Annotated in this window: 51 protein-coding genes and 1 other RNA gene (2 of these 52 cut by a window edge); 4 read left to right on the forward strand and 48 right to left on the reverse strand. The window is 43.7% G+C overall.

Translation table 11 applies throughout. The annotated features are described in order from the left end of the window. A protein-coding gene (locus ACWPWY_RS13190) for a hypothetical protein (RefSeq protein WP_454192100.1) crosses the window boundary here: on the forward strand, nucleotides 1–607 show its 3' portion. The gene continues 482 nt to the left of window position 1, outside the view; only the last 607 of its 1,089 coding nucleotides appear in the window; the start codon falls outside the window, past its left edge; its stop codon occupies nucleotides 605–607. Nucleotides 608–634: 27 nt separating this feature from the next. Here the strand turns inward: ACWPWY_RS13190 and ACWPWY_RS13195 are convergent, their stop codons facing one another. The 7 genes from ACWPWY_RS13195 to ACWPWY_RS13225 all read right to left on the reverse strand — a co-directional run bounded on the left by ACWPWY_RS13195 (nucleotide 635) and on the right by ACWPWY_RS13225 (nucleotide 8,702). Beyond that, nucleotides 635–1,903 carry a hypothetical protein gene (locus tag ACWPWY_RS13195; protein WP_454192101.1) on the reverse strand — a complete coding sequence of 423 codons (1,269 nt, stop codon included), beginning with the start codon at nucleotides 1,901–1,903 and terminating at the stop codon, nucleotides 635–637. A gap of 197 nt (nucleotides 1,904–2,100) precedes the next feature. Then, the gene (locus ACWPWY_RS13200) at nucleotides 2,101–3,432 is read right to left on the reverse strand and encodes a PhoH family protein (protein ID WP_191798872.1); all 1,332 of its coding nucleotides are present in this window, start codon (nucleotides 3,430–3,432) and stop codon (nucleotides 2,101–2,103) included. 232 nt (nucleotides 3,433–3,664) lie between these two features. Further along, complete coding sequence (locus tag ACWPWY_RS13205; RefSeq protein ID WP_454192102.1) at nucleotides 3,665–4,729, reverse strand: LCP family protein; 1,065 nt, start codon at nucleotides 4,727–4,729, stop codon at nucleotides 3,665–3,667. A gap of 182 nt (nucleotides 4,730–4,911) precedes the next feature. Then, on the reverse strand, nucleotides 4,912–5,214 hold the full coding sequence (locus ACWPWY_RS13210; RefSeq protein WP_454192103.1) for a YlaH-like family protein: 303 nt from the start codon (nucleotides 5,212–5,214) through the stop codon (nucleotides 4,912–4,914). A gap of 59 nt (nucleotides 5,215–5,273) precedes the next feature. After that, nucleotides 5,274–7,115: a translational GTPase TypA gene (gene typA, locus ACWPWY_RS13215; protein ID WP_454192104.1), complete on the reverse strand. Its 1,842-nt coding sequence runs from the start codon at nucleotides 7,113–7,115 to the stop codon at nucleotides 5,274–5,276. A gap of 149 nt (nucleotides 7,116–7,264) precedes the next feature. Then, nucleotides 7,265–7,762, reverse strand: a complete 498-nt coding sequence (locus tag ACWPWY_RS13220) for a LiaF transmembrane domain-containing protein (RefSeq protein ID WP_454192105.1) — start codon at nucleotides 7,760–7,762, stop codon at nucleotides 7,265–7,267. 280 nt (nucleotides 7,763–8,042) lie between these two features. Next, nucleotides 8,043–8,702 carry a TerC family protein gene (locus ACWPWY_RS13225; protein ID WP_454192106.1) on the reverse strand — a complete coding sequence of 220 codons (660 nt, stop codon included), beginning with the start codon at nucleotides 8,700–8,702 and terminating at the stop codon, nucleotides 8,043–8,045. 133 nt (nucleotides 8,703–8,835) lie between these two features. Here ACWPWY_RS13225 and ACWPWY_RS13230 point away from each other — a divergent pair, with 133 nt between their 5' ends. Then, nucleotides 8,836–9,522: a TerC family protein gene (locus ACWPWY_RS13230; protein WP_454192107.1), complete on the forward strand. Its 687-nt coding sequence runs from the start codon at nucleotides 8,836–8,838 to the stop codon at nucleotides 9,520–9,522. 73 nt (nucleotides 9,523–9,595) lie between these two features. Here the strand turns inward: ACWPWY_RS13230 and thiI are convergent, their stop codons facing one another. From thiI to ACWPWY_RS13260, 6 genes are all read right to left on the reverse strand, one after another. Then, nucleotides 9,596–10,813: a tRNA uracil 4-sulfurtransferase ThiI gene (gene thiI / locus ACWPWY_RS13235; protein WP_454192108.1), complete on the reverse strand. Its 1,218-nt coding sequence runs from the start codon at nucleotides 10,811–10,813 to the stop codon at nucleotides 9,596–9,598. 3 nt (nucleotides 10,814–10,816) lie between these two features. Beyond that, nucleotides 10,817–11,968 carry a cysteine desulfurase family protein gene (locus ACWPWY_RS13240; protein ID WP_454192109.1) on the reverse strand — a complete coding sequence of 384 codons (1,152 nt, stop codon included), beginning with the start codon at nucleotides 11,966–11,968 and terminating at the stop codon, nucleotides 10,817–10,819. Between the two features lie 128 nt (nucleotides 11,969–12,096). After that, nucleotides 12,097–12,798, reverse strand: coding sequence for a lytic transglycosylase domain-containing protein (locus tag ACWPWY_RS13245; protein ID WP_454192110.1), 702 nt, complete (start codon nucleotides 12,796–12,798; stop codon nucleotides 12,097–12,099). Between the two features lie 144 nt (nucleotides 12,799–12,942). After that, nucleotides 12,943–13,338: a hypothetical protein gene (locus ACWPWY_RS13250; RefSeq protein WP_454192111.1), complete on the reverse strand. Its 396-nt coding sequence runs from the start codon at nucleotides 13,336–13,338 to the stop codon at nucleotides 12,943–12,945. Nucleotides 13,339–13,418: 80 nt separating this feature from the next. Beyond that, nucleotides 13,419–13,637 (reverse strand): DUF1540 domain-containing protein, encoded by a 219-nt coding sequence (locus ACWPWY_RS13255; RefSeq protein ID WP_454192112.1) that lies wholly within the window; start codon nucleotides 13,635–13,637, stop codon nucleotides 13,419–13,421. Between the two features lie 131 nt (nucleotides 13,638–13,768). Continuing rightward, the gene (locus ACWPWY_RS13260) at nucleotides 13,769–14,272 is read right to left on the reverse strand and encodes a YpuI family protein (RefSeq protein WP_191798860.1); all 504 of its coding nucleotides are present in this window, start codon (nucleotides 14,270–14,272) and stop codon (nucleotides 13,769–13,771) included. A gap of 248 nt (nucleotides 14,273–14,520) precedes the next feature. Between ACWPWY_RS13260 and ACWPWY_RS13265 the strand changes: the two genes are divergently transcribed. Continuing rightward, nucleotides 14,521–16,404: a S8 family peptidase gene (locus ACWPWY_RS13265; RefSeq protein WP_454192113.1), complete on the forward strand. Its 1,884-nt coding sequence runs from the start codon at nucleotides 14,521–14,523 to the stop codon at nucleotides 16,402–16,404. A 70-nt stretch (nucleotides 16,405–16,474) separates the two neighbouring features. On the opposite strand, the gene ACWPWY_RS13270 is transcribed toward ACWPWY_RS13265, so the two are convergent. The 31 genes from ACWPWY_RS13270 to ACWPWY_RS13420 all read right to left on the reverse strand — a co-directional run bounded on the left by ACWPWY_RS13270 (nucleotide 16,475) and on the right by ACWPWY_RS13420 (nucleotide 53,567). Further along, a complete protein-coding gene (locus ACWPWY_RS13270; protein ID WP_454192114.1) occupies nucleotides 16,475–16,726 on the reverse strand; it encodes a hypothetical protein in 252 nt (83 codons plus the stop codon). Between the two features lie 180 nt (nucleotides 16,727–16,906). Beyond that, an RNA gene (rnpB, locus tag ACWPWY_RS13275) (RNase P RNA component class A) lies at nucleotides 16,907–17,308 on the reverse strand. 70 nt (nucleotides 17,309–17,378) lie between these two features. Next, nucleotides 17,379–18,494 carry a Nif3-like dinuclear metal center hexameric protein gene (locus tag ACWPWY_RS13280; protein WP_454192115.1) on the reverse strand — a complete coding sequence of 372 codons (1,116 nt, stop codon included), beginning with the start codon at nucleotides 18,492–18,494 and terminating at the stop codon, nucleotides 17,379–17,381. Then, the gene (locus ACWPWY_RS13285) at nucleotides 18,470–19,237 is read right to left on the reverse strand and encodes a tRNA (adenine(22)-N(1))-methyltransferase (RefSeq protein WP_454192116.1); all 768 of its coding nucleotides are present in this window, start codon (nucleotides 19,235–19,237) and stop codon (nucleotides 18,470–18,472) included. Before ACWPWY_RS13285 ends, ACWPWY_RS13280 begins: the two co-directional genes overlap by 25 nt. A gap of 213 nt (nucleotides 19,238–19,450) precedes the next feature. Beyond that, nucleotides 19,451–20,581 carry an RNA polymerase sigma factor RpoD gene (gene rpoD / locus ACWPWY_RS13290; RefSeq protein WP_454192117.1) on the reverse strand — a complete coding sequence of 377 codons (1,131 nt, stop codon included), beginning with the start codon at nucleotides 20,579–20,581 and terminating at the stop codon, nucleotides 19,451–19,453. Between the two features lie 45 nt (nucleotides 20,582–20,626). Next, on the reverse strand, nucleotides 20,627–22,447 hold the full coding sequence (gene dnaG, locus ACWPWY_RS13295; protein WP_454192118.1) for a DNA primase: 1,821 nt from the start codon (nucleotides 22,445–22,447) through the stop codon (nucleotides 20,627–20,629). 45 nt (nucleotides 22,448–22,492) lie between these two features. Continuing rightward, nucleotides 22,493–22,948 (reverse strand): YaiI/YqxD family protein, encoded by a 456-nt coding sequence (locus tag ACWPWY_RS13300; protein WP_454192119.1) that lies wholly within the window; start codon nucleotides 22,946–22,948, stop codon nucleotides 22,493–22,495. Between the two features lie 204 nt (nucleotides 22,949–23,152). Then, a complete protein-coding gene (glyS, locus tag ACWPWY_RS13305; RefSeq protein WP_454192120.1) occupies nucleotides 23,153–25,228 on the reverse strand; it encodes a glycine--tRNA ligase subunit beta in 2,076 nt (691 codons plus the stop codon). Then, on the reverse strand, nucleotides 25,221–26,108 hold the full coding sequence (gene glyQ / locus ACWPWY_RS13310) for a glycine--tRNA ligase subunit alpha (RefSeq protein WP_191798852.1): 888 nt from the start codon (nucleotides 26,106–26,108) through the stop codon (nucleotides 25,221–25,223). The genes glyS and glyQ overlap by 8 nt, the downstream gene beginning before the upstream one ends. A 354-nt stretch (nucleotides 26,109–26,462) precedes the next feature. After that, nucleotides 26,463–27,215, reverse strand: coding sequence for a DNA repair protein RecO (recO, locus tag ACWPWY_RS13315; RefSeq protein ID WP_454192121.1), 753 nt, complete (start codon nucleotides 27,213–27,215; stop codon nucleotides 26,463–26,465). Between the two features lie 36 nt (nucleotides 27,216–27,251). Further along, a complete protein-coding gene (locus ACWPWY_RS13320) occupies nucleotides 27,252–27,404 on the reverse strand; it encodes a YqzL family protein (protein ID WP_454192122.1) in 153 nt (50 codons plus the stop codon). Between the two features lie 134 nt (nucleotides 27,405–27,538). Then, nucleotides 27,539–28,441, reverse strand: a complete 903-nt coding sequence (gene era, locus ACWPWY_RS13325; RefSeq protein ID WP_454192123.1) for a GTPase Era — start codon at nucleotides 28,439–28,441, stop codon at nucleotides 27,539–27,541. Between the two features lie 38 nt (nucleotides 28,442–28,479). Beyond that, nucleotides 28,480–28,887, reverse strand: a complete 408-nt coding sequence (locus ACWPWY_RS13330) for a cytidine deaminase (protein ID WP_454192124.1) — start codon at nucleotides 28,885–28,887, stop codon at nucleotides 28,480–28,482. A gap of 37 nt (nucleotides 28,888–28,924) precedes the next feature. Then, on the reverse strand, nucleotides 28,925–29,290 hold the full coding sequence (locus tag ACWPWY_RS13335) for a diacylglycerol kinase family protein (protein ID WP_454192125.1): 366 nt from the start codon (nucleotides 29,288–29,290) through the stop codon (nucleotides 28,925–28,927). Then, nucleotides 29,290–29,784 (reverse strand): rRNA maturation RNase YbeY, encoded by a 495-nt coding sequence (gene ybeY, locus ACWPWY_RS13340; protein ID WP_454192126.1) that lies wholly within the window; start codon nucleotides 29,782–29,784, stop codon nucleotides 29,290–29,292. Before ybeY ends, ACWPWY_RS13335 begins: the two co-directional genes overlap by 1 nt. 82 nt (nucleotides 29,785–29,866) lie before the next feature. Beyond that, a complete protein-coding gene (locus tag ACWPWY_RS13345; RefSeq protein WP_454192127.1) occupies nucleotides 29,867–32,095 on the reverse strand; it encodes an HD family phosphohydrolase in 2,229 nt (742 codons plus the stop codon). A 16-nt stretch (nucleotides 32,096–32,111) separates the two neighbouring features. Next, nucleotides 32,112–33,083 (reverse strand): PhoH family protein, encoded by a 972-nt coding sequence (locus ACWPWY_RS13350; RefSeq protein WP_191798844.1) that lies wholly within the window; start codon nucleotides 33,081–33,083, stop codon nucleotides 32,112–32,114. Between the two features lie 6 nt (nucleotides 33,084–33,089). Beyond that, nucleotides 33,090–34,295, reverse strand: coding sequence for a sporulation protein YqfD (gene yqfD / locus ACWPWY_RS13355; RefSeq protein ID WP_454192128.1), 1,206 nt, complete (start codon nucleotides 34,293–34,295; stop codon nucleotides 33,090–33,092). Beyond that, the gene (yqfC, locus tag ACWPWY_RS13360) at nucleotides 34,292–34,585 is read right to left on the reverse strand and encodes a sporulation protein YqfC (RefSeq protein ID WP_454192129.1); all 294 of its coding nucleotides are present in this window, start codon (nucleotides 34,583–34,585) and stop codon (nucleotides 34,292–34,294) included. The genes yqfD and yqfC overlap by 4 nt, the downstream gene beginning before the upstream one ends. Before the next feature lie 126 nt (nucleotides 34,586–34,711). Continuing rightward, nucleotides 34,712–35,230, reverse strand: a complete 519-nt coding sequence (locus ACWPWY_RS13365; RefSeq protein WP_454192130.1) for a hypothetical protein — start codon at nucleotides 35,228–35,230, stop codon at nucleotides 34,712–34,714. A gap of 13 nt (nucleotides 35,231–35,243) precedes the next feature. Further along, nucleotides 35,244–36,254 (reverse strand): flotillin-like protein FloA, encoded by a 1,011-nt coding sequence (gene floA, locus ACWPWY_RS13370; RefSeq protein ID WP_160034114.1) that lies wholly within the window; start codon nucleotides 36,252–36,254, stop codon nucleotides 35,244–35,246. Nucleotides 36,255–36,316: 62 nt separating this feature from the next. Further along, entirely contained in the window at nucleotides 36,317–37,693 is a 1,377-nt protein-coding gene (locus tag ACWPWY_RS13375) for an NfeD family protein (protein WP_454192131.1), read from the reverse strand. Nucleotides 37,694–37,819: 126 nt separating this feature from the next. Then, nucleotides 37,820–38,263, reverse strand: a complete 444-nt coding sequence (locus ACWPWY_RS13380; RefSeq protein WP_160034110.1) for a GatB/YqeY domain-containing protein — start codon at nucleotides 38,261–38,263, stop codon at nucleotides 37,820–37,822. Nucleotides 38,264–38,278: 15 nt separating this feature from the next. Next, the gene (rpsU, locus tag ACWPWY_RS13385) at nucleotides 38,279–38,452 is read right to left on the reverse strand and encodes a 30S ribosomal protein S21 (protein WP_005547957.1); all 174 of its coding nucleotides are present in this window, start codon (nucleotides 38,450–38,452) and stop codon (nucleotides 38,279–38,281) included. A gap of 145 nt (nucleotides 38,453–38,597) precedes the next feature. Next, complete coding sequence (locus ACWPWY_RS13390; protein WP_454192132.1) at nucleotides 38,598–38,957, reverse strand: histidine triad nucleotide-binding protein; 360 nt, start codon at nucleotides 38,955–38,957, stop codon at nucleotides 38,598–38,600. 135 nt (nucleotides 38,958–39,092) lie between these two features. Next, nucleotides 39,093–39,497: a hypothetical protein gene (locus tag ACWPWY_RS13395; RefSeq protein ID WP_454192133.1), complete on the reverse strand. Its 405-nt coding sequence runs from the start codon at nucleotides 39,495–39,497 to the stop codon at nucleotides 39,093–39,095. Between the two features lie 148 nt (nucleotides 39,498–39,645). Then, nucleotides 39,646–43,077, reverse strand: a complete 3,432-nt coding sequence (locus ACWPWY_RS13400) for an AAA family ATPase (RefSeq protein WP_454192134.1) — start codon at nucleotides 43,075–43,077, stop codon at nucleotides 39,646–39,648. Further along, complete coding sequence (locus tag ACWPWY_RS13405) at nucleotides 43,074–44,258, reverse strand: exonuclease SbcCD subunit D (RefSeq protein ID WP_454192135.1); 1,185 nt, start codon at nucleotides 44,256–44,258, stop codon at nucleotides 43,074–43,076. The genes ACWPWY_RS13400 and ACWPWY_RS13405 overlap by 4 nt, the downstream gene beginning before the upstream one ends. Before the next feature lie 32 nt (nucleotides 44,259–44,290). Beyond that, on the reverse strand, nucleotides 44,291–48,397 hold the full coding sequence (addA, locus tag ACWPWY_RS13410; protein ID WP_454192136.1) for a helicase-exonuclease AddAB subunit AddA: 4,107 nt from the start codon (nucleotides 48,395–48,397) through the stop codon (nucleotides 44,291–44,293). Beyond that, on the reverse strand, nucleotides 48,394–51,906 hold the full coding sequence (gene addB, locus ACWPWY_RS13415) for a helicase-exonuclease AddAB subunit AddB (protein WP_454192137.1): 3,513 nt from the start codon (nucleotides 51,904–51,906) through the stop codon (nucleotides 48,394–48,396). Before addB ends, addA begins: the two co-directional genes overlap by 4 nt. A gap of 296 nt (nucleotides 51,907–52,202) precedes the next feature. Then, nucleotides 52,203–53,567 (reverse strand): class I SAM-dependent rRNA methyltransferase, encoded by a 1,365-nt coding sequence (locus ACWPWY_RS13420; RefSeq protein ID WP_454192138.1) that lies wholly within the window; start codon nucleotides 53,565–53,567, stop codon nucleotides 52,203–52,205. A 127-nt stretch (nucleotides 53,568–53,694) separates the two neighbouring features. Here ACWPWY_RS13420 and ACWPWY_RS13425 point away from each other — a divergent pair, with 127 nt between their 5' ends. Next, the gene (locus tag ACWPWY_RS13425; RefSeq protein ID WP_454192884.1) at nucleotides 53,695–54,660 is read left to right on the forward strand and encodes a Na/Pi cotransporter family protein; all 966 of its coding nucleotides are present in this window, start codon (nucleotides 53,695–53,697) and stop codon (nucleotides 54,658–54,660) included. Between the two features lie 58 nt (nucleotides 54,661–54,718). Here the strand turns inward: ACWPWY_RS13425 and ACWPWY_RS13430 are convergent, their stop codons facing one another. The 4 genes from ACWPWY_RS13430 to ACWPWY_RS13445 all read right to left on the reverse strand — a co-directional run. Then, nucleotides 54,719–55,156, reverse strand: coding sequence for an NUDIX hydrolase (locus ACWPWY_RS13430; RefSeq protein ID WP_454192885.1), 438 nt, complete (start codon nucleotides 55,154–55,156; stop codon nucleotides 54,719–54,721). Nucleotides 55,157–55,248: 92 nt separating this feature from the next. Beyond that, nucleotides 55,249–56,592 carry a tRNA (N(6)-L-threonylcarbamoyladenosine(37)-C(2))-methylthiotransferase MtaB gene (mtaB, locus tag ACWPWY_RS13435; protein WP_454192139.1) on the reverse strand — a complete coding sequence of 448 codons (1,344 nt, stop codon included), beginning with the start codon at nucleotides 56,590–56,592 and terminating at the stop codon, nucleotides 55,249–55,251. A 2-nt stretch (nucleotides 56,593–56,594) separates the two neighbouring features. After that, complete coding sequence (locus tag ACWPWY_RS13440) at nucleotides 56,595–57,365, reverse strand: 16S rRNA (uracil(1498)-N(3))-methyltransferase (protein ID WP_454192140.1); 771 nt, start codon at nucleotides 57,363–57,365, stop codon at nucleotides 56,595–56,597. A gap of 176 nt (nucleotides 57,366–57,541) precedes the next feature. Beyond that, nucleotides 57,542–57,671, reverse strand: partial view of a site-2 protease family protein gene (locus ACWPWY_RS13445; protein ID WP_454192141.1) — the end only. Its footprint extends 548 nt past the window's final position; only the last 130 of its 678 coding nucleotides appear in the window; the start codon falls outside the window, past its right edge; the stop codon is at nucleotides 57,542–57,544.

The following is a 57,671-nucleotide window of genomic DNA, read 5'->3' on the forward strand; positions in this document are numbered from 1 at the left end:
AAAACAAAATCTGATCTATCAAAGAGAACGAGTGATGGCCCTGGAGAAAGAAGTGCAAAAAGGACTCTCCTCAAGTGATCAAAGAGATCTGATGGAGAAGTTGATTGTAGAGCTGACTTCTTATTGGAATAACGTCGGAGTACATGAAGTACATCAATATTTTAATGCACTAGCTGTGGCGATGGAAAATCTCCCCTCCTACGCACAGAAAGAACCAGGTATTCTCTCTATGAATGGCGGCACTTATACGATTTCAATTACCGAAGCACAGTTAAATGATTTTTTAAGATCAGAGAATGAGATTTTTCAAGATTTTTCGTTTGAGTTTAGTGATGATTACATTATTGCATCTGGAAAACGTGACGACCTTGAACTCGCGGTTTACGGTCACTACTCCGTAATTGACGAACCAGAGAACGGCATTCTCTTTCATGTGGATAAGCTCATCTTTAACCAGTTCGAACTCCCTGATACGACACGTACGATGCTTGAGCAAGAATTCGACCTTGGATTTTATCCTCAGAAATTAATGTCCTTCATTAAGGCGACCGGCGTATCAACCAGAGAACAAACACTTGAAGTAACAATGGAACTGTCACTCAATTAGTATCTGACTATTAACCACTCAAAACTTCTATCTTGAATCTGACATTAATCGATTGAGATGTAGTTTGTATTCTTCAAAAGAAAGCTGCCCATGCACAAATTGTTGAATTGTTTTCGCTGCTGCCCAAGACTTTTCAGGATCTGATAATACATGATCTTCATCCTGAAGTAACGATTCGTCCATACTTTCTTCTAAAGCTTGCAGCGGAATCGCATTTGTTATGTCAGACAGATCAGGATCGGCATACAGAGTGGAATATACCGGAAGCTTTCCTGAGAGAGTAAACCAGGTTTTTGCTGACTTTGGCGATGTGAGTTTCGTAAGAAACTCTACTGTTGCTTCTTTTTGCGTTGATTTAGGAGAGAGAATAAAACTACGTCCTTTTACAGCAAGTGACTGAGACTTCACATCATTATTAATGTAGGAAGAAAGTTCTTCTCTATGAACAGGAATGAGTTCTGATAGAGTAATGATTCCTGCTTGAAAGTCCGCTCTAACGGATGAGAGATTGTACCGCTCTGTTTTTATATAAGAGAACAGAGTTTGTATAGCTCGAATCTTCTGTATCCGATCCTCTTCTTGTCCTTCATTTAACCGAAACACGTGTGAGACTTCTGAATAAACTCCCAGGAAGGTAAGCCAAGAAGCATAGGCCATGGGATCTTCCCCATTGAAATAAAAAGGCTTATTCAGCCTTTCTCCCCACTCCGTAAGACGAGATATCCACTCATCCCGTGTGCTAGTCGATTGCAGCGGCTCCTTACTTGTTTCTTCGTTCCGATACTCGGTATACACATAGGGATCTATATCCATAGGAATAGACCACAGGTATCCATTCCACTCTCCTGCTCGAAGTACAGAATCAAAAGAATCACCAGCAGCTATATTTCCATCCCCGCCCGTCATCGGACGAGCATATCCTTTTTTGGCGTACCATTTTATATACCGATTATCAATAAGTAAAGTATCTGGGCTTTCCCCCATTATGAACGTTTCCTTAAACGTGGAATAAAAATCAGCCAATTCTATATTTGTGATATTAATTTCCATGTCTATCTCTTTAGCTATATTCATAGCAAACCTCTGAAAAATTTTGTATTCTTCCTCTTCCATCGATACCAGAACAGATAGAGGTTTATTTTTATGCGTAGTCTCCGGAGCAGGAACCGAGAATATGTCTGTCACATCGTCTCTCTCTTCTTTTTTTTGATCTTGGACGAGATCTAGACTCGGTGAAAGTATAGTTAGCGACAATAACAATACAACAAACAGAATCCAATGATTTCTCCGTTTCAAGGCTCTTGCTCCTCCCGCATAACTAAAGCTTCCATTTACCAACTATTGTAACAAATTGGTAGGCCTGTTGTCCTACTTCCTTTATATTTTTGTTCTTTTCCCTTGTTTTTTCGTACAAAAAGAACCGGTTCTTATGCCGGTTCTCCGTTTTTGAAATCATAGGTCCTTTTCCCGGGAAATAAATGGACCTTATTCTCCTATAATAAATCAGCTGCTAACTGCGCAAGCTTGGATCGTTCTCCTTTTTCAAGCATGATATGTCCGCTAATCCCTTCCTGACGGAAACGTTCCACAATATAAGTGAGCCCATTACTTGATGAGTCCAGATAAGGATGGTCGATCTGTTCCGGATCTCCCATGAGAATAATCTTACTCCCCTCTCCTACTCGTGAAACAATGGTTTTCACTTCATGTCTGGACAAATTCTGAGCTTCATCGATAATAATAAATTGCCCTGGTATCGACCTTCCTCGAATATAAGTTAAGGCCTCTACTTGAATACTGCCAAGCCCCATCAAAATTTTATCAATATCGCCTGATTTTTTCGTATCAAATAAAAATTCAAGATTATCATAGATAGGCTGCATCCAAGGACGAAGCTTCTCATCCTTCTCTCCGGGTAGATAACCTATATCTTTTCCCATGGGTACGACCGGTCTTGCAATTAGCAGTTTTTTATATTTATGATCATCTTCAACTCTAAGCAGTCCTGCTGCTAAAGCGAGCAATGTTTTTCCTGTTCCAGCCTTTCCTGTAATAGTAACAAGCGGGATCTCATCATTTAATAAAAGTTCGAGAGCCATCCGTTGTTGTGCATTTCTCGCTACGATTCCCCATACGGGATCATTACTTAAATACAGCGGCTCCATCTTCGTTCCCTCTTGATTCACTTTTAGTAAAGCCGATTTCCCCGTACCCATCTCATCCTTAAGAATAACAAATTCATGCGGGTAAAGAGCATAAGGCAACTGTAAAGGCTTAATAGGAAGAAAACGATACGTATAAAATTCATCAATAACGGAGGGATGAACTTTAATTGTAGAATAACCAGGATATAATTCACTAGGATCTGCCGTACGATCTGATAAATAGTCTTGCGTATATAAACCAAGCACATCCGCTTTGATTCGGACAAGCACATCTTTACTTACTAAAACAACCTGATCCGCTTCCTCCTTTTCTTGCTCTTCGAGGTGATAGTTCAATGCGACAGCCAAAATACGATTATCATTCGTTACTTCCCCGAACATTTCCTGCACTCGTACAAAACTGCGATGATTAAGTTCCACCTTTAATCTGCCGCCGTCTGGCAATGGTACTCCGCTGTGTAGATGCCCCAGCTCCCTTAAACCGTCTAATAAACGCGATACATATCTTGCATTGCGTCCAATCTCGTCCGCATTTCGTTTCTTCGAGTCAATTTCCTCTAAGACAACTGCTGGAATGACGACCTCATGCTCATCAAAAGCATAAATGGCGCCCGGGTCATGAAGCAGCACATTCGTATCCAATACAAAAATTTTTTTCATTGGTATCCCCTCCAAGGCGGCGTCTTTTAAGCACAGTTAGGCAAGCTTTGTAGCAGCGGTAAGGACAATCTTGCATCCCATATTTAAATGTATTCGTTAAGGACCAAATAATTGTTTAATTTCCTGAAAATATCCTGAGATAAACCATTTTATTTATGAAAAGCATTAAATATAGCTAAAATAAAAACCCAGTGAATTGGATTCACTGGGTTTCTGGACCCTCGCTACCCTTCTATTCACTAGAAGTGGGTTTTACAGAGACGTGGTCGCCTGCAAGTTCCTGTGCGAGTGCTTCTTTGGCTTTCGTTAATTCATCTTGATTAATATACACATAAGGGCTATTCCAAGTTCCTGTCACCGGTACAAAATTTAAGTTATCCTTCGACATATCCCAGTACGCCGAAATGAAATTTTTCACTTGGTCACTTTCTACAGTAGTTGTGATGTTCTTACTTACTGCTCCGACTACTTTTCCAATTTTCACTACACCACCAAGTGATTTCATCTGATCCATCATCGATTGTAATACTTCACTTTGACGCTGATTACGAGAGAAGTCATCCGAAGCTGGTGTCTCGGGATCGCAATTTGATTTACGATAACGAACATAATCAAGTGCTTCATCTCCATCCAGATGCTGCGGGCCTTTTTTGATATTAATGTCTGTGCCATCGGCATTATCCTTGTAGCACATATTCTGCGATGCATTTACGTCAACACCGCCAAGTGCATCGATTGCATCTGAGAAGGCCTGAAAGTTCAGAACCGTCACATAATCAATATCTAGATCTAAGTATTTACTGAGCATCACACGCATTTCTTCTTCTGCGGTTATTCCTGATTCTTTTTCTGCAGCCTTGAATCTCGGATAATAGGCGTTAAGCTTGCGCTGTGAATAACCATCAAGCTGAATCAGTGTATCCCTCGGTAAAGATACAAGCGTAGCAGAATCTGTTGCTGGATTCATCGAAGCTACCATAACCACGTCGGTAAGATGCGTATTCGTCTTTTCACGATAGTCTGTACCTAGAATCAACATCGTTAGCGGTTTTACCTTGGCTGAATCCTCAGCAAGAACGGGTGAATCCGTTCCCGTATTTAATACATTATTATAAATCATATATAAATAGCCACCGCCTGCCACCACACCGAGAATTACAAGGATCATAATCAATTTTATTAATCTCCGAAAAGGGCTTTTCCTTTTCTTCTTTTGAGGTTGGTCTTGTTTCACGTTAGAAGGCGGCTTCTTATCTCCTTGATTTCTTGGAGGAAGTCCATTAGAACCCATACTCATTCTCTCAACACCTTTACCTGTTTCTATCATTCGACTTCTACTTATATTACCGCTTTTTATCGGTTTATATCAAATCCATAGAAATATTTACCCTTAAATAAGGAGAAGACCGCTCAAAGAGCGGTCTTCTCCAGTTACATTTATGAAATAGTTTTGGGTATGCACCCTATAACTCTTCCAACTTACATCTTACCTGTTTGTCCAGATGCTTGCGCCTTTTTCTTCTGACGTCCTTCGACGAAATAGCGAATTCGGACAAGTAGCATCAGTCCCACAGCAACAAGTAAGCATTGTATAATTGGCAGTTTATCAATTTGGAAAATAAGAAGCATGAAAGCACCTATGGCCATAAAGATGTACAATAATATCTCTTTTGGTAACGACAATTTTTGCTGTGGACGAAATACCTTATTGTAGACATACGTGATCAGTACAAAGATCACCACATAACTTATGATCGGGTGTGACGCTAACCATGCTTGCATGGCGAGTCAACTCCTTCCTTAGGTTCATGCTCTCTTTTCCTTATCTTAACTGAAGACGATTAAGAATTAGCTTGTGCCGTCTTACGATGTTTCTCTGCACGTTCGCGCTCACTCTTATTAAGAATTTTTTTACGAAGACGAACAGATTTTGGAGTGATCTCACAATATTCATCATCGTTCAAGTATTCAAGAGCTTGCTCAAGAGAGAACATAACTGGAGTCTTCATTTTAACGGTATCGTCTTTAGATGCAGAACGAACGTTAGTCAATTGTTTTTCCTTACAAATGTTAACGACGATATCGTTGTCACGGTTGTGCTCGCCAACGATCATACCTTCGTATACTTCAGTTCCTGGCTCAAGGAATAATGATCCGCGATCCTCTACTCCAATCATACCGTAGAAAGTAGATACTCCGTTCTCACTGGATACGAGTACGCCTTGGTGACGACCACCAACTTGACCGCCCACGAGTGGACCATAGCTGTCAAATGCATTATTCATTACACCATAACCGCGAGTAAGGGTCAGGAAGTTCGTACGGTAACCAATGAGTCCACGTGCTGGAATCAGGAATTCAAGACGAACTTGACCGTTTCCGGAGTTCACCATGTTCACCATTTCTGCTTTACGTGATCCAAGGCTTTCCATAACAGCTCCCATGCTGTCTTCAGGAATATCAATCAGAAGACGCTCGATCGGCTCCATTTTCTTACCATCGATTTCTTTAATGATAACTTCAGGTTTGGATACCGCAAGTTCATATCCTTCACGACGCATGTTCTCGATCAAGATACTAAGGTGAAGTTCACCACGACCTGAAACGATATAGGCATCCGGGCTGTCTGTTTCTTCAACGCGAAGACTCACGTCTGTTTCAAGCTCTTTGAAGAGACGATCACGAAGTCTACGGGAAGTAACCCATTTACCTTCACGGCCAGCAAAAGGACTTGTATTTACGAGGAACGTCATTTGAAGTGTAGGCTCGTCAATTTTCAGAACCGGCAAAGCTTCAGGGTTAGTCGGATCAGCAATGGTTTCACCGATGTTGATATCTTTAATACCAGCAATAGCAACGATGTCGCCTGCGCCAGCTTCGGCTACTTCTATACGTTTCAATCCTTGGAAACCAAACAATTTCTCAATACGAGCGGACTTCATACCACCATCACGAAGCATTACCGTAACAGGTTGTCCTTGTTTGATTACACCACGGTTTACACGTCCGATAGCGATACGACCAAGGTATTCATTGTAGTCCATCAAAGTAACGAGGAATTGAAGAGGTTCTTCTACACTTTCGGTTGGATGCGGGATGTGGTCTACGATTGTTTCGTACAGGCTCATCATGTTATCGTCTTGTTTTTCTGGGTCAAGACTGGATGTACCATTCAAAGCGGAAGCATATACCACTGGGAAGTCAAGCTGTTCGTCACTAGCACCTAGTTCGATAAACAGATCAAGTACTTCATCAATAACTTCAGCTGGACGTGCAGCCGGACGGTCAATCTTATTAACAACTACGATCGGAGTTAGGTTGTGCTCAAGCGCTTTACGAAGTACAAACTTCGTCTGTGGCATACATCCCTCGTAAGCATCAACAACGAGAAGTACACCATCAACCATTTTCATAATCCGTTCTACTTCGCCGCCAAAGTCGGCGTGTCCTGGAGTATCCACAATGTTGATGAGGAAATCTTTATAGTTGATTGCCGTATTTTTAGCTAGGATAGTAATTCCGCGTTCGCGTTCTAGATCGTTAGAGTCCATCGCGCGTTCTTGTACAGCCTCGTGATCACGGTATGTTCCTGATTGTTGAAGCAATTTGTCGACTAGAGTCGTTTTCCCGTGGTCAACGTGGGCAATAATCGCAATATTGCGAATGTCTTTTCTTACATGCATGGTTTGTATCCATATCCTTTCCAAAATCAATTCTATTTGTAAATAAAAACGGAATGCTCAAAAAAGAAGCACCGGATTGTCCGAGCGCGCTTATATCCACTTATATCCCTTATATTATAGACTAATTCCACCAAAAATCAAGTCTATTATTATCGAAATCTGCGATTTGGTCTAGGTCTGCCAAAAATGAGCCAGATGCCTGCGAAGATTAAAAGGGCTGCAAATAGATAGATGAAGCTGGTCGTAAGAAGCGTTATAAATAAAAGGACGATCGAAACCGCCAGCGCTATAATCGAAATGGAATAAATCGTTGCCGGTCTTGGGTACTCAAATAAAGCGTACTCGAAAAGCCCCAGGGCGATACCAAAGATAAAAATCGGCCAAAGATAAGCAAGAAGATGCCATCCGGTCAGATTACAGACAAGAAATAAAATTCCATAGACCGTAAATACCCCAGCTGGAATCAGTACCACCGTACTTGTTTTTCTTAAAAAGTAATACAGATGCAGTAAAATACCAGGTACCAATAGAACAAGCGGCCAAAAGTTTCGGCCAATATAACCAAACACACCTAGTTTACCTAGCAAAATAACAAGACCGGCTACCACGATGAATATGCCGATAGCACGTTCATTTCTTCCTCTCACGATCCCTTCACCTCATCCATCAAAATTAATATATTTGTTGTTTCTTATTACCTTAATGTTATCCTGAAATCCAAAAATATAAAGGACTGAGCATCCGATCTATGTATAGTTTATCCTATGTTTTTACAAAAAACTACTCTGTCAGCTAATTCCATTCTTTTAAGATGAAAGCAGGTTTCTCTATGTTCTTCGCACATCCAAAGCAAACAAAAACCGGCATTTCTGCCGGTACTTTTCCTATGAAATATCCAAAATAAGGATTACTATACAAGAAGGATTACTATACACGATAGTGTGTTAATTTACGGAAAATACCGCTAACCATAATACATACAGCCGCGATGACAGGGATCAGTCCCTGATATCCAGACAGGTAATCCTGCAGCCAGATGCCTAGTTTAGGATCGCGGAGCAGCATCTCTCCTGCCGTATACGCTAAGATTGCAGAACCTGCAAATACGAGAATCGGATATTTCTGCAATAAAGTTACGATAATTCCGCTCCCCCATACGACGATAGGTATACTTATTGCAATTCCTATGACGATCAGAGCAAGGTCTCCATCTGCGATTGCCGCGATCGCTAAAACATTGTCAAGACTCATCACAAAATCTGCAACAAGAATCGTTTGAATGGCACTCCATAGTGTGGAGGACTCACGGACATTCACCTCTCCTGTATCTTCGAGTAGCAGCTTGAATGCGATATAAAGAAGCATCAGTCCACCTGCTGCTTGAATGTACGGAATTTCGAGAATAAGCACAGCAACAAAGGTTAGGATACACCTTAATAAGACAGCCCCAAATGCGCCCCACCATACAGCTTGTCTTCTTCTAGGTTCCGGCAGATTGCGACTTGCTAGTGCAATCACAACTGCATTATCTCCGCTAAGCACAAGATTGATCATAAGTATTTGTGCCAGCAACCATAACTCGTTCATACGTTACGAACACCCCCATACATTAGATGTATGTTCACATTGCCAAGCCTATGCTTGACGATGTTCAGGCAGAGGAATATAATGAATTCCGATTTATACCAAGCAGAGTGTTTTAATCAAAGGAGTGACCTACATGAATTTCAGCGAGTTTTTAGTCAGCTTGCTGCAGGTTGTATTCATCGACCTTATATTAGCCGGCGATAATGCAATCGTCATCGGACTCGCTGCCCGAAATTTGCCTCAGGAAACTCAAAAAAAAGCGATTTTATATGGTACCGGCGGTGCTGTCTTGATTCGGATTGCAGCTACGGTCGTCGTACTCTGGCTGTTGCAGATTCCTTGGCTGTTACTTGTAGGAGGCGTGCTTCTAATCTGGATCGCCTATAAGCTGCTCGCTGATCAAGGGGACGAGCATACGGAAGTAAAAGCAGGCGTTTCTTTATGGACAGCAGTAAAAACGATCGTTATTGCCGACGCAGCTATGGGTATCGATAATGTCATCGCTGTGGCAGGTGCAGCAGAACAACATTTACTTCTCGTTGTGCTTGGATTGTTAATTAGTGTGCCGATTATTGTTTGGGGAAGTACGCTGTTTATTAAGCTCATCAACCGCTTTCCGTGGATTATTTTCCTGGGTGCTGGGGTCCTCGGTTATACCGCTTCCAACATGATTACAGAAGAGAGAATGCTTGAACCCTTCTTTACTGCACATCCTGTAGTACGTATTCTATTTATTGTGTTTATCATTGCAGGTGTACTGTTCGCAGGCTATCGTAAACAAAAAAATGCGAAGCACGGTCAGCAACATTCTTATTCATAGGATCCATAACAATAAAAAAAGAGCTGTCTCAATACATCAAGCGATGTTAGAGACAGCTCTTTTACTATAATAATTACAACCAATCCTCATCAATCGCGCTGGATTCGGGCTCCTTGCCGTCTCCAAGCGTGATCGTTTCCGTATTAGCTACGGCTTGTTCTAATAATTCAGACAAATTATCAATAGATGCTTCTAACTTCTCTACAATCCGAAGATTTGGATTAGTTGCAGGAGATTTAGGAACAAATAAAGTACAGCAGTCCTCATATGGCAAAATGGATAATTCATAGGTGCCAATTTCCTCTGCTATTTTTACAATCTCTACCTTGTCCATCATAACAAGCGGCCGCAAAAGAGGCAGTTCCGTTGCTCTTCCGATGACATTCATACTGCCAAGTGTCTGACTCGCTACCTGACCTAGACTATCCCCGCTAACAATAGCCAAGGCTCCTTCACGTTCTGCCAGCATCGTTGCGATCCGGAGCATGGAACGCCGCATTAAGGTAATGATCAGATTGTCTTGCCCCAATTGGGTAAACGAAGTTTGCACCTCTGTAAAAGGAACGAGATGCAGTTTGATTTCACCTGAATATCCAGCCAGCACTCTAGCAAGGTCAATGACTTTGTCCTTAGCTTTTTGGCTAGTAAAAGGAAAACTGAAAAAATGAACAAGTTCGAGTTCCAATCCTCTTTTCATAGAAGACCAAGCTGCTACAGGCGAATCAATTCCTCCTGATAACAACATCATTGCTTTGCCATTCGTCCCTCTAGGAAAACCTCCTACAGCAGGGAAAGATTCAAAAAAGAGGTACGTTCCTGTATCTCTGATTTCAATTTTTAGTTCGATATCCGGTTTTCTCACATCTACCTTAAGTTCTTGGAACCTACGCAGTAAAGGTGACCCTACCAGATGATTCATTTCATGAGAGGAGTGTTCAAACCCTTTCCAGACGCGTCTGGCATTCACTTTAAATGTAGTGCCCTGGGCAGGGCGCATCTCCTCCATGAATTCAAGGGAAGTTTCTACGATTTCATCCAGTTCTGAGGCTGTTACCTTGACAGGACTGATCGAAACAAGTCCAAAAATCTTTCGTAAATCCTCTATTACAGCCAGATAGTCATGTCCACCAAGCCCGACGTACATACGCCCATATTCTTCTACAATGGTTGCTCCCGGGTATGCAGTAAGCTTAGATTCCACATGACTTTTCATTGATTTTTCGAATCGTCTGCGGTTTTTACCTTTTAACGTAAACTCCCCAAAACGAAGTAGTAGCATGTCGTATTTCATGGTTTAGCGGTTCCACCCTTCAAAATTAGCCAGTCTTTTCTTCATTTCACGTAGTGCGTGTATTAATTGATCCATATGTTCATCATTATGAACATCTCCGAGACTAATGCGGATTCCCGAACGCGCAGCTTCTTCTGATTTTCCCATCGCCAGCAGTACTCTGCTCGGTTCTGTATATTTAGAGGAACAAGCTGACTGAGTTGAAACAACCACACCTAGCTGCTCAAGTGTATGCAGTATTACCTCTGCTTTCATGCCCGGATAAGAAAAATGCACAATATGGGGTGCACCTTCAGGAAAGCTGTTCAGTTCCCATTCGGGATAACGACGAATTTCCTCCATCAAACGATTTCTGAGCGGGATCAGGCGAGCGGAAAGATCGGATCTATTTTCTTCTGCTAAACGAATGGCTTTCGTCATACCAGCGATCAGCGGAATATTCTCGGTTCCGGCCCGAACTCCCCCTTCCTGTGAACCACCTGACATCAGCGGAGCAAGTTCAAGACCTGCTCTAACATAGAGAAGTCCCGCACCTTTTGGTCCACGTATTTTATGGGCAGATATACTATATAAATCAATCCCGGAGTGTACAAGATCTACCTTCATTTTGCCAAAAGCCTGAACTCCATCTACATGAAAAATAACCTTTGGATGTCGTTTCTTAAGTTTGCGCCCAATCTCTGCAACGGGATGAATGGCACCCGTTTCGTTATTAACATGCATTATGCTTACTAAGATGGTATCTTTTCTTATTGCATTAAGTACATCTTCCTCATTCACCCGGCCTTTGGAATCCACCGGTAGATAAGTGATATCATACCCCATTCGCTCCAAAAACCGAAAACTCTCATATACAGATGCATGCTCTGTTTTCGTTGTTATCATATGTTTTCCGCGGGAATGATAACGCAAGGCAACCCCTTTTATCGCCATATTATTACTTTCTGTAGCTCCCGAGGTAAAAATAATTTCAGATGCTTTCACACCCAGTGTTTTCGCGCAGACTTCACGTGATTTGTTGAGCAATTTTTCAGCGTTTTCTCCATATCCATGAATAGAGGAAGCATTCGCATAATGTCGATTCATCACTTCACTGACGGTCGTGATCACATCAGGATATGGCGGAGTGGATGCTGCATAATCAAAATAAAGCAATGGTATCACCTCCTTAGACACAAGGTCTTTCTTCGTATTTAAAAAGCAAAAAGACCAATGAAAGAAAGGTCTGTTCCCATGACCTTCTCATCTGATCTTCTTCGCAGATCTATACAGTTATAAAATAATCAGACAGTGTATTTCGCCTGGGCCTGTTCTATTTTAGTAATATAGCGCTGCGTTTCAAGCGGTAAACGGTTCATTACCGTCATCAGTTCCTCGTCGGTGTCAACACCTAAGCGGCCGACTCTGCCTGGACCTGCATTATAAGCTGCAAGAGCCAGCTTCTCCTCACCGTTAAAACGCTGAAGCTGATAAGATAAATATCGTGTGCCCGCATCTATACTTTGGGCCGGATCAAAAGCATTCGTAACCCCTAATCCTGCCGCTGTACCATCCATAAGCTGCATAAGCCCTTTCGCCCCAGCACTAGATACCACATTTGGATTAAAGGAAGATTCCGTATCAATAACCGCTTTGATCAAAGACTCAGATACGCCGTATTTTTGACTTGCCTGCTTAATTAATGCATCGTAATCTGTGGAAATCCCTTCACGGGCTGCGGATACAGCATCGGAAGAAGTTCCCGAAGCAGCACTTACATTACTCGGCTCTTCTGTAACTGTTCCATTTCCAAGGTGCATCCATAAAAGTCCATCTTCACGATTCGAAATCGTTCTTGAACTGGACTGCTCTGGAGTCTGCCCTACTTGTCCCAATACTTGTTCAAAAGATGCCGTATGATTGCTGTCATTTGAACCTGAATTCGACGACTGAGAAGGTGAAGATAAGTCATACCATAGGGTATTCCTCACCGGATCAATATGCATGTATAAATGGCCTCCCATTTGTTTTGTCCATGCTCTATTGTACACGCTACGAACTAGAAGTGCCAAGACCTGTTTTTACTGTACGAATCTTGAATTACAAAAACAGGCAACCCTGAAATACAGAGATGCCTGCCAATACATTTTCTACCGATAGTAAGTGAATATGACAAGAAAGGAGTAACTAAGAAGCGCGGCGATCCCGATGCCTACCGCCCATCCTCCGACCGTTCGTCTTCCCTCTTTAAAGGCATAGTAACCAAGGACGATTCCGATTGTACCAAGCACAAAAGACCATACAAATAAAGAGATAAAAGATACGGCAAGTCCAAGGTATCCGATCCGATAGGAGGTGAGGTTTTCTGTCACGGTCCCCTCTTCTTTACTTTCTGCCGGTTTGTCATATCTTTTCTGACCGGAAAGTGGAGAGGTTAATTCAGCCGCATATTCTTCTTGCTGTCCAGGCCCGTGCTGATGATCTTTGCGTGGATAGTCAACTCGTTCTCTAACTGGCTTTACATCGTATTTTTTGGAATCCGTCATAATGCAGGCACCTCCGAACCAATAAAGCTTTCCAGGGTAAAGGTACTTTTCAAATAAAGTGTAATGCGCTGATCCAATGATTAATGTTTAGGTTTAAAAGTATGGCAACAAGTCGCAGAAGAAGTAGTAGCTACATCTTTATGCTCGGAGTCAAAGGTTTCACCTGCATACTCTTCTTTCAGGTGCTTTGTTGCATAAGCATCAATATTGATCATAATTAAATCTGCTTTGCAAAAATTTTCTTCACCCCAATAGGAACAGTTAGATACGCTGCATCTTACAATTGGTTTATCACTCATTGTTATCACCTCATTACTATCGTTCCCCTTTCTAAAGTGGTTATGCACAGCCTCTTTTTCTTCTTTATTATGAAAAAATAAAAAAGCCGCACACGGCGGCTTCATTGTATCTATAAGATTTTACGTAAACACTAGGCGTGATTGCGCTGATTTTGCATTCTTCGTTGTGTCAGATAATCACTTTCATAATAATTGAGATCATCTCTAAGCTCTTCATAAGTTTTTGTTATTTCCATAATAATGTCACGTGCTGAGCGAACCGGTTTTAGACGGAAACGAATTGCATCTTGTCCTGTATAAGCATAACGTCCATCTTCAGAATAGCACTCATTTCTTGGATAAAAGAAACTGTTCACACTTTGATGGTACAAATGGTATAGAGCTTTTTCTGCGAAATCAACGTCAAAATTCGCACGTCGTAATACAGTGCCCAGTTTCTCATAAGAAACTTCGGAAAACACGAGCAAATGGCGTAAGTCAGAAAGAAAACCTTGGTAAAATAGTACAGTTTCCTCATCTTGATCAGCAGACAGCTGAGCAAGTGAATTTTCATTCAGAAACGTTTCTAACTTTTCTATTGCAGGTTTCAATTTCTCTCGTGCGGATTCACATAACTTCTGCACATTAGCTGACATAAAGGTAGTTCCCCCTTAAAGAAATAAGTCCTTATAGACCTCTTGTACAATGATCTGCATTTTGAATCAGACAGTTACCAGTAATTCTCAGATATTATCCTATCATAAAATAATAACAAGCGGTACTTAAATAAAACTTGTGGATGAAGTTTTTGAATTTCCGAGTCATATCCGTATAAAATAGGCTTTTCCTCCTCACGCTAAAGAGACCTGATCCCACTTAAATTAGCAGGAGGAATTTAGTTTACATGAGGAAAAATAAATGGATTTACTTGGCCCTTATTGTGGCCGCTTCTGTCTTGGTTATTACCCTACTCTTACCTTCTCAGGATAAGAACAACACAGCAGAACCGCCTGCTCCAAAACAAGAGCATCAGCTTAAACAGCAATATAAATCTCAGGATATTCAGACGACGGAGCGTTTATCACGAATGGATGCTGAGCAGCATTTGCACAATATGCTCAAAGAGCTAAAACTAGCAGACGAAACAGAGATCACTTCCTACATGGATAAGCTCCAGTCCTCTCACCATCAGCTGCATACGCTGATTTGGATGAATCTTAAGGATGGAACGTCTACATCTTATTCCACTCAAAAGAACAAGAAAAATTCTGTTCTCGATAAGAATCAGCAGCTGATGTCCAGTATTAAATCGGCCAAACAAGCAGTACGTAAGCATAAGTCTTATGAATCTAATTCTATGCTGCTCGGAGAGGAGAAATACTTCGTTGTCGGTCAACCTTCCCTAGATGGTAATCATGCCGCTGTTGCCGTGATGAGCCAGCATATTCTTAATGATGTAGAAGAACATCAGCGCCGCAACCTGCGTATGATTCCTTATCCAAAAGAAGGAAAGTATAACGTTAATACCGTACTTCCTGGGTCGTTAAAAGGAGTTACGGTAAAAACAGGACATGACAACCAAAATGCAAGTCATTATTATGAGAATGAAATTGTCATTCGCTTTAATGAGGACCTCTCAACAGACAAAATGGAACAGATTAAAAAAGAAATTAAACTGGATCATGTTCATAAAATGGGTGAAACCTATGTATTCAAATCAAAGGATAAAAACTACGAAGCTTTAGTGTCATACTTTAAGAAGAACTGGGATCCTATGTATACGGAGCCTCACTATCTGTATCTAACTAACGAGTCATCCGATGATAACTTAAGTGTTGGCAACATTCCGAACGATTTACTCTTCTCCCGATATCAATGGAACCTCCCTGCAACGGAAACCAATAAAGGTTGGTCTTTGTCCAAAGGTAGCGATAATGTTACCATTGCAGTCGTTGATACCGGAGTAGATCTTGATCATCCGGACCTCGAAGGACAGTTTGTTGAAGGCTTTAATGTCGTTAATCCCGCTCAGAAACCGTATGATGATGTAGGGCATGGAACGCATGTCGCTGGTATCATCTCTGCCAAAGTGAATAATAGTGAAGGTGTGGCAGGAATGACCTGGTACAACAAAGTGATGCCGGTCAAAGTACTCGATTCTTCTGGATCAGGTACAACTTACGCCGTAGCTGAGGGAATCATATGGGCTACTGATCATGGGGCAAAGGTAATTAATATGAGTCTCGGAAATTATGCGGATGCACAATTCCTACATGATGCAATCAAGTATGCCTATGATCGCGATGTCGTTCTTATTGCAGCAACCGGAAATGATAATACGGAACGCCCTGGTTATCCGGCAGCGTACCCTGAAGTTTTTGCGGTATCTGCCACGGATGCGGCAATGAGACGAGCTGATTTTTCGAATTACGGAGATTATATTGACGTGGTGGCACCTGGAGCAAGCATCGCCAGCACTTATCCTGGAAATCAGTATGCTGCCCTGTCTGGTACATCCATGGCAAGCCCCCATGTGGCTGCTCTAGCCGGACTAATTCGCTCCGTTAATCCCGATCTCAGTAATGAAGAGGTGATGGATTTAATGCGATCAAGCGTTATCGATCTTGGAGATTCAGGATATGATAAATATTTTGGATATGGACAAATTGATGTATATAAAGCACTCGAAAAAGCAGGAGCGAATGTGAAGGAAGACAGTCCTCTTCAATTCTGGCCGCAAAACTTACGAAACAAAATGGAAGATACGGTAAAAAAATATGTAAAATAGCTTTACTAAAATATAAAAAAAAGAGCAGACGAGGTAGCCTAAGCCTCTGGTCTGCTCTTTTTCATTCTTACTATCTACGGCGATTTGGACCGCAACAACCGCCACCGAGGTTACCCATTTGTCCTTCTTGATCACTTTCGACTACAGCCCATTCGTGTTTCGGAACAGGAATAACATGATGTTTGTTTATGATCTCTACAGGGTGAATAATCGGTTGAATCGCTTTATGATAGTGATTTTTCACAACATGAACAGGATCACAAACAATTGGCTTCAGGACTGGACAATGCTTTTTCATATGGTGATGACCTTGATAACTCATAACTCAACAACTCCTTTTCTTGTGATAATATAATCTATTCGAAAGCGTCTTATCGGATTGGATGTTTGTCTCCTAATGACAAAAATATATGTAGAAATAAAAAAAACGGCAGAATGCCATCCTTTATGAGGATCAACACTGCCGTTTGTATTTACATTGTTAATGTTAACTGTTGTCAGTTAGGAAAGTTTTCCGTAAGCCGGGTTCTGTACTCTTCGTGGTATCACGGGAACTACCCTCCCACTTCAAGCGACAATCATCTATCTAGGCCATTCATTGCTGAACAGCTCAAGCGACCAACCTAGACACGCCTCGGGCTAAGGCTGTCACAAGTGACTGTGTCTCTTTAGGTCTTGCTCCAGATGGGGTTTACCAGGAACGAAGTCACCAGCGTTCCTCGGGGTCTCTTACACCTCGGTTCCATCCTTGCCTGTGCTGGCGATAAACCAGCCATCGGCGGTCCATTTCTGTGGCACTATCCTTCAACTCGCGTTGACTGGACGTTATCCAGCATCCTGCCCTATGGAGCCCGGACTTTCCTCTCGTGGCAACAAGGCCACCAGCGATTGTCTGTTAAACTTTCCAAAACAACATTACATATTATACTCGGAACTCTTGCTTCATACAAGTGCAATTCCTGGGATTTATGTGATTACACAAATTGAAATGGTTCTGTGTTGATTTCGGAAGCATGTACATTCGTTTCATATCGATTTTGTTCAAGTTTAGAACGCAGCCATTTGGCTGTATTAGGCTTCATAATTTTCTCAATATTATGTCCTGGATCAATAATCGCAATCCCCGCCATCAAAGCATCTTGAGCCGTATGGTAGTCGATGTCACCCGTTACGATTACGTCCGCACCTTTGAACAGAGCAGGATTTACATACCGGCTTCCTGAACCTCCAAGCACAGCTGCTTTTTTTACAGTGCGGTTCAAATCACCAACAACACGAACGGTTTTGACATCGAACTGTTCTTTCACCGTATCTACAAGTGTATGCAGGGAGACAGATTCAGCCAATTTCCCCACTCTACCCAGACCAAGCGAACGTCCTTTTAAGTCCATGTGATAGAGATCATAAGCTACCTCCTCGTAAGGATGTGCTTTTAACATAGCCTGAACGACTTTGCTCTTGACAGACCCTGGAACGATCGTTTCAATTCGCACCTCTTCTACGCGCTCCATTTGACCTTCTGAGCCAATAAAAGGCTTAGTCCCTGCTCCAGGTACAAAAGTTCCTACACCGTCTATATTGAAGCTGCAGTGGCTGTAATCACCGATAGCACCGGCTCCTGCACCAAGAATAGCCTGCAATACTTTCTCATGATGTGTCTTTGGTACAAATACCACCAGTTTGTATAAGTTTTCTGTATGCAAATCCTCAAGGGGAGATCCATTCTGGATTCCGATGGCTTCTGCCATCCAGTCATTAATTCCGCCTTCTGCGACATCTAGGTTCGTGTGACTAATGTATACTGCAATATCATGCTTAATCAGCTTTTCATATAATTTCCCCATTGGAGAATCGGTTTGAAGTGATTTTAATGGGCGAAATATAATGGCATGATGGGCAATAATTAAATCAGCCTGAATGCGAATGGCTTCATCAATAACCTCTTCTGTTACATCGAGAGCAACAAGAACGTTCTTGATTTCTTTCTGGAGAGTTCCTAGCTGAAGTCCAATTCGGTCATCAGGGACAGCCAAGTGTTTGGGTGCCAGCTGTTCCATATATGAAATTACAGTTTGTCCTTTTGCATACATAACAGTACCTCCTCAATCCGCTTCAATCTATTTTGAATCTCTTCGGCTTTTTCTTTTGCAGCAGGTAAATCCGAGTTAGATAAGGATTTCAGTACATGTTTCAGCTTGTCCATTTCCCAGTGCCATTTCTTAATAAAGACAGGGCCACCTTGTTCTACTAAAAAAGGACCCATGGCGATTAGCTCTTCCTTGCTCAGTTCGATTTCATTTTTCCCAGTACCGATTAATTTCGGTTCATAGATCTCATCATTGGCAATATGTGAGAAATAAGCGGGAACTGCAGCAATAACTTCGTAAATTTTCCCATCTTCTTCGATGATTCGCTCTGCTTCAACGACAAAATCATGTTCATACAACCATCTACGAAGGATATCTTCTCCAACATTAGGCTGCAGAATCAACCGAGTGACACCTTCGAGCCTATGAATGCCCCGATCTAGGATCGCGGCAATCAGTGCTCCTCCCATACCTGCAATAGTAACGGTATCTACTTCGCCTGGTTCGATGACATCAAGACCATCTCCTCTGCGCACTTCAATATTTGCAGAAAGACCAGCACTTGCCACTTGTTTCTTTGCAGCTTCAAATGGACCTTCGTTCAGTTCGCCCGCAATCGCCTTCACAGCTTGCCCGCTGCGTACACAAGCTACCGGCAGAAGAGCATGATCTGAACCGATATCAGCAAGAATCCGTCCCGGATCCATTAGATCATGTAATAGTTGCAATCTTTTTGACAATTTCACTTAACAACACCATCCAGTATTTACTTGATTTACAGTCCAAGAGGACCTTCGCAGTAATGCATTCTCATTTGCAATCAGATAAAAAAAGAGATAAAATAATGTTTATTAGCAAATTCAATACATTAGTTCCAAAAACAAGAAAACTTGTTCGTATTAAGTATAAATAAAGAGGACCTCCTGCCACATCACACAGCAGAAGGCCCACTATTTCAACTATTCAAGAAAATCTTTCAGGCGTTTGCTGCGACTTGGATGACGTAGCTTACGCAATGCTTTTGCTTCGATCTGACGAATCCGCTCACGTGTAACACCAAACACTTTACCTACTTCTTCAAGTGTTCTTGTACGTCCATCATCAAGACCAAAACGCAAGCGAAGCACATTCTCTTCACGCTCAGTCAGCGTATCCAGTACATCTTCCAGTTGCTCTTTAAGGAGCTCATAAGCTGCTGCATCTGCAGGAGCAAGTGCTTCCTGATCCTCGATAAAGTCTCCCAAATGAGAATCATCTTCCTCACCAATCGGTGTTTCCAGTGAAACTGGCTCTTGAGCAATCTTCGTAATTTCTCTTACTTTTTCTACACTCAGATCCATTTCAGCTGCAATCTCTTCCGGAGTTGGTTCGCGTCCCAGTTCTTGAAGGAGCTGACGAGATACACGAATCAATTTGTTAATGGTTTCTACCATATGCACCGGAATACGAATGGTACGAGCCTGGTCGGCAATTGCACGGGTGATCGCCTGGCGAATCCACCATGTTGCATACGTACTAAATTTGAAACCTTTGTTATGGTCAAACTTCTCAACCGCTTTGATTAATCCCATGTTTCCTTCTTGAATTAGATCGAGGAAAAGCATACCACGACCAACGTAACGCTTCGCAATACTTACAACGAGTCGTAAGTTCGCTTCAGCTAGACGGCGTTTCGCTTCTTCGTCTCCATTCATAATACGCTTAGCGAGTTCAACCTCATCATCCGCGGATAGAAGTGGGACACGGCCGATTTCTTTCAAATACATACGCACCGGGTCATTAATCTTGATACCTGGAGGTAAGCTCAAATCATCATCAAAACGAAACTCTTCACTATCATTGTTTTCGGAGTCTTCACTTGGACGAAGTGGGTTCTCCTCATCATTTTCATTTACTACATCGATTCCTAAATCGCTAAGTTGTTCATAAAACTCATCCATTTGTTCTGGATCTTGATCAAATGGAGAAAGTTTCTCCATGATCTCTTTATAGTTTAGCGACGCCCTCTTTTTACCTTGTTCAATCAGTTGGTCTTTTACTTGATCTAGCGTCAATTCTGTCTCTAGTTCAGTATGCTGATCATTCGCCATATTCCGACTCCCTCCTCCCTAGAAACATGCTATGCTAAAAAACAATCACTGTCTCTCTAGGGTTATAATCTCACTTGCAATTTGTGCTGCACGCAAAAAGTCTCCGGATCGTTCGGCAGCAATCATTTCTTCTTTCTTTTGATCAATCTGCCTGAGCACAGGGTATTTAAGCACCTCTCGTATACAATCATCCAGAGCACTCTGATCCCAATGACCAGGAACATCCATCATAATGATGGAGCTCACTGTTTTTTCCAACCGGTCATCCTGAAGGGATAACATGAATAGCCCTGTATCCGGCGCTTTTCCTTGTGCGTAATAAGCATATAGATAAGCAGCAATTGCTGCATGATCGTTAATGTTAAAAGCTTCACCAAGATGTTCATTGACGTACCTTGCAGCTTCCTCGTCTTGAAGCATCCAGGATAGAAGCCTTCTCTCGGCCGCATGATAGGCAGGAAGAAGATTAGGTGTAGGAATCTGCCTATTTTGTTGCCTACCATTATTCCACCTTTTATCAATATTATCCCCAAGCTGCTCGTTTTTTTGTATTTGTTGTCTTTCGAGATTGCATTCTTGCTTTAAGGTCTCGAAATCAACATCTACTTCAGATGAAAGTTCACGAAGATATACTTCCCTTTCTGTCGGTGAAGAGAGGGGAGCTATCAGTTTGATGGCTTCTCGCGAATAAGCGATTCGACCACCTTCTTCTAGCAGTATATGGTTTTTCTTCAGGTTTATAAGCTTAAATTTTATCGGAGACACAGCACCATCAATAATTTGATGGGTAAAGCGGTCCCCGCCATGCTTTCGAATGAATTCATCCGGATCAAGTCCATCGGTTAGAAGCGCAATCTTTACTACAAGACCAGCGGATTCTAAGATGGGCATGTTTTTTAGTGCAGCAGCTTGTCCGGCTTTATCACCGTCATAACAAATAATTACCTCATCACTGAGTGATTTAAGCATCCGCGCTTGGTTTTCTGTTAATGCGGTTCCCATTCCGGCGACACCATTATGAATATCATGCTCCCACGCAGAGATTACGTCTCCATATCCTTCAAACAAAATCGTTTGCCCCTTCTTACGAATCGAAGATTTAGCATCATACATGTTATAAAGGATCCGACTTTTATTAAACAATCTCGTTTCGGGTGAGTTCAGATATTTGGGCTGGCCATCTCCCATGGTCCGTCCCGCAAAAGCAATGACCTTGCCGCTGCTGCTCTTAATAGGAAAAATAATACGATCTCGAAAACGGTCTACATATCCTCCGCCTTCATTTCGAGAAGAAATAAGTCCACCCTTCTCCATTTCGGCAAGAGAAAAAGAACGTTTCTCCAGAAACTGAACCAGCGTATTCCATCCCGCAGGAGCATAACCAATCTGAAAATGATCAATTGCCTTATCGTTCATACCCCGACCACGCAAATATTCTATCGCTGCTTTTCCGTACTCCGTATTTTTGAGTAGATAATGGTATAATTTCGCAGTAAGTTCGTTCGCCTGCAACAGACGCTCCGTTTCCGGATTGTGGTGCGCAACATCACGTCCATGCCAATCCCCAAGAGGGATATGAGTCTCTTCTGCCATCGATTTTACAGCCTCGGGGAAGGTTAATCCTTCGATTTCCATCCTAAATTTGATGGCATTTCCACCCTTGCCGCAACCGTAGCAATAGAAAATCTGGCGTTCTGGTGTAACTGTAAACGAAGGGGTATTCTCTGAATGAAACGGGCAAAGACCCTTCATGTATTTGCCCTGCTTGGTCAGATGTACAAATTTACTTACCGTGTCTACGATATCATGTTGCTGAAGAACTGATTCGATAACACTTTCCGGTATGTTACCCTGTCCGGCACTCATCCTAACCACCTTCATCTCTTAACACGTAAATATAATTCGCTAAACTTACACAAACTCCTGCAAATCTTTCAAAAGTTTTGTCAGTTTATGTTGAAATGTCCTTCGATCCTCCTCTGTGAGTGGCTTCGGACCTTTCCCATAATGACCTCTTTTTCTTGCTTTTGCATGAGTATGTCTAGAATCAAGCAGAAAATCGATGTCCTGATTATCAATTATTTTACCTCGAAAAGTAATAACACTGCATTTCTTAGCTAGAGCCAGTGCAGCAAGTCCATAATCTTGAGTCACAACCACATCATGAGCACGTATATGATTCGCAATGTAAAGATCGGCACTCTGATCGCTGCGATCCACTTGAATTACCGTTACCCCTTCTGCTCCCTCTAATCGGTGATCAAATGAAGATACCATTAGCACATGCATGTCAAACCCATGAGCTGTTTCTGCAATTTCACGTTTTACAGGGCAAGCGTCGCCATCGACGACAATTCGCCTTTGCATATCTCCATCACCCGTCTCATTTTTAAATTCAGTCCGGGATATTATTATATACGCCTGAGACCATCCTAATTCCTGCCCAGGCATGAAATACAGCAAACAAAGAAAATAACACAGGACAGCGATATACGCTGTCCATTAATATATCCTTTGTTTTTCTATATTTATTTTTACGATCTCAAAATCCAGTATAGACCTAGCTTATTATTACCAAACCAACTTGGAGAAATCAGCGAACGATTTCAAGTCTTGATCTATAGAAGCGAGTAAGCCTAAGCGATTTGCACGGACAGCTTCGTCTTCTGCCATAACCATAACAGAATCAAAGAATTCGGTGATCGGCTCTTTCCAGGAGCTAGCCAAACTTAGGGCCTTTTCTGCATCATGACGAGCAATAGCTTCTTGGTAAGCAAGGGATGTAGCCTTCCATGCATCATATAGTTTACGCTCTCCATCTTCTACAAATACCTCTTCACTAACCGAAGCATTAGAAGCTTTAGCTGCCAAATTACCTACACGATTAAAGGAGTCCACCGTTGTTTTGAAATCATCTTCTGAGACCACAGCATTCATCAGAGCAGCTCCGCGGCGCGTAACGGATACGATATCATTGTACTGAGCACTAATTACCGCATCCACTACATCATAACGCATCGTTTCAGACAAGAGTTTTTTGACCCGTAAACCAAAGAACTCTTGTAAGTCTTTACGTATTTCATCCGCCGGACGTTTCATAACTCTCATGCTTTCGTGAACCCCGATTCCAAGCTCAAAAATATCATCCAATGTTACAGGCAGTTCATGCTCGTAAGCAATTTGTACGATACCAGCCGCTTGACGACGAAGAGCATAAGGGTCTTGTGAACCCGTTGGAATAATCCCGATAGAGAAACAACCTACAATGGTATCTATCTTATCTGCGATACTTACGATAGATCCAATCATCGATGCTGGAACACTGTCGGAAGCTGATCTCGGTTGATAATGTTCAAAGATCGCTCTAGCTACCTCAGCACGTTCCCCTGCTTTCAAAGCGTAATCTTCACCCATAACCCCTTGCAATTCAGGGAACTCATATACCATCTGTGTTACAAGATCAAATTTACAAATATCAGCTGCACGGCTAACCGATTCAACCTGATCTGCTGGGATATTCAGCTTCGCTGCAAGTGCATCTGCAATTTTGCGAATACGGCGGACCTTATCTCCAACGGTACCCATCTCTTCTTGGAAAACAATGCTTTCAAGTTTGGATACTGCATCTTTAATTTGTAATTTTTGATCTTCTTCGTAAAAGAATTTCGCATCCGACAAACGTGCACGAAGCACTTTCTCATTCCCTTTTGCAATCACATCAAGCGATTCTTTTCCGCCGTTACGTACAGTGACAAAATAAGGAAGTAGTGTACCTTTATCGTCAAACACAGGGAAATACCGTTGATGCTCACGCATAGAAGTAATCAGCACATCTTGCGGAATATTAAGGAAGGAAGACTCAAATGTTCCGTATAATACGGTTGGAGTTTCAACCAGGAACAAGATTTCTTCGAGCAAATCTTCTTTAACACCAATGGTCCAATTCTTCTCATGAGCGAGTTCTTCAATTTGTTTCACAATGATCGCACGGCGCTCTTCGATATCGGCAATTACATGCTCTGAACGTAACGCTTCAACATAAGCAGAAGGCTCTTTGATTTCGATTTCTTTTCCTAAGAAACGGTGACCTCGCGTGATATTTCCTGAAGTAACGCCCGCAACTTCTATAGAGATAACATCCGTACCAAAAAGCGCAACCATCCAGCGGATCGGACGAACAAATTTGAAATCATAAGAAGCCCAGCGCATAAATTTAGGAAATGTCATCGCATGTAAAATTTGCAGCAATCCTTCAGCAAGAATTTCAGAAGTTTCCGTTCCTTTGCTGCTTTTCGTTGCGTAAATATATTCAACGCCGCCAAGTTCTTTAAACGTAAACTGTTCCGGAGAAACACCTTGACTTCTCGCAAAACCAAGAGCTGCTTTACTCCAATTTCCGTTTTCGTCCATTGCAATTTTGCGTGACGGTCCTTTTACTTCTTCTTCTATATCCTCTTGTTTTTCAGCAACATCTTTAATCAGGACAGCCAAACGACGGGGTGTTGCATAAGCTTCTACAGCACCATGATTTACACGGATACTGCTCAGCCATTTCTCCATTCGATCCTGAAGCTGCTCTATCGCTCCGCGCACAAATCTTGCAGGTACTTCTTCCAGACCAATTTCAAATAATAAATCTTTAGACATGATCCGCACCTCCTTGCTTAATCAATGGGAATCCGAGCTTCTCGCGCTCCGCTAGATATGTTGCAGCGACTTGACGCGCCAGATTACGTACTCTCGTAATATAGCCCGTCCGTTCCGTTACACTGATCGCTCCACGGGCATCCAGAAGGTTAAACGTATGTGAGCATTTGAGCACATAATCATAAGCTGGGAATACCAGATCCTGATCCATTGCCTTTTTTGCCTCTTCTTCATACATGTTAAAGAGTGTAAATAGCATACGAACATCAGATACTTCAAACGTATATTTAGAATGTTCCACTTCTGGTTGATGGAATACGTCTCCATACTTCACATCGCCTACCCACTCCAGATCAAATACATTGTCTTTGTCCTGGATATATGATGCTAGACGTTCCATACCATAGGTGATTTCAACGGAAACAGGATTGGTTTCGATTCCGCCTACTTGTTGGAAATAAGTGAACTGTGTGATTTCCATACCGTCGAGCCATACTTCCCAGCCGAGACCCGCACAACCAAGAGAAGGATTCTCCCAGTTATCTTCTACGAAACGGATATCATGCTTATTCGCATCAATTCCAAGCGCTTTGAGGCTGTCCAAATATAGTTCCTGAATATTGTCAGGGGAAGGTTTAATAATGACTTGGAACTGATGATGTTGATACAACCGGTTCGGGTTCTCTCCGTATCTTCCATCCGAAGGACGTCGTGACGGCTCCACATAAGCTACTTTCCATGGTTCAGGTCCGATCGAACGAAGGAAAGTCATGGGGTTCATTGTACCTGCACCCTTTTCCGTATCATATGGCTGAACAATAATGCATTCTTGGCCTGCCCAGAACTCTTGCAGCGTTAAAATCATTTGCTGAAAATTCATATACTTCTCTCCTTTTTCATCAGCTGTAGGACAGCAAAAAACCCCCGCCCTACGCCTGTTATACAGACGTAGGGACGAGAGTTAATCCCGCGGTTCCACCCTACTTGATCACCTTCGAAACTCATGATGAGCTTCTATAGCAATCCGCTTTTCCGTATCATGTTCTGCTCACGAGTGCCGTTTCCTAAACAAAACCTGCCGGACTCTCACCTGCACCGACTCGCTAATTAAGGTTTGTCTGTTCAGTACTTTCTCGATCAACGCATGTCTCAAAGAGACTATTATGGTTCATAATAACGTAGTGATCATGCGCTTGTCAAGAAAACACCCAGAAAGCTATTTTTGAGTCACAATTTAGAAACCGTACTTTTCCATCTGATCAAGAAAATGACGAGATTTCAGTTTTAAGGCTAATTGCTGATCCATAAATGCACGCATGATCACCTTAATTTCAGTCTTAGTCTCTTCGCGTACAGATATATTGCCAAGACGCTGTAAATCTAGCGCTGAAAATAAACGTAACAACTTTAGAGCCCTTGGGGTTATATTCATAGCCGGCGGATCAAAGTGTTTACAAGCACGGCATAAAACGCCTCCAAGACTCGGACTAATAAAATATTCTTCATCCGGTCTCTCCCGTCCACAGGAAATACAAGCTTGAAGTTCAGGTGCATATCCAGCGGACTGTAATATTTTCATTTCATAAAGATGAATAATAATAGCCGGATCTTTATCTTCTTGAAGGGCCCCGAGGCATGCCTTTAATTGTTTAAACCAAAAGGTACCTGTTTCATCATCCTGCAACACTCGGTCCAATAACTCACAGGCATAGGAGGCAAATGCCGCCTTAATAATGTCCTCACGCAGTACATGGTGAGATTCAATAATTTCGCCTTGATTTAAAGTTCCCAGTCCTTGATTACGAAAAAAAACATATTCTCCATACGTAAACGGCTGTGTCAGGGCAGCATGGCGGCTTTTTGCCTTTTTAGCTCCACGGACAAGAACTCCTACTTTACCTCCACTTTCGGTGCAAAGCGTAATAATCTTGTTCCCTTCGCCGTAGTCCATACTGCGGATGACGATCCCTTCCACCCTGTATAGCATGTTTCGTCCCCCACAAGCCACTCCTGCCGCACATGGCTAAGATTCGGTCTGAATCGCATCAAAAGGATCAACCTCCCCTTCAGCTTCAATTCCTACTTCATCTAGGACAGATGCACAAGCTTCTTTGTACAGCAAGTAAGCATCAACATCTCCAGTCTTTGCAAAATACGTCCACGAAAAATCTCGCATAAGTATTCATCCTCTCTTGTGGAAATGACTTGATAAGCATCTAAGAGATAGGATGTACAAGGGAGTTCTTTCTATGCGTAAAACAACACTGGTAGTGTACGGCAGAAAAGGCATTTCTCAATTAATCGAACTACTTACGCGTCTCGATGAAAACCTAAGTCACGAAGGACTCGGTCTTGATTTCGCCAGTCTTTCTTCACTTTCACCCATAGTTCCAAAAATATTTTGGAACCAAGCAGTCTTTCAATATCGTGACGAGCTCGCTTCCCTACTTCTTTAAGAAGAGCTCCTTGTTTACCGATAATAATTCCTTTTTGGGAATCACGTTCTACATAAATTACAGCAGAAACATACACTGTCCCATTTTCTTGTGCACGCATTTCTTCGATGGTAACGGCAATGGAGTGAGGCACTTCCTCACGCGTCATATGCAGAATTTTCTCACGTACAAGCTCAGCAATAACAAACTGCTCAGGATGATCCGTAATTTGATCTTCTGGATAATACTGAGGACCTACCGGTAAATACTTCTTAACTTGATCAAGAAGAGTATTTACATTGTTACCGTGTTTAGCTGAAATAGGAACAATCTCGGCAAATTCGTGCAGCTTTCTGTATTGTTCGATTAAAGGTAATAGAGCTTCAGGCTCTATTTGGTCGATTTTGTTCAACACAAGGATGACCGGCGTTTTAACATCTTTCAATTGTTCGGCAATAAAGCGATCACCGCCGCCCATTCCTTCCGCAGCATCAACCAAAAATAGAACAGCTTCTACTTCCCGAAGTGTATTAAGTGCCGTCATATTCATGAAATCGCCCAGTTTCGATTGACGCTTATGAATACCTGGTGTATCTAGAAAAACGATTTGCATATTATCTGCGGTATATACCCCGTGAATTTTATTTCTCGTTGTTTGTGGTTTATCGGACATAATCGCAATTTTCTGTCCAATGACTTGATTCATTAGAGTGGATTTACCCACATTCGGTCTGCCGATAATGGCTACAAAACCGGATTTAAATTCTTTTTTTGACATATTTCCTCCAAATTAGGGCTGAACCCTATACATTGATTTTATACTTTCGCAAGATCTTGAGGGCCGAATGCCCCTGGCAGTAGATCGGAGACGGTTGTTTCCACCATGTCACCTTTCAGATTTCCTAAGTAAACAGGCATATCTGGTTCACACAATTCAAACATCACCTGACGACATATACCACAAGGAGAGATTGGACCATCTGTATCTCCTACGATAGCTATTGCTTTGAATTTTCTAGGTTCATGGCCGCTCGCGATAGCACTAAACACAGCCGTTCGCTCTGCGCAGTTACTTGGACCGTAAGCTGCATTTTCAATATTACATCCATGATAGATATGACCATCTTCCCCAACCAGTGCAGCCCCTACTCCAAAGTGAGAGTATGGGATATAAGCTTTCTTACGAGCTTCAACAGCTTCTTTCATCAAACTTTGCTTATCCATATATCTTACCTCTTTCTAGAACGAAATGTTATCTATTTTAGAAAGCCCATGTAATCAGCGGCTCCCAAAAAACAAACAGTGCAATAATCACGGCAAAAACCGCCGCCAGCAGCACAGCTCCAGCAGCGGTATCTTTAGCGGATTTTGCAAGCAAGTGAAACTCAGGGGAGGCAAGGTCTACGACCCGTTCAACAGCGGTATTAAGCAGCTCCGTTATCATCACACCAGCAATCGCCACACAGATGAACATCCAGTCCACCTGAGAAATATGAAAAAATAGGCCCGCAACAACTGCAAGGATAGCACATCCCGCATGAACACGCAGATTCCGCTGCGTTAGAAAACTTTCTATTAAGCCCTCCATTGCGTTACGAAATACATCACCCCATGAGCGCTTCTTCATTACCGACTGAGCCCCACCTCAGCAAGAACTTTTTCCTGTTTTCCCATCATTTCAGCTTCACTAGCTTCGTCCTGATGATCATAACCTAACAAATGAAGAAAACCATGCACAAACAAAAATCCGATCTCACGATCAATAGAATGACCGTATTCTTTGCTTTGAGCAATCGCGGTCTCCACTGAAATAATAATATCTCCAAGGATTTCTGGGATATCTATAGCTTCATTCTCACCAAGATCATAAATAATATCCAATTCTTCATCGATCGATTCATTCATGGCAAAAGAAAGCACATCCGTAGGACGATCGATTCCCCGATACTCCTTATTCAGTTCATGAATTTCTTGATCTGTTACAAAAGTGAGAGCTACCTCACCATCTGTAATCTTCTCCATCTCGGCTGCTTTTTCAAGCAACCTTTCCAAAGTCCCAATCAATTCTTCCGTGATCTCAACAACTTCTTGGTTATTATTCCATACGAGTTGCACACTCATTTTCGTATGCTCCTTATCTGTATACTCTATAGTTAATCTTAATAAGCTGTTAAGTCTAAAGCAAATAACTCTCCGCTCTTACTTAACTTTTTGGCTTCTTTATTTCTTCCGGATATTCAATTCGAGAATGGAAAATACCCATTACCGCTTCTTTTAACGTCTTCGACACAATATCGAGTTCACGCATGGTCAAATCACAATCATTCAACTGATGATCATCGAGCCTGCTTTTTATAATCTTCTCAATCATCGTTTCCACTTGTTCTACGGTCGGTTTCCGTAAGGAACGAACGGCGGCTTCCACACTGTCTGCAATCCCTACGATAGCTGCTTCTTTAGACTGAGCTTTAGGACCTGGATATCTAAAATCTTCTTCCGTAAAATCAGGTTCTACTCCCGCCTCTTCCGCCTGCTTTATCGCTTTTTGATAGAAAAAGTGTAGGAAGGTTGTTCCATGATGCTGCTCTGCAATATCACGAATCCGCTTGGGAAGTTTATACTCTTTTTGCATCTCCACGCCATCTCTTGCATGAGCGATAATAATCGACTTACTAAGCTTAGGATCCAGTGTGTCATGCGGATTTTCCATATTATTCTGATTCTCGATAAAATAAATCGGACGTTTTGTTTTTCCAATATCATGGTAATAGGAACCAACTCTGCATAAGAGACCATCTGCACCGATCGCTTCAGCGGCTGCCTCAGACAAGTTCCCTACCATCACACTATGATGATAAGTTCCCGGTGTTTCTGTAAGCAGTTTACGTAATAGCGGGTGATTCGGATTTGACAATTCCACAAGCTTCAAAGCAGATAAAATTCCGAAAGTAGATTCAAAGAACGGCATCAGACCAATAGCAAGAATTGCCATCAAAATCCCGCCCGCAAAAGCAAAACCTACCCCGTATAGCGCATTGGTACGATCCCAATCTCCATCTCCCAGAATTGAAAGCATGAAGACTACAAGAGAACCAATCAATGACACCATAATACCGCTTTTCAGTAAAGTTGAGCGCTGGCTCGCCTTGTCCGTAGCAAAAATAGCAACAAAGCTGACAATGACAGTAAACAATCCAAAATTAAAGTCAAAATTTTCGTTTTGCTGCGTATTTAGTATAATGCTAGCCACAATCCCAAAAATAATAGCAGAGATATAGGCCAAAGGTATGTCGAGCAGCAGGGTAATTAACATGACTCCAATCCCTACCGGAGCCAAGTATCCGACGAATACTCTACCATCTGTCTGAAGAAAAGCAATCAAATGCATACTGCCTATTGTAATCACAAATACACATAACAGCATAAGCAGTTGCGCATTGCTATATTTGAATTCGGGATTACTCATTTGATTCATGTACATTAATATGCCTAATGAGAGAAATAGCGACAGTAACAGTAAACCAAACTGCGGCCAATAATTTACTTCATCACGCAAAAGTTTATTATCCGAAAGCAGCTTGTACACTTCTTCGGTAATAATCTCCCCTTTGGCTACAAGCGTTTCCCCTTCTTCGATGTAAACAGGCGGTGTGTTTTCCCGCGCCTTCGCTTTGGCTTCTTTCGTCGCCTCTTCATCGTAGAATTTATTTGATGTAATCACAAATCGGGTAAGTTCCTGAACCACCTCGCGTGAAGTACGGTCATTAAGCGAGCTTGTATTGACCATTTCCGCCACTTTTGCACGTGGAATAGAGGCATCCGTGATCTGGTCTACCATAAGCCGAGAGACAAGCTCTCGTGCCACCGGTTTCATCTGTTTAATCTGATCGGAAGACAGTCTAGCAATTTTGATATACGTCTCTTCTGGAATACGGTAAGACTGTCCTTCGGTTACTTTGCGAATCTCTTCGAGCAGTGGTTCGGAATAAATACCGGAACTTCGATTATTGTTAATAAAATTCGTTACGGAGTCCCTTAGTCGCTGCGGAATTTCTTGTTTATAAATTTCAATCTTGTCATCACTTGATATATCATCCTGATTTAAACGGTCAATACGGTCAAGTATGGATGTAATTAAACTTTCATTACGTAAAGAGACATATTGGTAGATCGGCTGAACACTTTCAGCCGCCTGTTCCTGTGCCAGCGCACGTGCTTGATTATCTTGAATCTGCATCGGCGCCTTAATTTCTTTTTCACTACGTGTTCCCTGCTGAATATCATAACGCTCAGGCAACAAACTCGGAGACAAACTAACATAGAACAGAATGAGCATAAACAAAAACAGAAGATAGCGGGCTCCCCTGCTATTCTTCCATCCCATTTTCTTATTCTGAAAAGACTTGTCTTTAGACAATTCCTTAGGGGTCACCAGGAACAATCCCTTTCTATTCTTGATTTTCTGCGGCTCGGTCGTAAGCGGTGATGATTTTCTGCACAAGGGTGTGCCTTACCACGTCAGTTTCAGCAAAGTAAACAAATCCAATCTCTTCAACACTCGAAAGAATCGATTTGGCTTCTATCAGTCCTGATTTCTTACCTCTAGGCAAGTCGATTTGTGTTACATCTCCGGTGATTACCATTTTGGAACCAAAACCCAGACGGGTCAAAAACATTTTCATTTGTTCCGGTGTAGTATTCTGCGCTTCATCCAAAATAATAAAAGAATCATCCAGTGTACGGCCACGCATATACGCCAGTGGTGCAATTTCTATCAGGCCGCGTTCAAGCGCTTTAGCTGTCTGATCGGGACCCATTACATCATATAGCGCATCATATAGTGGACGCAGATACGGATCGACCTTCTCCTGAAGATCTCCTGGCAAGAAACCGAGGTTCTCCCCTGCTTCAACAGCAGGCCGGGTTAATACAATTCTCTTTACAGAGCCTTCTTTTAACGCGGCTACAGCGAGAACAACAGCAAGATAGGTCTTACCTGTTCCTGCAGGTCCAATTCCAAATACGATATCCCGTTTCTTGATGGTCGTAACATAATGTTTCTGTCCAATCGTCTTCACACGAATTGGTTTACCACGAAAAGTAGTCGTAATTTCACCTTTAAATAAGTCAAGCAGCTGATCGGCTCTGAAATCTTTGGCAAGTTCGGTTGCGTACTGGATATCTCTTTCGGAAAGAATGTATCCATTACGAATTAGTTGCAATAATACTTCAAATAGCTGTTCCATTTTCTCAACTTCATTTCCATCGCCCCGAATGGTGATTTCGGCTTCACGTGAGTCAATCGTCACTGGAATCTCGGACTCCATTAATTTAAGAAAAGTGTCCTGTGGTCCAAATAGAGATTGTCCTTCACCTGCGTTCTGAAGAGAGATGCGTATGCTGCGATTATGTTCTGTCAAATAACCTCATTCTCCTTGATCTTCAACTTGGTTATAAACGAGCGGTAATTCCACCGCGATACTTTCTTCTACTTCGAAAAGCACTTTCATATAAACTTTACCATTCTCTTTCTTCTCATGCAAAATTTTTTCGCTGATCATCTTCGTACCTTTACCGTTTTTCGCTAAAATATCATTTCTTGCCGCTTCCAATCCTTGTTGTTTTACAAACTCTTCACCAAGAGACTGCTCTTTATACAACGTTTCACGGTCAATTTCAGTCATCCAGCCCACTGGAAGTTTAAAAGAGCGCCATTTCAGCGGGTCCACTTCGGTAATAGTCTCAAATTTACTGTAAGGAGTATCTCCATAACCCCAGAACTGGACCGCTCGATTTCCCAGCACAAGGAAACGACGTTCTTTAGACTCCCCTGTATAAGTGATCTGCTTTTGCAATAAAGGCACTTCAATATTATATTCATGCCAAACAAGCCCTTTTACTTCCCCTTTGGCTACGACATTCTGTGTGTTCTCTTCGTCCCCAAGAATACCTGATATAAGTACTGAACCCTTCTTGACCCTCATATCCTTTTGAACTACGGGTCTGCCTTGTTCCGCATAAATTTCAGTTATCACCGCATCCGTCTTGCTGATCAGATGTCTTGGACTCAATAGCGGTTTCTTCTCTGGTTCATCTGCTTCAACGACCTGGATCGTAACTTTGGTTCCTTCCCGGAGCACACCGATCCATGAAGCTGCAGGGAGCTGTTTTACCATATCCTTAGCCAGCTCGTCCTGTTCTGGAAGCCGAAATGAGAGTTGAAATGGATATAGCCCCTCTTTACGAGCTACTTCCAGAATTTCTTCTTCCGGTATTTTTATATTCCCTTCCACTTCGACGTCCCATACCAATGCAGACATGGCATACAATAAAACAAAGAATAAAATGGCACCTGTTACAAACAGTTTTCGTTTTAGTAGTCTCGCCGTAAAAAAGGGGAGCCCAATACGCTGCTTTACCCTTACCCGGCAGCCTGTCCGTTTTAAAAGCGGGCGAAGCTCAAAGAAATCGTTCACCAGAATATTCATACTGGCACTGCGATTACCTATTGCTTTAATCTCCCATACATTTAGTCCATGCTTCGCCATTTCATTAATCATGGCTTCGATGTCGCCCCCGAGAAGTACAATATGAACTGTTCCCCTAATATTGGCCAAGCTCGGTGTTTTCACTTGACATCCTCCGTTCCCATATACTGAATATTTTTAATATGGCCTTCTACCGCTACTTCTTCAGGCATAATATTCCGAATGACAAGCTCTGCACCGCTTACCTCGAGTCGTCCTACAGACAGGTCGAGCACAAGTTTATCTTCGGAAAAATGTACAACACCGCGATGGTTCTCTATGTATAATTGCTTACTTCCGATCAGGGTTAGCCTCGGCATGTCAAAAAGAACATCCTGTGGCAAATCGAGTACTTCGCTGGTCCATTTGCGCAAATTGCGACTGATCCGGGTCATTGAGCTGGTCTTCCCCCTTCCTGTACTCTAAACCATATGCAGGAAAACGCTGCTTTATGAGGATTCCATTACAAAAAGCCGCCATTCTCTATTAAGAGAAATGACGGCTCATTAGTTAATCAAATATTAATACTTATTGCGAGAATGATAAGGGCGTTTTGCCCGCGGCGGTCCTAATACTTCTGCCCAAATAATCCCTTTACGAATATCGGATGGGTTAGCAAATAACTTTTCCTGTTCATCCGGCTTTTGAGAAGATTCTGCTCGGGAAGTTGCAGCACGCCTTGCGACTCTTGCCGCTTTTTCAGACTCATCTTTTATTCTTTCTAATCGCAATCTCTCGATTTCGAATGTTCTGCGTTGTTGCTCCATCACATCATGCTGAGATAATTCTTCATCTGCAGCATAATCTTCAACAGTGGAGTATGGAGACTCAGAAACGGTAGCAGGAGTATCATAAGGATTGCGATACTCCCCTTCACGCGAATCCATCGGCTCTACCGGGAGTGTAGACTCTCTAGAAGGCGGTCTTCTCGATTCGTCTGTCCCTCTCGATTTATTCGCTTTATTCAAAAACGAAATGAGCGCAAAACCAATAACAGCTACGAAGTAGATGTTGCTTAATAACCAGTCCAGAAGGTTCATTTATTTCACCACCTTATCTGTTTTGGTTATGATCATCCTGGTTTTTCTTGCTTTCTTCCGGCTTCGCAATGGCACCGCGCATCTCTGTATCTGCCTCGATATTGCGATAATTCATATAATCCATGATTCCAAGTTGTCCGTTTCGGAAAGCTTCCGCCATCGCGAGCGGCACATCGGATTCTGCTTCTACTACGCGAGCTCTCATCTCAATAACACGCGCCTTCATCTCTTGCTCTTGAGCAACAGCCATTGCACGTCTTTCTTCTGCTTTTGCCTGAGCAATTCGTTTGTCTGCTTCGGCCTGTTCTGTCTGCAAATCAGCCCCGATATTTTTACCAACACTAACATCGGCAATATCGATAGAAAGAATCTCAAAAGCAGTACCTGCATCTAGACCTTTCTCAAGGACGGTACGAGAAATACGGTCCGGATGCTCTAGAACATCTTTATGGGAGTTAGAAGCACCATTCGTACTTACAATCCCTTCCCCTACACGGGCAATAATCGTTTCTTCACCCGCACCACCGACTAGGCGATCAATATTAGCACGAACCGTTACGCGAGCTTTAACTTTTACTTCAATACCGTCTTTTGCTACCGCAGAAACGACTGGAGTCTCAATCACTCGCGGATTAACACTCATTTGTACAGCCTGAAGCACATCACGACCTGCAAGGTCAATCGCTGCAGCACGTTCAAATTCGAGCGGAATGTTCGCACGCTGTGCAGCAATCAAGGAGTTGACCACTCGGTCTACGTTACCTCCTGCGAGATAGTGACTTTCCAGTTGGTTAATGTTAAGACCAAGTCCAGCTTTTGTAGCTTTAATGAGTGGATTTACAATCCGACTAGGCACAACTCGGCGCAGCCTCATAGCTACAAGGGTAATAATGCTTAATTTGACACCGGACGCAAGCGCTGAAATCCAGAGCATGACAGGGAAAAAGCTAAAGAACACACTTAATATGATGACCGCAACAACGGCAATTAACAGAATAGCTACCCAACCTGATTCAAATACCATGTAATAAATTCCTCCAACAAATCGTTTTTTTAAAACTAGGTCATACCATGTTTATTTAACCGTTATTTTACGCCATTAAATTCTCTTTCACTTTGTTTCTTCACCACAACACGCGAACCTTCTACCTTGTACACATAAACAGGTTCGTTTGCGAGAATATAATCCCCTTCTGTAACCACATCTACACGCTCTGCCCCAATGACAGCCGTACCCGATGGACGAAGCGGAGTCGCACTGACGCCTTCCATTCCAATCAAATCTTCTCTTGTTCTAACCGAAGAATATCCTCTGTCCGCAGTCATGTTATCACTTAGTATAAAACGATTCCATATCCCTCTCTCCTTGAACACGATAGCGACAATGATCACGAGAGCAATCGCAGCAGCCGTTGCAATTCCTAAGGAGACAAGAGCTGTACTTGTATCGTAGGCGGCTCTTACGACCCCTGTAATCAGACTCGCTGAACCGAGCACTCCCAGAATACCAAAGCTCGGAACAAATAGTTCGGAGATAAGAAGTGCAATCCCGATGATAAACAGGAACCATGTTTCCGATCCGCCGATACCGGCCACATAACTTCCGCCAAAATAAAGGACAAAGCTCAAGAAACCAACAATACCCGGTACTCCAAATCCAGGAACAAATAACTCGATCAATATTCCAGCTATCCCAATGAATAACAGAATCGTTGATACAACAGGATGAGTAAGGAAACTCGAGACCTTCTCAAATGTCGTCTGTTCCATCGTATAGATATTATCCGGTGAATAATTCAGCCATGTAGCTACTTCAGCAGGCGATGTGACAATTTTGTCAGCATAACCAACTTCAAGCGCTTCCTTCGCTGTCAGAGAGATAACCTGGCCTTTTTCTTTCGTTTTATTGATTTCAGGCATTTCAACAACCATATTAAGATCCGTCATCCCGCCTGCGATCTCTTTTTTGCGATCATTCTTTTCAGCTGCCGCCTGCATGTTCGACTTCCATGTAGCTACTAGCTTGGGATCATCAATATAGTTATTTCTCCCATCTACCAGAGCTGCCGCACCAATCGTACTCGCTGGGGACATCGCAATATAGTCAGAGACCAAAGCAATATAACTACCTGCTGAAGCCGCATCTCCGTTGATATAAGCCACTGTGGGAATTTTGCTTGCCTGAATCATATCTCCAATTTCTTTTGTCGTTGCGACAAGCCCGCCAGGCGTATTGATCTGGAGAACAATCAGGCCTGCTTGCATTTCTTCCGCTTCCTTGAACCCGCGTTCCATGAATTTTTGAAGCCCGCGCTCAATTGGTTGATCTACAGGAATGACATATACCGCACCATCTTTCGCAGCAGCCTGAATCCCCTGTGGTTGAACAAAAGCAGAGACGAGAGTAACAAAGAAAGCGATTAAAATAACAACCGGAAATTTCCAATTTTTGATTTTATTCATTAATTGTTATACCTCCCTTCTATATCATCCTATAATACCCACCACATAATGTATATTACGTATGTAAACAATTTACGTTTCAAAAAAGAAAAACACTCCCTGAGTCAGGGAGTGTTTACGGTTATGTTATTGCAGAAATTGTTGAACTGCTTGGCTCACCAGCTTGCCATCCGCTTTGCCTTTTACTTTCGGCATCAGGGCTGACATGACTTTCCCCATCTCGGCTTTCGAAGAAGCACCGGTTTCCTGGATGGTCTGCTGTACAATGACTTTAATTTCTTCTTCGCTAAGCTGTGCGGGAAGGTACTGACTGATTATATCAATTTCCGCTTTGGCATTCTCCGCAAGTTCTGTGCGACCCGCTTTATCAAATTCTTGGAGGGCATCTTTGCGCTGTTTGATTTCACGACTGAGGATATCAAGCACTTCGTTGTCATCCAAAGGTCTTTTCAAATCTATTTCAAGATTCTTAATCGTCGAACGAACCAAACGAATGGTGGAGAGTTTGAACTTGTCCTTACTCTTCATCGCTTGCTTCATATCTTCGTTCAATCGTTCGCTAAGATTCATGTTGTTATAATCCTCCTAAAACTTTCTCTTACGAGCAGCCTCGGACTTTTTCTTACGTTTTACGCTTGGCTTTTCATAATGCTTACGTTTCTTCACCTCAGCTAAAACACCATCTTTAGCGATGGAGCGTTTAAAGCGACGAAGTGCAGCATCAATAGTCTCGTTTTTGCGAACTTTAGTTTCAGACACCAGTTTTCCCTCCCTCCGACCAGACCGTCCAAGAGCATATAACACGGTTCATCAAACTTAATTATAGGTGAAAATTCGTTAACGTGTCAACCTATATACCAATATCGTTTAAAAACAAGGATTTTATGCGCTTGATCTGAGAAATTTAACTGTGTGAATTGGAAATTCCAGTAAGTGCACCAAGACGTGCACCACCCAGCACATGATAGTGAAGATGATGTACGGTTTGCTCTCCATCTTTCCCACAATTATTAATTAAACGGTATCCTGATTCTGCAATTCCCAGTTTGTTAGCCGCTTCCTGTGCAGCCTTGTGAATCTCTGCAATGAGACCAAAATCTTCTCCCGCAACTTCATTCATGGAAGCAATATGCTTCTTGGGAATAACCAGAACATGCACCGGAGCAGCAGGCTGTATATCGTGGAATACAATTACATGTTCATTTTCGAGCACCTTATTAGAAGGAATGGCACCCTCTACAATTTTGCAAAATAAACAATCCATTTTCATTCCTCCTTTTCATTAACCAAAGTATGTACAATAATTTTATCATAACGGATTATAAAGCCATTCGCCAGTTGAAGAGGAATATAAAAACGCCCCTTTTCATAAAGAAAAAGAGCGTTTCTACCAATCTATTTATATTAAAGGCAATAGACTCAATGCTGTTATACCAACTAGCGGAAGTAATAAACGTCTGAATCTTCGTCTGCCTGGATAATATCCGCCGCCATAATTAGGATAACCTCCATATCCACCGTATCCTCCATATCCACCAAATCCCCCGATCGGCAGAAAAGCGCGTGTGTCTCCGCATGGTGGAGGAGGACAGCCACAAGATACACCTTGATGGGTATACATTGAAGTTTGCATTGGAACAGACATCTCATTCATATATTCACTTCCTACAGGTATGGCGAGACTTAGATATTCTTCGTCCATATTCTCAATGATTCCATCATGCATAGAACCATCCTCCATCCATACACATACATAGCGATGCATATGATCATGACACATTTTTTTAACTTCTGCTTTTTCCATTTCCTTGTTCCTCCTCGGCTTCTGGGCTGATACCCTATGTTATTCACTTCAAGAGTAAATGCCACAGAGTTAAGAAGATTTTTTCTTCTCGCCTTTGAAGGAATGTCTAAGTGGAAGTGTGTGATCGAAAAAATAAGGATAAACTAATTTATAATTGTTCCATCATCACTTTTGAACCACCGCCTGCATCTTCAGCCGGTACGACCACCAGTTTTCTGGCAAGTCGTGCTCTAAGCTCAGGTACGTGACTAATTACACCGACTGCAAGCTGATCATTATGCAGTTTTTCGAGTGAAGTGATCACCGTATCAAGCAGTTCCGGATCAAGGGTTCCGAACCCTTCATCAAGGAAAAAGAACTGAAGCGGATATTGACCACGCAGCTGAATTTGTGCTGACAATGCAAGTGCAAGTGACAAGGAAGTCAGGAACGTCTCGCCGCCGGATAAGGTAGATACCGGTCTTTTTACACCGCCGTTTGCATCATCCACAATAACAAAACCACCGCCGGAATCCACCTCCAGCGCATAACGCTGTTTCGTTAAATAACGAAGACGAGAAGAGGCGGTTCTGCTTACCTGCATTAATTGTTCTTCCGCAATATATTCAACAAACGTATTTCCTCGGAATACAGATTGCAGTTTGGATAACTGTTCCGCATACAAAGCGAGTTCACTGCGTTTTTCATCAAGTTCCATCCAGCGTTCATGACGGCGCGATATGTCTTCCAAATCTCGCTCCGCTCTTGCTTTGATCCGCATCGCCTCTTCATCTTGTGCTTTCAGTGTCCGCAGTTGCTGACTTGTATTCTCCCATTCTTCCTCTGTAAAGATTACTCCCTGAAGCTTCTCATCCAAATCTTTTAGGCGCAGTTCCACTTCTTTTTGTTTGTTGCGATATTCTGTTACCCTATATTCTGCTTTGGCAACAGCCTCCGGTTCCATGTACGCATTTCGCACGTCCTCATCAGAATCAAAAGGAGACTTCGACCGCTCCGTTTCATAACGTGAAGTGACCGTAGTAAGCTGATCTTTCGCAGATTCAAGCGATTGTTTAGCTAAACCGACTTGCTGTAAAGCGTTCTGCTTTTTCTCTTCAGCATCTTTCATAGCCAGTTTTGCTGCTTTGGTCTCTTGCCGGATCTGACTCAGTGTCTGAGTTGCTGCTTTTAGCAGATCTTCTGCCCGTTCTTCACCTACCCAGGCACGAAGTCGGTTCCATTTCTCTTGCAGCAGTTCTTGTTTGCCAGCGTGTTCTGTATCCAGCTGGGTACGGCGTTTATCAATGAGCGACAATTGTTGCTGCATGTCTGCGATCACACTTGCTTTTTCTTCAAGAAAAGTAACGCTCCGCTGGAGCCTTTCCTTCAAATCTTCAGCAAGTGTATCACGCTCTTGGAGCGACTCGTATTTTACTGTCGCCTCCTCCGGTGTTATGCCGGGCAGCTCCTCGGCCCAGCTTGCGCGCAGCGCCGCAACCTCAGCCTGGTGCGCATGAACGCGCGCCTTGGCTTCCGCGTGCTGTTTAGCGCACGCGTCAAAGTTCGCGGCAGCCAGCATTTGGCGCTGCTGCACTTCCGCTGCACGCGCGGTAAGCTGGGCAGCTTCCTCGCGCAGCGGGGCTATGGAGGCGGCGAGGTACGCTGCCGCCTCTTCAAGGGACCGGGTGGCTTCCGCGTAAGCGCGCACCCGGTCCTCAGCAGGCTCGCCAGGCGCAGCGGCAAAGCCTATGCTCTTCGCAGGCGCGGCTTCCGCCTGCGAGAGTGCCGCTGCCTGCGGCTCGGCGCTCTGGCCGTGCTGCGCAAGATCAGCGCGCAGCTCATGCAGCTGCTGGCGGAAGCTGAGCCGCAGCTCAGCAAGCTCAGCGCGCAGCCTGGTGAGCTGTGCCAGATCTTCCTCACTTGCTGTACTTGGCGAGTGAGCATGCCCTTGCGGGTTCGGGTGATGTACCGAACCGCATACCGGACAGGACTTCCCGTCGCTAAGTTCTGCAGCAAGACGTGCAGATAATCGCTGCAGCTCTTCTTCCTTCAGTACAGTACGAAGGCGTTCCTCTTCTTGGTTCATGGAGGCGACCGCCTCTTGTGCATGGATATCAATCCGAACAAGCTCTGCTTCTGCCGTCTTCAGTTTTTTTCCTAGCTGCTGCTGCGCAGCAAGCAGTTCGGAAGCTTCCTTCTCAGCTGTATGAAGCTGCTTGTTTGCTTGCTCAGACTCTGCATGTGTTTTCTGTTCCGTGAGCTGAACTTCTTTCAGCTTGTCCAGTGCGGTATCCAGCCGATGTTTCCGCTGAACAGCATCCAGCAGCACACGTCTTTCCCCAGACTTCACTTCACATAAAGACAGCTGCTCCTGCAGATCCTTCCGTCGATGAATCGCTCTAGCATGAAGATCTTGTTCTTTGAGCAAAAGCTCATGTGTGCTCTGATACTGTTTTGCTTCAGTTTCACACTCTTTAGCAAGCTTCTGCACTTCACTTACAAGCCGATCCGTCTCTTTCTCCAGTTCCCGCGCTTGTTCCAGTTGTTCAAGACGCACAAGCAGCTTAGGTTCTTCTTCTGCTAGAATCTGTTCCTTTTCTTGTTCGAGCAGTGCACACTCACGTGATATTTTCTCTCTCTGTACGAGCTGTACTTCGGCAGATTCAGCAGCTAAACGTCTTCTTGTCAGTTCTTCTGTTGCTCTATTCTGTTCCTCAAGCATGGGAATTAAAGAACTTGCAAGAGCAGATCGCTCCAGCTGCTGTTCTAATTGGCTGACTTCATCCTGCTGTTGTAACATTTGTTCCAGCTGCCCGCTAAACTTGGTACGCTCTACAATCAGTTCTCTCGTCTTCGCCATTCCTTCAGCTGCAGCCGTCACCTGCTCAAGCAGTACACGGATCTGCTTCGCTTCCTTCTCGGCTTGCTTAAGCTGAAGCTCGGCTTCTTTTAAAGCTTCTTTGCTTGCGAGACCCAGTCCCTGCTGCTCTGCTTCCAGAGCTTTCAAGGTACTATCATTCTCTTTTACTTTGCGGCTGAGCTTCATTGCCAGCTGGTCTCCGTATTTCTCTAGGTGAAATAGACGCTGCAACATCTGTCTGCGTTCAGTCCCTTTTAGAGATAGAAATTCAGCAAACTTCCCTTGCGGCAAAACGACTGCCCTTGTGAAATCATCCATTTTCAGGCCAATCATATCCTCAACCGCACGATTTACCTCGGCAAGTTTATCAGCAAGTACTTGCTCTCCTTCTTCAGTCACTGCAATAAAACGGCTTACCGAGTTACTGACAGAGACATCTCCGGTACGCTTAAAGCGGCGTTCAACGCGATAAGTCTGTACTCCTTGTTCGGACTGAAGTTCAAAGGTGAAAGATACAAACAATGTATCCTCCGCCTGATTCATAATTCCCTGCGTACCATTCACAGCTCTTTCCACTTTGCCATACATGGCTAGAGTAATCGCATCAAGAATAGTTGATTTCCCGCTGCCTGTTGGTCCGAAAATTCCAAACAGACCCGTTTCGGTCAGCGTCCTGAAATCAATTTCCTGTACTTCTCGATAACTTTGAAGTCCAGACAATTTAAGTTTGACCGGTCTCATTCAGAGTCACTCCCTTCCCCTGTACGGCCGTCATCTTCATTAACTAGCTCCAAAAACAGTTTCACGAGCTGGTCGTCCGGGACCGCTCCGCCTGTCTGCCGTTGATAGAATCTTCGAAAAACTTCATGCACCGGAAGTTCAGACCTTACTTCATTCATCTCGGAAGTGATCGTTTCTGGGTAAACCGGCCGAATATGAATAATTCCTTCCCTGCTTTTACGAAGTTTCTGAATCTCAGCAATCGCCATCGCTTCTTCTAGGGATATCTCCAGATCAATGTAAGCATCCTTGTCCCGTTCTTCCTCAAGCCAGCGGTATACTTCAGCAAGACCCCCGCGGGCTTTCCACCGTACTAAAGGTCTGCCGCTGCTTAAATACACTTCATTAGCAATAGCCGGCTGTCCGGGCGCTACATCTACCATCACTACAGATTTCGTCTGACCTGATTCTGAAAAGCTATAGGATAAAGGTGATCCGCTGTAACGAATCATCCCCTCTCCTTTCACATGCTGGGGCCTGTGAAGATGTCCAAGCGCCGTATACTGCGCTCCAATAGACAAGGCAGAAGGATCCACTGTATAAGCACCGCCGACTTGAATGGGTCTTTCTGAGTCACTCTCCAGTCCCCCAAGTACATAAATATGACCCATAGACAGGTTTACTGTATCCGGCTGAAAACTGTTCCCTAAATGCCTCATCAACTGCCCCACTCGTTCACTATAGGCAAGCCGCATTCCCTGCTCTTCTCCATCCTCCGTGAACAATTCATTAAGCCTGGATTCGGAGGGATAAGGAAGGGCTGCAATTTTAGCAATTTCTCCGGTTCTTTGGGCATGAATCGTAATAATATCGGAAGTGGGTAGTCCGACCAGTGTAATTCCGCGTCCATTTACAAGTGGGGATACCGAAGCCACCCGTTCAGGCTGATCATGGTTTCCTGCAATAACGACGAGTGGTCTGCCTTCAGAGGTCAGCCTAGCAACAGCGTCATAGAAGAGCTGCTCAGCAGCAGCTGGAGGATTCACTGAATCATATACATCGCCTGCCATAAGAATCGCATCTGCTTTTTCCTCATTCGCAAGTCGAACCAGCTCGTCCACAAACTGCTCCTGTTCTTTTAACCGACTGCGTCCTTCCAGTGTTTTTCCGAAATGCCAATCTCCCGTGTGCAATATTCGCATTTGTTAATTACTCCTTTTTTGCCCTCATTTTCCTAGAGCTTTACTGCTGTATCTGCATCAAAAAAATAAAGCCATTTCTCGTCTATCTCATAACCTAAAATGTCTCGTAAAGCTCTAGCATAAAGATCGAGCTGAAACTCATAGCCTTTTGCAAGGGTGTCGATCCCACCACGATGCTCAAGTACTCTATCGGTTTTGTAATCTAGCAAAATCCGTTTGCCGCCCACTTCAAATAAACAGTCTACAATCCCTTGAATGAGTACTGTTTCTCCGCCAAGGATACTAGAGTCCATCCGATTCTCTTCTTCTGTAGGGGCATGGTAATGAAAATCAAGCAAAGTCTCATCTGCAGGAAGTCCGTAGCTGAACGGCATTTCTCTTCTTACCCAGCCCGTCTTCTCTGCTTCCACCAAAGCAAGACCCGGTTCACTTTCGAAAAAACGTACAATCTGAACTGGATCAATCGCTTCTGCCTGATAAGGAAGCAAGATATGACGTTCTACCAAACTAGCAATGACTGCCTGAGCTGTGCTGACCGTTAATCCTGGTTCTGCAGGTACATGCTGCATTAATGTATGATATATCGTTCCGCGCTCCGCCCCCGTTAACCTGGATTCCTCCATAAACTTCGGTCTGCGCAAATGCAGAGTAAATTCTTCGTTTATGGCCAATTTTCCCTGTTCCTCATGAAGAACCTTTTCTTCTACTAAACCAAGCGGCGGATGCTCCTGCATCGCAAGGAGCGTCTTCATTTCAGTCACGGATGTACTTGCTGCTGTATGTGCACTAGCTGTATATGGATAAGTCCAGCTAAGCACCTCATCTATCTTCGTTTTATTACTTTTGGATTCTTCTGAAATAACCGTCTCAACAGGTGATAGATTCAAAAGCGCACGCGTAACCTGCTGCCGGTCTTCATTTATTTCATCAACAGCTTCGTTCATCGAATTATCCAGAGAAGAAGAGACGGACTCTGCAGACAACACGGAAATACGCCATCTGGAATCATCTTGCACGAACGACTCAGGCTGCCCTAAATCTCTGCCGATTTGTTCATCTTCCATTCCCGCAAGCGTACGCAGATGCCAAGCATCTGGATGTCTAAACACAGCCGGACCGATCCAATCCATATAACTGCGTCCTGAAGCTAGCAGCGTTTCTGGGAGCAAAAGCGCCTGATGATTTTTAATCTGAGACCAGTTCATCGCTTTTTGAACAGCATCTTTTACCGTGCCAATAAGAATCATTTTTTCCTTAGGACGTGTCAATGCAACGTAGAGCACACGCATTTCTTCAGCTAATAACTCCGCATGAGCACGTCTACGGATGGCCAGACTTGCGAGCGTAGGATAGCTGACTCTATTCTCTTCATCCACAAACCTAGGACCAAATCCAAGCGCTTTATGCATCATAAATGGTGCATTCAAATCTTGTTGGTTGAACATTTTGGACATGCCTGCCACAAAGACGATAGGGAATTCTAGTCCCTTACTTCGGTGTATCGTCATGATGCGGACAGAACCTTCTGTATCTGCTGCTACACCCACCGCGCCCAAGTCTCCACCATTATCTTTGAGTCTTGAAATAAAAGTAAGAAAACGGAATAATCCACGATTCGCTGTGGAATTCTCATATTGTTTTGCACGATCATAGAGAGCTTTCAAATTACGACTGCGCTGGACTCCGCCAGGCAGACCGCTAACCCAATCCAAGTAACCGGTATCCCGGTAGATACGCCAGATTAATTCGCTCAAACTACCGCTTCTCGCCTCATGTCTCCACTCTTCCAGAAAATCAGAAAATGAAACTAATTTGCGAAGCAGATTTGTTTTGAACTCTAGAGAATCGGACTTACTCTCTTCATCGTTCCTTGTAGCACCTAGGGTCTCTACTACTTCCAGTGCTGCACTGGCTTCCTTCATTCCGAGTTCGAGAGCCATCTGTGCCTCTAATTGCTCTATATCATCAGCTTTCTCACTGGATATATGCCCGCTATTGTTAAACTGACCTGTTTCTTTCTCCAGATTAGCTATGGTGCTGCGCATAGCGTCATAAAAAGAAAGCCGTTTACCTGCAAGCCGAATGACAGCGAGTTCCTCTTCATCAAGACCCACAATTGGGGAACGGAGTACAGACGCAAGTGGTATATCCTGCTGAGGATTATCCACGACTTGAAGTAATGAAAGCATGATCTCAATTTCAGTTGCCTGGAAAAAACCTTTGCTTTGGTCACCGATCACGGGAATTCCTTCCCGCTTTAGTTGTTCCATAATAAGTGGTGTCCACAGCTGAGCTGAACGTAGCAGAATGACAATATCGCCATATCTTGCAGGGCGCATCTCTTTCGTATTCTTATCATATACAGGAAGCGGAGTACCGGTATTGCCAACCATCTCATGAATACGGGCAGCAATAACCCTTGCCTCGAGCTCTGCCGTCTCCATCTCTAGTTGTTCTATGACCTCACTCGCAGCTCCGTCTTCCCCCGCATTCTCTGTCTGTTCCGGTGCTTCCGAACCCGCCCTATCAATCATGATAAGTTCGGGTGTGTAACGTCCGTCCTCTGGTACATCAGGAAAAGAAGCGCCAAATGATAGAGCCGCTGCATCATCATATTCGATTTCAGCTACGCCTACATTCATGATCTGTCTGAACAGCATATTTACGGCACTTACAACCTCAAGCCGGCTGCGGAAATTTCGTGCCAGATCGATCCGGAGACCATCACCTTCGCCTTCCGTGTCATAACGGCGATACTTATCCAAGAAAAGTCCTGGCTCGGCTAGACGGAAACGATAAATACTCTGTTTTACATCTCCCACCATAAACCGGTTTCCGGGTTCTTTACGAGAAATCAAGCTAACGATATCTTCCTGAACCGTATTTGTATCTTGATATTCATCAAGTAACACTTCATCAAATTGCTGTTGATACTCTAATGCTGCATCTGATGGAATTGTCTGTTCTGGTGTAGAGTCAGCACCTCTTAGGATTTGGAGCGCATAATGCTCTAAATCACTGAAATCAACCACGCCTCTCGCTTTCTTCTCCTCCGTAAATACACGAGCAAATTGATTTACGACAGAAGCCAGCTCCTCCATAAGAGGTGCTGCTTTATTCATCTCATCAAAAAACTGTTCCGGCGTACGGCCAAATAGAGACGTTTTTAGTTCCATAACCGTTTTTTTAGCGGCTTCTCTCCGCTCTTTGGCTCTCTCCTGGAGACCTGGATCAGCCTGTCCCTTTCGGACCGCCTTCAGCTTGCCAAATTCAGATTGGTGAAAGACATCGTATAGTTCATCCCAAGCACCACTTTTCACTCTAGAAAGGAGTTCGTTCACCATCTCAAGATCACTATTGAACGTCTCTGCGTAAGCTGCCGGACCTTCTGGTTCCCGCGCGATACTCAGTGCCTGCTCAAGCAAAAGGACCACACCGCCGAGAGCGAGTTCGGCGTCACGCATAATGCTTTTCACCCAAGCGGACTGACCCAGCTCCTCCACTGAATTCACACGGAAAGAAGCTGCCATTTCTTCAAGCCAATAAGAAGGCCATGAATGACTTCGGGAGAAATCGTACAACTTCTGCACAAGCCGGTACATCGCATCATCACTACGCTCACCGCTAAACCAATCCACGAGCCTGCGGAAGGTACTTCCTTCGCCTTCTTCACTGTATTTTTGTTCAAACAGATCCATGAGTAGTTCTTGACGCATAAGTTCTGCTTCATATTCATTCAGAATACGAAACCCTGGGTCCAGCGGTATCTGTTGATAATATCTGCGAATAATCTCCATACAGAATGAATGAAGGGTTGTGATTGAAGCTCGGCCGAGAAGACTCAGCTGACGGCGCAAGTGTTCGTTCTCTGGCTGTTCTTCAAGTGCCGTTTCCAGTGCCTCCCGGATCCGCTCACGCATCTCGGAAGCTGCTGCCTTGGTAAACGTAGCTACGAGCAGACGATCTACACTAAATCCCGCATCCTCATCTGATATCTTACGAATAATACGTTCGACAAGCACTGCCGTTTTACCGGAGCCGGCAGCTGCAGCCACCAGCATGTCCTCTCCGGAAGAAGAGATCGCTTTCCACTGATCATCACTCCAAAAGCTTCCTTCCGGTTTAGGTATACTTCTCATTCTTCTCCTCCCCCTTCATGCTGAAATAGATCCCATACCTGCTGTTTAGCAGGCTTTCGAATCAGATGATATTCGTTCCCAGGCAGACCCTCGTCAAACTGACACACGGATTTGAATGGACAAAATGTACATGCTGTTTCCTGCTGCATTCGGAAAGGTTCAATCCCAACCTCGCCATCGATAATTCTTGATCCAATTTCTTGAATTGTATTTCGAACAGAGCCCAATAGAATGCCCCACTGCTCTTCGGTTGCTACAGAAGCACTGCTGTAGAATCCTCCATCCGCCTTAACAGCCACAGGTAAAATAGAGGAGTATCCTTTATCTAGCGTGTTGTCCATCTTCGCCACCACATCACGGTCGGCAAGCAGCAAGCCCTTCATTTTGAATCGTTTCAAAAGCTCTTGTTCTGCCTGCTCTTGTGCCATTGCATTGGCTGAAGTCAAAAGAGGGTTATGCACATGGAAATAAAGTACCCCTGCAGGATGAGCTTCCGTTCCGATCCACTCTTCGGCATAGGTTAACAGCACATCAAGATACGTAAGCATCTGAAGTGATAATCCGTAGAATACTTCATGAAGTTTCAGATCCGTCTGACTGGATTTATAGTCAATCACTCGAAGTAAAATATCTCCATATTCTCCTTCTGCTACATCCACACGGTCAATCCGCCCCACGATTTCCATGACAACCCCATTTGCCAGTTCAAATGTAAGCGGCGGCAGCGGTTTATCTGGTCCAAAATCGAGTTCAAGTGCCAGCGGCTCAAAGTTTCCGCGTTTCGACTGTTCTCCTAAAATGATCGAAGCACGGCTGACAATATTTTTCAGCTTCCTAAAAATGTATCCATACCGAGCTGAACTCAGTAGAATCTCGCCTTGCAGCTGAGGTGCAAGCACATCAACCGTTGCTTCTGCCTCCTGCACACATTCCTCTTTGGTCAGTGCGCCCCAATTCCGATTTTGCTCTTTAAGTCGGCTTGCCATCTTGCTCAGTGCCGCATGGAACAACTGTCCGATATCCGGTGCTTTCAGGCGATACACCTGACGCTCTTTCAGCTTCAATCCGTGGGAAACAAAGTGAGAAAATGGACACATCGCAAAACGCTCCATTCGAGAAACGCTGGTCTTCAGCTTGTTACCATATAACTTTCTACTGGTTTCCTTGGTTAGCGATCTTGTCCGATTCTCATAAAAAACAGATCCAAGCATTCGTTCTAGTCGTACCTGCGGATCCGGCTGACTCAGGTACCAATTATATACATCCCACCAAGCAGCGGGGATCGCCTGTCCTCTGCGCCATTCCCGAAGCTGGCTGATCAGATGAGCCATGGTCTTATCTGGATGTGTTATATATTGTTGATGTGCTTCCCATGGATCACTTGACGCGGGTTCGTCTAGCAACGTTTTCTCTTTTAGCCCCGGAAACATCCGTTTCAAATAGCGAATCATTTCGGAAGGATGAAGCGTCTTACCGTCCTCATCACTTTGAGGATAACTTATCCATAATTTATGGCTTGGCTGCGTAAAAGCACTGTAAATTAGAAAACGTTCATCCTGCATTTTCCGGTTCAAATCTGGGCCAAGCTGCATTCCATACTCGGTGAGGGCTGCCCGTTCAGTTTCCGTAAGGACTCCATCCTCCGTTTGTATTTGCGGAAGCACACCATCGATGGCTCCAAGAATAAAAATATGACTAACGTTCCCTGTGCGAGATCTGTCCATTGAACCAACTAGAACTTGATCCAAAGCAGGCGGAACTAAACCGAGTTTCAGCTCGGACAAGCCTGTTTCCAAAATGCCTGCAAAAAGTTCTGCATCCATTTTTTCTTCGCCCATCATTTCTACTACTTGATCCAAAAGTTCAAGCACTGCTCCCCACATACCGCGGTGTTCCCGTGCTTTTTCCGGTTTACCTGTCTGCAATGCCTCATGACTTCGTGCATCAAGCTTATTTGCAATTTCTGCGTCGTCCAGCAGCAAAAATAAAGCCGAGCAGAACTCTTTTGCGGTTTTTGCTTTTTTGACTCTTTTCTCAAATGCAAATAACGGAGAAGTAATCACCTCTCGGCACCTCTCAAGCATCTGAACCGTTTCACGGCTAGCCTCTTCACGCTGAGCCTCTGCCCCTTCTTCTTCTTCCAAAGATAAACTTGGGGCTGCTCTCCACGGTTTCCCATCAGTCCATCGATATCCGGAAATCCCGCTCGCAAGCACATAGTTCTCAAGTATGTCCATATGATATCGGCTGACTGAGCCATCCAAAGGAAGAAGCAAATCAGTCTTGACCGCGCGGAATACATCTTCATACCGCCAGCGATGCCGCACGATGTCCATTGCTGATCTCAGAAACTCTGCTAGTGGATGATGAAGTTCATCTCTGCGCTTATCAAGAAAATAAGGTACATCGTAATCTTGGAAGAGAGGAGATATGATATTTTCATACGCCTCTATATTTCTAACCAGGACCGCGATATCCCGGTAACGGACATTCTCTTCACGTACAAGTCGCCCTATCTCTCTTAGCATACCTTCCACTTCAATCCGGCTGCTCGCAGCACTGCGAATCTCAATTCCGCCGTCATCCTTGTCTGCTGGCATCACTCTTCGCTTCTCAAATCCAGACTCCAGATGAGCCAGTGCAGAAGAAGCAAAACGTGGAGATCTCTCCGGTGCAAGTACCGTCGTACGAACGGATTCTCCAAGCTCTGATGCCATCCCATTCAGCTTGATATAAGCGGAAGCTGTCTGATAGAACAGGTCTAACTCCTGCGGTTGTTCCCCTTCCCCGTAAGGACGGTCCAGGGTTAAGCCAATGGTTACGGATCTAGCATGAATAACAAGCTGCCGAATCACCGCAAGTTCCTGCGGAGTAAAACTACGGAACCCATCAATCCAAATATCTGCCTCTTTCACATAATCCGACTCAGGAAGCTGATCAGCAAGTTTCACTAACGTATCCTCTTCGTCCATGTGAAAACGAGATACTTCTGCTTCAAAGTCACGATAGATAGCAGCAATATCATGCATTTTATGACGTAAAATCGTTCCTGCTCCCGGAAGTTGCTCTGCATTTTCAAGTTCTTCTTTGATCGCCCGTTCCGGTTCCCCGTACCGTTTGAGTTCGGCAAACAGATTGTTTAAATGACCTACAAAGCCCATCTGACCGCCTGATGCGGAGAAAATTTTTAACTCGTCTTTGCGCCGTTGTACAATTTTGTACAGAAGCATTTTTTTACCTTCTGAACCAACAGGAATCAGCGCAGAACCGCTCGTTTCCTGCATAACCCGGTAACTAAGTCTGCGAAAGTCGAGTACCTGAGCCCGGACTGAACCTTTAATTTCCTGAGAGCGAATCAGCGTTGTCTCCGTCTGAAAGGAGGCTTGTTCTGGAACAATCAATATGATTGGTTTCCCTCCAGGATTCTGACGGAGTTCTTCGGTGATCTCCTTGATGATCGAACTGCTTTTCCCAGTACCTGCACGGCCTATAAGCATATGAAGAGGCAATGGTCACCCCTCGCTTTCTCTCATTTTTTATGTGTGTTAAATATCAATTCTTTATCTGCAAAATATTTATATATATCTATGAAAACATCTATGAAAACAGGAGAATATCTCTTAATATACTCTCTTAACATTCTGTCCTTCAGTATACCATACCTCTGCGAATAGGAACATGCGTTTGGTAATAGAAGCCAATGCAGTACGAACTATGCAAAAAAAGCACCTGCTGCTCTTAGTAACAAAGAGTAGACAGATGCTTTTTTTCTAATCTAACCGCATTAAGGGCAGATTCTTATTTATTATTTTGAACGCACTTCAAAGATGGCAAATTTCAAATAATGTCCTTCTTCTACACCTAAAATTTGTGGGTGATCTTTACCTGCTGCACGCCATTCGAGCAGACGCAAAATTTTACCAGCATCGGCAGCTGCATCTTGAATGGTTTCAAGAAATAGATCCGGACGCATATGATAAGAACAACTTGCTGTGACAAGATATCCGCCTTCGTTAACAAGCTTCATCCCATGCAGGTTAATATCCTTATATCCACGAACAGCCCCTTTTACTGCGCTTCGTGTTTTCGCAAACGCGGGAGGATCGAGAATAACAACATCAAAAGTTCGTCCGCCTCCTGCAGTCATTGCTTTGGAAGTGTCGACTTTTTTATCGGCTTTCGCACGTTCTGCACGTTCTTCAAGCCCTTTTACTTGATTTCTCAAATACTGGAACGCATCGTCCACAACGAATTCAACACGATCTTCAAAGCCATTTAACTTCACATTCTCACGTGCACTTTCAATAGCATGTTCCGATATATCAAGACATGTGACTTGTTTCGCTCCATATTTACAAGCATTCAGCGTGAAGCTGCCTGTATGTGAGAAACACTCAAGAACCGTAGCTCCGTCCCAATAAGGGAAGGTGACTTCTTTTCCACTTTTATTAACAGGTACCTGCGTTAGTTTCCCGTCTTTTTCTACTTCTTGCAAGGCAATTCCGCTTCTATGACCCCAGCCCTTCATCAGTGGATGAATGGCAGCTCTATTCTCGCGTTGATCAAAGAAATAACCTGTCTTTTGTCCTTGCTCGATATCGACTTTGATAAGCAGTCCATTCTCGGTTACGGTTACATGCCGAGGACATTCTCCGTAGAGCAGCCCTTTGACTTGCTCCAATCCTTCCAGCTCTCTAACACCCACATCGCTGCGCTCGTAAATACCTTTTGGCTTCACTACTTCCACTAAAGCTTCTACGATTACATCACGACACTGATCCATAGCGAGCGTCAGCAGCTGCACAACAAGTACATCCCCAAACCGATCAACCGTGAGTCCCGGTACAAAGTCAGCTTCGCCATAAACCAAGCGATATGCGTCGCCACCGGTTACAAAACGTTCTCGGTGCTGTAATGCCTGCTCAAATCTACTTACAAAAAAGGCTTTGTCCATCGCTGTGATGGGTTCATAAGATACTACCCGCACTGTGATTTGTGAAGCCGGATTATAATAACCGGTAGCAAGATAACGGCCCTGATGATTCTTCACTTCCACCAGTTCGCCTGGCTGAGGCTGACCTTCTACCGACTCTATTTCATTTTTAAATATCCAGGGATGTCCCTGTTCAATACGTTTCTTACGGCTTTTCGTAAGGACTACAGATGCCAAAATACGTACAACTCCTTTTATCAATCAAAACTAGATCTCACGGGAGCTCCCCTGCTTGTCATGGTCGTCCCTTTTTGCACATAAGATGGAAAAAGAGACAAGTCGTGCGAGAGAAGGTGCATACCCTATGATTAGATCTGTTGTGTTTCCACTCATTTATGGTCTTATCCTGTTCTTTGCAGGTATGAAGCTAATGGAAGCCTCCCTCCATAAGGCAGGCGGACGATCTCTCGCCACTTCTTTGGAACGGGCTACTTCCACTCCCCTTAAGGGCATGCTGTTCAGTACAGGCATTACGGCCGTGCTGCAAAGCAGTACAGCCGTCACGGTGTTGACCATTGGTTTAGTTAACGCGAGACTCCTTAATTATGCAAGAACACTTAGCATAATTCTTGGCAGTAATATTGGTACTTGTATCACCACAGAACTGCTAAGTCTCCAGATTGGAAAGTACGCTTTACCGATGTTACTTTTCTTTTTAGGAGCATGGGCTATAATCGTCATGCTAGGAGAAACAAAGGCAGGTAGCCGCATTTCGGCTTCGATATGGAACATCCAGTACGTGCTTCTTGCAGGAGCAGGTTTTTCTCTTGTTATGCTAGGTATATTCATCATGCAAAAAGTAGGCCCCGCCTTGGAACAAGGAGGGCTTTTCCCTTGGTTTATTCACCAAGCGAGTCACAGCGTCTGGTGGGGCGTAATTGCAGGGGCATGTCTTACCGCGATTGTACACAGCAGTGCGGCAGTGATTGGTATGGCCATTGGACTTGCCAGCTCTGGTGTACTCCCGCCGGAAGTGGGGATCGCGATTGTACTTGGTTCTAATGTCGGAACCTGTGTTACAGCGGTCATGGCTGCAGCTGGAGGAAGCAGAGCCGGTCATTTTGTCGCTTGGTCTCACGTCATATTGAATGTATCAGGAGCACTGCTGTTTATTCCGCTGATTCACTGGCTTTATGAAGCAGTTGCTTATTTCACTAGTGATCCTGGCGCGCAGATTGCACATGCCCAAACCATTTTTAATATCGTATGTTCCCTGCTCGCCCTACCGCTCTGTTATCTTAAAATATGGGATCGTTTAGAGCAAAAATAAACGATCCTCAAATTATGCGATCACATTGAAACCAACACTTCGTATTGAAATATACAGTCTACTTTACTTCAATACCAAGCTTTTGCAATGCCTGCTTCAGAATTTTATCGTTGTTATCATAGCCATTTTGCTTTTGCTTTTCCCAAGCTTCCAACGGTTTATACCATGCTACACCTTTAATTTCTTCTACCTGTGGCTGCAAATCTCCACTCAATGCTTCTACGAGATAATAGTGAACTTCTTTATCTACGGTTCCAAGTGAAGAATGTTCATACGTATATTTAATGACATCGACGGGTTCGATGATTTTGCCGATCATTCCTGTTTCTTCCTGGATTTCACGTAGCGCCGTTTCTTCAATCGTTTCTCCTGACTCCATTTTACCTTTTGCAAGTGAAATTTTTGCATATCTGTCTACGATCAATTGGATTTCAAGACCTTCTTCTGAATTGCGGTATACGACTCCACCCGCTGAAATTTCTTTAGCTGCCATAATGTCGATTCTCCCCTCTTTGGACAAACAAGGATTTCAACAACCTAGGGATCGAAGTGTTTCCTCTCCTTAGCAGTGAAATCCTTGCCCTCTTTTTATATTATAATCTTAGCTCGGTTATCCATCACACGTACAAGTTGTCCTTCACTTGCATCCACACCAGCCTTCGTCATTTTGACTCGGCACAGCTGGCCTACTAATTCTTCGGAACCGTCAAACTCCATTTGGATGTAGTTATCACTATATCCATGCAGTCTGCCGCTTTCTCTGTCTTCTTTTGCATTTCCTTCCGGAATGACTTCCAGTACATCGCCTACAAATTTCTGAGCGTAAGCCAGCTTCATGGAGTCAGATAACAGCAGGAGTTCCTGAACGCGTGCATTTTTCACTTCTTCATCTACTTGATCTTCCATGCGCGCTGCCGGAGTACCTGTACGTTTGGAATAAGGGAACACATGCATTTCCGAGAAATTGATAGCTTTCATGAGTTCGTATCCATTTCTGTACATCTCATCTGTCTCTCCTGGGAATCCAACAATCACATCCGTAGTAATTCCTACATCCGGCATGGCTTCACGAATCCGTAGCATTTTATTATAGAACTGTTCTGTCGTATACTTACGGCGCATCCGTTTCAGGACGTTATCATCCCCCGCTTGGAGCGGAATATGAAAATGGCGGCACATTTTGGATGAGCGGTTTAGTACATCGAGCATACGATCGTCAATTTGGCTGGCTTCAATGGAACTGATCCGAATCCGTTCTAGACCATCTACCCGGTCTAAATCCCATAGCAGGCTCGACAAGTCATAATTGTCCAAATCATCGCCATAACCGCCTGTATGAATACCGGTTAGTACAATCTCTTTGTATCCGGCTTCTACGAGCTGATGAGCCTGCATAATAATACTTTGGGAATCACGGCTGCGAGATAGCCCTCTTGCCCATGGGATAATGCAGAACGTACAAAAATTGTTGCATCCATCTTGAATTTTCAAAAACGCCCGGGTACGGTCTGCAAAATCAGGTACGTCCATTTCTTCAAACACACGTGTCTTCATAATATTCCGTACCGCATTAACCGGCTCACGAGTTTGCTTGATTTGGTTGACGTACGGGATGATTTTATCACGGTCCTGGTTACCTACTACAAGGTCTACTCCGGGAATATCCATAATCTCAGCTGGTGAGGTTTGTGCATAGCAACCTGTTACTGCAATAATAGCATTAGGATTACGGCGAACGGCGCGGCGAATAATCTGACGACTCTTTTTGTCGCCTGTATTCGTAACCGTACACGTGTTAATCAGATAGACATCGGCTGTCTGAGAATCGAAATCTACTTGCTCGTATCCTGCATCTTTAAATTGTTGCCAAATGGCTTCAGTATCATAGAAGTTAACTTTACAACCCAAGGTGTAAAACGCCACGGATGGCATAATTACATTCCTCCCATTTCCTCAGTTTCATATAAGATACATGTTAGAGCCAGCATCCCGGCCGTTTCTGCACGCAAAATTCGTTTCCCTAATCCAACTGACTTCGCTCCCGCTGCTTCTGCTGCTTCTGACTCCCCTGTAGTAAATCCACCTTCAGGACCCACGATCACAAGAACACGCGGATCTATACTTGGATCTGCTTTCAGTTTGTCAGCAAACGGCTTCACCACATCGCGCAGCTGCAATCCTTGTTCTTTTTCATAACAATAACATACGAGATCATACTCTTCAAAAGAAGCCAAAAGCTCTTTCCATGATTTTGATTCCGTGATTTTTGGAACTTTGTTGCGATGGCTTTGCTCGGCAGCTTCTTTGGCAATCTTCCGCCAACGCTCCAGACGTTTGCCTTCTTTCTTGGCATCATACTGCACTATGGTTCGCTCCGAGACGAAAGGAATAAACACGGCAGCTCCAATTTCAGTGCATTTCTGGATGACAAGTTCCATCTTGTCCCCTTTAGGCAAGCTTTGGGCGATGGTTACCGAGACTTTAGGTTCATGATCCATAGGCAGCCACTCTATGATAGACACCGTTACTTGTGAAGCTTCAATCTCCGAAATTTCAGCCAGCGCTTCCCGGGAAACTCCGTTGCTTACGATCAGCTTATCCCCTGTCTTGCCGCGCATTACCTTCGTGATATGTCTTGCATCGTCGCCAGTAATGGTTGCTTTATGTTCTTCTAGCTGATTTGGTTCAATAAAATAACGCTGCATGGACGATGATCACCTGTCTTTTCATATCAATGGTTTAGATTAAAATACAGTGTTGTCATGAAAATGACCACATTACATGTTACAACTTTTCATGTCTTCTGACTACCCTTAAAAGACTGGCAGCAGCGACTTCCGAGCTATGTGCCATCCATCCTGCTGCCCCTTCTTTTCTATGATCAAGCAAAAATCGTCATGATCATCTGTGCGATCCCCACATACCAACTCATTGACAACTCATATAGCGGAGTAATGGTGTAACGGCTCAGCGGGGTAATGACGAGAATCAGGAAAATCAACATAGACCAT

This window comes from Paenibacillus sp. Marseille-Q7038, assembly GCF_965111595.1.

Excerpts from the sequence above, each read along its gene's own strand:
- ACWPWY_RS13380 (WP_160034110.1), bottom strand. The coding sequence starts at position 38,263 with ATGAATCTTAGCGAACGATTGAACGAAGATATGAAGCAAGCGATGAAG.
- ACWPWY_RS13225 (WP_454192106.1), bottom strand. The coding sequence starts at position 8,702 with ATGAACGAGTTATGGTTGCTGGCACAAATACTTATGATCAATCTTGTG.
- ACWPWY_RS13375 (WP_454192131.1), bottom strand. The coding sequence starts at position 37,693 with ATGAATAAAATCAAAAATTGGAAATTTCCGGTTGTTATTTTAATCGCT.
- ACWPWY_RS13280 (WP_454192115.1), bottom strand. The coding sequence starts at position 18,494 with ATGTATGCAAAAGGACAAACTGTAATTTCATATATGGAACAGCTGGCA.
- ACWPWY_RS13255 (WP_454192112.1), bottom strand. The coding sequence starts at position 13,637 with ATGAGTGATAAACCAATTGTAAGATGCAGCGTATCTAACTGTTCCTAT.
- ybeY (WP_454192126.1), bottom strand. The coding sequence starts at position 29,784 with ATGAGTGTGCAACTCGTATGGAATAATAACCAAGAAGTTGTTGAGATC.
- ACWPWY_RS13205 (WP_454192102.1), bottom strand. The coding sequence starts at position 4,729 with ATGAGTATGGGTTCTAATGGACTTCCTCCAAGAAATCAAGGAGATAAG.
- ACWPWY_RS13400 (WP_454192134.1), bottom strand. The coding sequence starts at position 43,077 with ATGAGACCGGTCAAACTTAAATTGTCTGGACTTCAAAGTTATCGAGAA.
- ACWPWY_RS13405 (WP_454192135.1), bottom strand. The coding sequence starts at position 44,258 with ATGCGAATATTGCACACGGGAGATTGGCATTTCGGAAAAACACTGGAA.
- ACWPWY_RS13390 (WP_454192132.1), bottom strand. The coding sequence starts at position 38,957 with ATGGATTGTTTATTTTGCAAAATTGTAGAGGGTGCCATTCCTTCTAAT.
- ACWPWY_RS13440 (WP_454192140.1), bottom strand. The coding sequence starts at position 57,365 with ATGCAGCGTTATTTTATTGAACCAAATCAGCTAGAAGAACATAAAGCA.
- ACWPWY_RS13425 (WP_454192884.1), top strand. The coding sequence starts at position 53,695 with ATGATTAGATCTGTTGTGTTTCCACTCATTTATGGTCTTATCCTGTTC.
- ACWPWY_RS13245 (WP_454192110.1), bottom strand. The coding sequence starts at position 12,798 with ATGCATATTGATCCGGTGAGGAATACCCTATGGTATGACTTATCTTCA.
- ACWPWY_RS13260 (WP_191798860.1), bottom strand. The coding sequence starts at position 14,272 with ATGTCAGCTAATGTGCAGAAGTTATGTGAATCCGCACGAGAGAAATTG.
- addA (WP_454192136.1), bottom strand. The coding sequence starts at position 48,397 with ATGAGAAGTATACCTAAACCGGAAGGAAGCTTTTGGAGTGATGATCAG.
- dnaG (WP_454192118.1), bottom strand. The coding sequence starts at position 22,447 with ATGAGTGCCGGACAGGGTAACATACCGGAAAGTGTTATCGAATCAGTT.
- typA (WP_454192104.1), bottom strand. The coding sequence starts at position 7,115 with ATGCATGTAAGAAAAGACATTCGCAATATTGCGATTATTGCCCACGTT.
- ACWPWY_RS13200 (WP_191798872.1), bottom strand. The coding sequence starts at position 3,432 with ATGAAAAAAATTTTTGTATTGGATACGAATGTGCTGCTTCATGACCCG.
- ACWPWY_RS13250 (WP_454192111.1), bottom strand. The coding sequence starts at position 13,338 with ATGACGGATTCCAAAAAATACGATGTAAAGCCAGTTAGAGAACGAGTT.
- glyQ (WP_191798852.1), bottom strand. The coding sequence starts at position 26,108 with ATGAATTTTCAGCAAATGATTTTAACGCTGCAAGAGTTCTGGGCAGGC.
- glyS (WP_454192120.1), bottom strand. The coding sequence starts at position 25,228 with ATGTCTAAAGATTTATTATTTGAAATTGGTCTGGAAGAAGTACCTGCA.
- ACWPWY_RS13395 (WP_454192133.1), bottom strand. The coding sequence starts at position 39,497 with ATGGAAAAAGCAGAAGTTAAAAAAATGTGTCATGATCATATGCATCGC.
- ACWPWY_RS13270 (WP_454192114.1), bottom strand. The coding sequence starts at position 16,726 with ATGAGTTATCAAGGTCATCACCATATGAAAAAGCATTGTCCAGTCCTG.
- recO (WP_454192121.1), bottom strand. The coding sequence starts at position 27,215 with ATGCTATACAGGGTGGAAGGGATCGTCATCCGCAGTATGGACTACGGC.
- floA (WP_160034114.1), bottom strand. The coding sequence starts at position 36,254 with ATGGTATTTGAATCAGGTTGGGTAGCTATTCTGTTAATTGCCGTTGTT.
- ACWPWY_RS13335 (WP_454192125.1), bottom strand. The coding sequence starts at position 29,290 with ATGAAGAAGCGCTCATGGGGTGATGTATTTCGTAACGCAATGGAGGGC.
- ACWPWY_RS13365 (WP_454192130.1), bottom strand. The coding sequence starts at position 35,230 with ATGAACCTTCTGGACTGGTTATTAAGCAACATCTACTTCGTAGCTGTT.
- yqfC (WP_454192129.1), bottom strand. The coding sequence starts at position 34,585 with ATGACCCGGATCAGTCGCAATTTGCGCAAATGGACCAGCGAAGTACTC.
- rpoD (WP_454192117.1), bottom strand. The coding sequence starts at position 20,581 with ATGGCGAATGATCAGCATACTGAACTAGAGACAGAATTGACGCTAGAT.
- mtaB (WP_454192139.1), bottom strand. The coding sequence starts at position 56,592 with ATGCCATCCGTGGCGTTTTACACCTTGGGTTGTAAAGTTAACTTCTAT.
- era (WP_454192123.1), bottom strand. The coding sequence starts at position 28,441 with ATGTCAAAAAAAGAATTTAAATCCGGTTTTGTAGCCATTATCGGCAGA.
- ACWPWY_RS13330 (WP_454192124.1), bottom strand. The coding sequence starts at position 28,887 with ATGGATAAGCAAAGTTTGATGAAAGAAGCTGTTGAAGCTCGTAAGAAA.
- ACWPWY_RS13300 (WP_454192119.1), bottom strand. The coding sequence starts at position 22,948 with ATGCAAAGGCGAATTGTCGTCGATGGCGACGCTTGCCCTGTAAAACGT.
- ACWPWY_RS13230 (WP_454192107.1), top strand. The coding sequence starts at position 8,836 with ATGAATTTCAGCGAGTTTTTAGTCAGCTTGCTGCAGGTTGTATTCATC.
- ACWPWY_RS13210 (WP_454192103.1), bottom strand. The coding sequence starts at position 5,214 with ATGCAAGCATGGTTAGCGTCACACCCGATCATAAGTTATGTGGTGATC.
- ACWPWY_RS13265 (WP_454192113.1), top strand. The coding sequence starts at position 14,521 with ATGAGGAAAAATAAATGGATTTACTTGGCCCTTATTGTGGCCGCTTCT.
- thiI (WP_454192108.1), bottom strand. The coding sequence starts at position 10,813 with ATGAAATACGACATGCTACTACTTCGTTTTGGGGAGTTTACGTTAAAA.
- ACWPWY_RS13320 (WP_454192122.1), bottom strand. The coding sequence starts at position 27,404 with ATGCGAGATTTTTCGTGGACGTATTTTGCAAAGACTGGAGATGTTGAT.